Origin of the sequence: Paenibacillus woosongensis (assembly GCF_009725165.1) — a bacterium.
Taxonomy (GTDB): Bacteria; Bacillota; Bacilli; order Paenibacillales; family Paenibacillaceae; genus Fontibacillus; species Fontibacillus woosongensis.
The window spans coordinates 57,672-115,342 of sequence record NZ_WNZW01000006.1; the positions used below are offsets into that span (position 1 = coordinate 57,672).

Sequence of the window (57,671 nt, forward strand, 5' to 3'; positions counted from 1 at the left end):
AAAACCTTCGTTGAACCGTTCCGGCATCCTTATCCGAAGCTGGATGCTAACGCCGCTGGCTCTGCCGCGGGGCGCAAGCCAAAGGCCAAGGCCAAGAACTGGTCGGGGACGCTGGGGCGCATCTGGCAGTATCTGGCCCGGCGCAAGGCGAAGCTGGCGCTCGTCCTGCTGATGGTGGTGGCCAGCTCGGCGCTGGCGCTGCTGGGACCGTATTTGATCGGCGTTGCCGTGGATGATTTCCTCGCAGGGGGCGGGGGAGCGCCGTGGGTGTTATTTTTAACAGGATTAGGGGCAGTGTATATCGGATTCTCGCTGAGCTCCTGGCTGCAAAATATTTGGATGATCGAGATCGCTCAGGAGACGGTGTACCGCATGCGGATCGATCTGTTCCGCCAGCTTCACCGGCTGCCCATTCCGTTCTTCGGAACCAGGCAGCAGGGCGAGATTATGAGCCGGTTGACGAACGATATCGACAATGTCAGCTCGACGCTGAACAGTTCGGCGATTCAGATTTTCTCCAGTGTGCTGACGCTGATCGGGACGCTGGCGGTCATGTTGTACCTCAGCCCGCTGCTGACGCTGCTGACGTTCATGATCGTGCCGCTGATGATGCTTGGGATGCGCTGGATTACCCGGCGGACGGGCCCGCTCTATAAGGAGCGCCAGAAGAATCTGGGCGAGCTGAACGGTTATATCGAGGAGACGCTGTCCGGGCAGCGGATCATCAAAGCCTTCTCGCAGGAGGAGCGGGTGATGCGCGAGTTCAGGGAGCGCAACGATGCGATCCGGCAATCGGGATTCTGGGCGCAGACGATTTCGGGCTTCATACCGAAGCTGATGAACGCGCTGAATAATCTGGGTTTTGCGCTGGTCGCCGGGGTCGGCGGCATTCTGGCGATCCGCGGCGCGATTACGGTAGGTGTGATCATCGTCTTCGTGGAATATTCGCGGCAGTTTACCCGGCCGCTGAATGATTTGGCGAACCAGTGGAACACGCTGCTGTCGGCGATTGCCGGGGCGGAGCGGGTGTTCGAGGTGATGGACGAAGAGGTCGAGGAAAGGGACGAAGGAGCAGCGGTCACGCTGCAGCAGGTGGAGGGCGCTGTCCGGTTCTCGGACGTATCGTTCTCCTATGAAGAGGGCGGCGATACGCTGGAGGGGATCAGCTTTGAGGCGAAGCCGGGGGAGATGATCGCCTTGGTGGGCCCTACGGGAGCGGGAAAAACGACGCTGATCCAGCTGCTGTCCCGTTTTTACAATCCGTCTAAAGGGGTTATTACGGTCGATGGCCGGGATATTACGTCGATCCGGCGGGAGAGTCTGCGTTCCCATATGGCGTTCGTGCTGCAGGATTCCTTCCTGTTTAAGGGGACGATCCGGGAAAATATCCGCTTCGGGCGGCTCGATGCGACCGATGAGGAGGTAGAGGAGGCGTCTCGCCTGGCGAATGCGCATTCCTTCATTATGCGTCTGCAGGACGGCTACGATAAGATGCTCGATGCGGACGGCAGCGGCATCAGCCAGGGACAGCGGCAGCTGCTGGCGATCGCGCGGGCGATCCTCGCCAATCCGTCGATCCTCGTGCTGGACGAAGCGACCAGCAGCATCGACACGGTGACCGAGCTCAAAATCCAGGAGGGTCTGCAGCGGCTGATGAAGGGCAGAACAAGCTTCGTCATCGCGCACCGGCTCAATACGATCCGTCAGGCCGATAAAATCCTCGTGCTGAAGGACGGCCGGCTGATCGAGCAGGGCTCGCATGAGGAGCTGCTGCGGCAGGAGGGCTTCTACAGCGAGCTGTATCACGGGACTTTGCAGGGGGAGGACGAATAGCCTATGAACGGTCTGTCGAAAATGGATGCCTACTTGCGCAGCATTGCGCTGCGGCGGGAGGAGGTGCCGTCCTTTCGGGAGTACCCTTTTCATCTGCCGGTGGTTGCTGATCTGGAGCAGCTTGAATTCCACCCGAGAGTGACTTATATCGTCGGCGAGAACGGCATGGGCAAATCGACGCTGCTGGAGGCGATCGCGGTCGCTCTTGGCTTCAACCCGGAGGGCGGGACGCTGAATTTCAACTTCTCGACCGCCGAGACGCATTCCGAGCTGCATGAATATATTCGTCTGGTGAGAGGCGTGCGCAAGCCGAGGGACGGCTTCTTCTTCCGGGCGGAGAGCTACTATAATCTGGCCACGGAGATCGGGCGGCTGGATGAGGGAGTGGGCGGGCCTTCGGTAGTCGGCTCTTACGGCGGCAGGCCGCTGCATATGATGTCGCACGGCGAATCGTTTTTTGCAGCGTTCATGAACCGCTTTCGCGGAAGGGGCCTGTATATTATGGACGAGCCCGAGGCCGCTTTGTCCCCATACCGTCAAATGGCGATGCTGTCGCGGATTCATCAGCTCGTGAGTGAGTATTCGCAGCTGATTATTTCCACGCATTCACCGATCATTATGGCCTACCCGGATAGTGTGATTTACCAGCTGACCCCGGAGGGGATTCGCGAGGCGACGCTGGAGGAGACGGATCATTTCATGATCATGAAGGAGTTTATGAACGGCCGGGAACGTATGCTGAGGGAGCTGCTGGAGTGAAGAACTGCGGCGGCTCCCTTTTTAATTCAATACATAAAAAGTTTATGAGGTGAGTAGTCGATGATTTTGAGGACGGTGAGAAAATACGGTATTTGCCCGGTGCAGCTGCCATGTAGCGGATAACCGATTGTACCGGGCTAAGGGGCTTGTTATTGGGCTTGCTTATTGTTATCCGGCAGCTGCACCTCTCTGTGGTTTAGGCTAGATTGACATTTTGTTTTCTAGTGAAATTCAAGAGAGAGGGATGCCAGATGAATCGTGAGAGATTAAGAGAGTTATGGAAAAAGGAAGAAGAAAAGAGCTTTAAGGGGTGGGATTTCTCCTCCTTGAACGGGCGCATCGCGGAGGAGGATCTGCCTTGGGATTACAAAGCTGCGGTGCTGGCCCAGATGAGCGGAGAGTGCGTGATGCTCGATATGGGGACCGGGGGCGGTGAGTTTCTACGGTCGCTCCAGCCTCCAAGAGGGAGAACGTTTGCGACAGAGGCATATCCGCCGAATTTTGAGCTCTGCCGGGCTGTTTTGCCCGCTTATGGGATTGAGGTCAGACAGGTGTTCGATGATGCGAGCCTGCCTTTTGATGACGGGTTCTTCGATTTGGTGATCAATCGTCATGAAGCCTATTCGGTGCAGGAACTGGCTAGAGTCCTGAAGCCGGGCGGCTGGTTTATTACCCAGCAGGTAGGCGGGCAGAACAACCGGGCGCTGTCCCGCTGGCTGCTTGGGGAACAAGGGATGACCACAGATTCCGGGTTCGGCCTGGAGCAGGCGGCTCGCGAGTTAACGGTGGCTGGATTAATGGTCATGGAGCGGCATGAGTATTTTCCCCGTCTCCGGTTTTTGGATATCGGGGCGCTGGTGTATTTTGCGAGGGTCATCGAATGGGAGTTTGCCGGGTTTTCTGTGGACCGGTGCTTTGAGAAGCTGTGTGAGCTGCAGAAGAAGCTGGAGCAGGACGGCTGTGTGGAGAGCCGGGAGCACCGTTTTTTCATCGTGGCTCGCAAACCGATATAGATCATATAGATAATTCTATCAGCGGGGCTATTGCAGCCCCGTTTTTAAGGAGGCGTAGTTTTATCGTGCGGCATTTTACGATATTTGCTTCAAGGAATGATACCGGAGATATTCCAGGCTTAATAGCGGAAATATTTGCAGACGGCTACAAAATAGACGGCGGTCCCGGGGAATATGTGGTTCAGCCGCGAAAATGGTTTAACAAGAACAAGATGGTCATCCGGGTTGCCACCGAGGATACAGATCCGGATTATTTTGCGAACAATGTTCCTGGCATGATGGGGTTCTACGATCGTATTCCGTTTGAGGACGAGAAGCTTAAGCGGCTTGTGCTTACGCAGATTTCCGTGATTAATACGATGCTGGCGATTGAGACGGAGAAGGATTACGACGAGGCTTACCTGACGTTGTTCCGGGGGCTTCTTCGCGGCGTGGATGGCATCGGCTTCTTCCCGGACGGGACGCTGGCCGATCACGACGGTCGTGTCATTGTGCATCCTGACGGAAGGTCAGGCAATGCCGAGTTCAGGCCAAGGGCTTGCACGCGCAAAATTAGAGGCGAGGAACGGGTTTCAGCCGAGGGCGAACAGCGGAAGCTAGCGACGATCGCTTATTTGCGGGAGAGGAATATCCCCTGGAATGAAGGGCTGCCCCAGCTACCACCTTTGGCGGATTTACGGTTTAAGTCGGGTGAGGAAATCGCCCGTCGGGCGGTGGCTCTGCTGCTTGTGATCCAGTATGCCTGTGATGTTCTACAGGATGAGGATCTGGAGCAATCCAGGCAGTTCGTGACAGGGATGCTGGATAAGTATGGGGTAGCGGCTGCCCTGACGGAAAATGAAGCAGAGCTGCTCCAGCAGGAGGAGCCCGAGCATCAGGATGCGGTGAATATCTCCTGGCAATACGAGGCCTATTGGGCGCTGATCTGGGCTTTGGGTCTGGTGGAGTCGCTCGAATTTCCCAGCCAGACTTGTGATTGCGATTTTGCGATTCAGGCGGTGTCCAGCTGTGATAGCTTCGAGGAGTTCCTGGATAGAACATTGCTGCGGCGTCCAGAGGAAATTTTGGATGAAGCGGATCGGACCTACCGTCTGCAGTGGGCCTGTGTGAACAGCAGAGTCAAAGGGGAGAGCGCGCCGGCCGGGATGAACGAAAGCATCGTCATGGAGCGGCGCAGGGCGCTGTTCTGGCTGATTGGCTGCGGAGATGAATCATGGGATCATGTTCGTATGGATACTTAGGGTTAGGGAACTGATTTGTGGTCGCTGTTTGGATCAGGTACTAGATGTATTTCATGCAGTTAGTTCAGCGGTTTTGGCCGTGTTAGCGGGAACTAACTGCAAAACCTACATTTAGTTTTCAGCTATTTCGGCGAATTCGTTCCATTCAGGCAAACTAACTGCATGTTTTGCATTTAGCGTATGTATTTTTGATAAAAGAGCTTAACTAGATGTATAAAATACATTTAGTTTTTCAAAAATCTCCACTAAATGGTTACTTGAGCTTGTGGAAGACGAATAAAATGCATTCCGGTACAAGTTGCGTGCCATTTTCTGTGGAATAACCATAACTTCATCTGTGGTAAGAGCAAGTTTTATCGTTTGTGCAATCTTCTTCTGCCATCCCCATACCGTTGAAGTCCGCCAAATTAAGAGCTTTAGACCATCGAACTCTCCGCTGCTCCCCGGCATACAATTCAGTATCACAATGAAAAGGGGAGTTTTTGTTGGAGATACCTGTGACTGGCTTTGTTGTCCATCGGGAAGATGGTTCCGAATCTGAGCACTCGCATAAGCTATATATTACGTCTTGGAATGGAAAACCTGTCCATGTTCATCCTTTTGCAGGGGAGACATCCTATGATGTTGGACACAGTCATCATTACGCTGGCAGAACGGAACCGGCTCCAAGCGGGGTGCAGCATGTTCATACCTATTATGCGGTGACCTCCTTCAACGCAGGCCACACTCATAAAATTAGAGGGACAACAGGGCCGGCGATCCCATTGCCTGGGGGCGGGCATTACCATTATTTCGAAGGGTACACGACAGTAGACGGAAGCACGCCGCATCGGCATCACTACCGCGGGAATACGGGCAACGAGGAGGCCTGAATGGGCTGAGATAGTCTGGTTGGGAGGAAGAATTCGACTGCAGCAACCAAAAAGCACCCCAGCGAAACTCTATTGGAATTCCCTTGTAAGGGGAGCGGCCAATGTTGGTTCGTAGGGTGCTATATTATTTTATAACTTTGTTTTACAGATCGTCGAATCCGTTGTCGTCGCCGACCTTGCCATAGTTGCGGGATTTGGCTTCGAAGAAGTCCGTCTTCGTCGCGTTCAGCGCTTCGTCCGAGAACGGCTTGATCCATGGCATGCAGTTGACATCCACGCCTTCGTACGCCTTCTCGAGTCCCATTAGGCCCAGGCGCTTGTTGGCAATGTATTTGATGTAATCGGACAATTCGTTCAAGTCGATGCCGCGGACTTCCTTGAGCGTATAGTGCGCCCAGTTCGTCTCCAGCTCCACTGCCCGGTCGATCGTACGGTATACGTAGTCGATGTTTTCCTTCGTATTTAGCTCCGGATAGTCGAGCAGCAGCTGCTTGAACACTTCAGCGAAGAAGTAGCAGTGCTGATTCTCGTCACGCTGGATGTAGGAAATCATCTGGCTCGTCCCCATCATCTTCTGATCGCGCGCCAGATTGTAGAAGAAGGCGAACGTACTGTAGAAGAAAATCCCTTCGAGAATGAGATCCGCTACGAGCGCTTCAAAGAATGTCTGCGGCGATTGCTCATTGCGGAAGTTCTGGTAAATTTCCGAGATGAACTTGTTCCGGTCCAGCAGCACGGGATCATGCTTCCAATATTCAAAAATCTCTTTCTGCTCCTGCTCCGATACGATCGAGGACAGCACGTAGGAGTACGATTGGTTATGCACGACCTCTTGCTGAGCAATAATGGCGGAAATCGCCTCAAGCGAAGAATCCGTGAAATAACGTTTTACGTCCCCAACGAACATCGTCTGCATCGAATCCAGAACCGCCAGCAGCGAAATATTGATCTTGAACGTGCGCTGCTCCTCAGGATCCAGTAGCGGAAATTGCTGCGCATCCTTGCTCATTGGAATCTCGTCCGCAATCCAGTGGTTGAGCAGCAGCACTTTGTACAGCTTGTACATATGCGGCATGCGGATGTCGTTCCAGTTCAGGATACCGGAGCACTCTCCGTTAATGATGCGAGTTGATTTGTTCGGTGCCTCCGTGTTAAAAATCGTTTGCAGTTGCAATGATCTCATCTCCTCAAAGATTTGATGTTATTTTAAAAATGCACATTAGTAGCGATAAGTTTGAGCCTCTAAGTTCCTCGCAGCTATCGCCCAAAGATCTACGAAGCTCTACCTTCATGCCCTGCACTAGCCCAAGCGAATCCCCGCAGGGGACAGCGCCCCCCAGCATGGAGCCTCACAACGAACCGTCCAAGCAGCAGTCCGCTCCAAATCCCTTCGTAGCAATCGCCAAAAGATCATCGAAGCACTCCCCACATGCCCCGTACTAGCCCAAGCGAATCCCCGCAGGGGACAGCGCCACATAGCACATAGCCCCACAATGAACCGCCGAAAGCAGCAGTCCACTCCAATGCAGGAGCGCTATCGTAGAGCGGGCCCGTTAGGGCGGCAAGCGGCCCAGTTGCACGAACTACCTCGGGTGCGCTCGACAGCAGCAGTTCTCCGCAGCGTGTTTCCAGGCAGCCCGGGTGCGCCAAAAGTAAGACGTACCCGAAGGGGGAAAAGCGTTCCACCCACCAGCCCAAAGCGCATTCCCGAAGGGAACAGCGAGCAGGAGCGCCTCTACAACTCCAACGTTACTCCCCTTTGCGGGAGTCCCGAGGGCAGCAGGCCCTGGGGGCCCTCCCTTACGACAAGGGAGGGTTTGGGTGGGTTGGGATCCCTTAACTGGCGCAGCTCTCACACTCTTCAATCGTCAGCGCGCGGCTGCGAACATAGTAAGTCGATTTCAGGCCGGCCTTCCAGGCATGCAGATGCAGATCCAGGAACTCCGTCGCCTTGATGTCCGGGCGCACGTACAGGTTGAAGCTTTGCGCTTGGTCGACGTGACGCTGGCGTGCTCCGGCCATATCGATCGACCAGTGCTGGTCAATCAGGAAAGCCGTTTTGTAGTACCAGATCGTCTTCTCGGACAGATCCGGCGCCGGGTTGGCGATTTTGTACGTCGTCTTCTCCTCGTAGGAGAGCAGTTCGTACAGCGGATCGATGCTCGCAGTAGAACCAGCGATGATCGAAGTTGAGCCGTTCGGCGCAATTGCGAACATCCAGGCGTTGCGCACGCCGTTCTGGCTGACTTCCTCCGCCAGCTCGCGCCATTGCTCGGTTGTTACGAACTTGCCTTCACGAGTGCCGTCGGTGTAATTCCGGTACGTGAAGTAGTTGCCGTTCTCCCAATCGGAGCCGGCGAACTTCGGATAGCGGCCTTTCTCTTTAGCTAGCTCCATACTGGATTTGACCAGCAGATAGTTGATTTTTTCATAGAGATCGTCGTTATATTTAACGGCTTCCTCGGATTCCCAGCGGATGCCTTCCAGAGCAAGCAAATGATGCAGCCCGAAGGTGCCGAGCCCGATCGCCCGGTATTGGCTGTTTGTGTATTGAGCTTGCAGTACTTCAATGTTGTTGATGTCGATGACGTTATCGAGCATCCGCGTCTGAATCGGAACGAGTCGATCTAATACGCCAGCCGGTACGGCACGGGCAAGGTGGATCGAGTTCAGGTTGCAGACGACGAAATCGCCAGGGATTTTGGAAACGACGATACGGGTTTGTCCGTCCTTCGTTACCAGCTCCTCTTGTTCTACAACGGTTGGCGACTGGTTCTGCATAATTTCCGTGCACAGGTTCGAAGAGTAGATCATGCCGTGCGCCCGGTTCGGGTTGGCGCGGTTGACGGTGTCTCTATAGAACATGTACGGGGTGCCCGTCTCCAGCTGCGATTTCATGATCCGTTTCATAATATCGATCGCTGGCATCGTAATTCTCGACAGTGTCGGATGATTGACCGCTTCCTCGTATTTCTCACGGAACTCGCCGCTGCCGACCTCCTTGTCGTAGAAATCCTCCAGGCCTAGCGGACGGCCGTTCTCGTCTTTCCAGCCCATCGTTTTCTTCACTTCGTGCGGGCAGAACAGGTTCCATTCGCCGCGAGCCTCGACGGCTTCCATGAAAAGGTCAGGGAGGCAGACGCCGTGGAACACGTCATGCGCGCGCATCCGCTCATCGCCGTTATTCAGCTTCAGGTCAAGGAAAGCAAGGATGTCCTTGTGGAACACGTCCAGGTATACCGCGATGGCTCCTTTGCGTGTGCCGAGCTGGTCGACGCTGACGGCGGTGTTGTTCAGCTGGCGAATCCACGGGATTACGCCGGAGCTGGTGTTCTTGTGGCCGCGAATGTCCGAGCCGCGGGCGCGAACCTTGCCGAGATAGACGCCGATGCCGCCGCCCATTTTGCTGAGGCGGGCCACGTCCGTATTAGAATCGAAAATGCCTTCCAGCGAGTCGTCCACCGTATCGATGAAGCAACTGGACAGCTGTCCGGCGACTTTTTTACCGGCATTGGACATCGTCGGCGTAGCGGCGGTCATATAGATGTTGCTCATCGCCCAGTAAGCTTCTTTTACATAGTCCAGACGCTTGTCCGCTGGCTCTTGGTGCATCAGGTACATCGCGATGACCATGTAGCGTTCCTGAGGCAGTTCCATCGTGCGTCCGTCAAAATCCGTCGCCAGGTAGCGCTCAGCGAGCGTCAGCAGGCCGATATAATCGAACAACAGGTCGCGGGTCGGGTCGATCAGCTCGCCCAGCTCATCGATTTGCTCTTTCGTATAGCAATCGAGCAATTCTTGGCGGTAGATGCCCGCTTTGACCAGCTCGGTAATGAGATGGTAGAACGAACCGTAGGGCTCTTCCGGATACGCTTTGTAACGGCGGTTGACCGCTGCTTTTTTGTATAAGGTTGTGAGCAGGGCGCGGGCTGCGGCAAACTTCCAGTCCGGCTCGTCCTTGGTAACGAGCTCTAGGGCGGACATCGTAAAGGCGCTGCTGATTTCCTCGCCGGTAACAACGTCATGTCTCAGCTTAGCGGTAACGCCACGCAGCAGGCGCTCCTTGCTCAGTGTATGTAATCCCTCCAGAATACGGTCGGCGTAAATGCCGAGACGGTCATTGTCGAACGCAAGCTGGCGGTTGTTGGGTTTCGTTACGAGTGAAGGCATATGAAAATTCCTCGCTTTCTTGAAATGGGTTATTCTATCTTCCAATTCATTGTCGAATCTTGGATGCTCAAATCTTTAATTCTTAAATTGCAAGTATTCGTCAAAAAAAGAGGCGCTGCATATGCGGTCTCCAAAGATCTGCAGCTATACTCATGCGATCCCTAGAAGAGCTTTGAACAACCACATTATGACTTGGCGCCGGTGACGTCAATAAAGTGAACACAAATCATAATTATACTAGAAAGGCAGTCAGCTAGAAAGAGAAAGTTGGACGCCATTCGACAATGCCGCGCTGGGACAGGCTTGCCGGAATGTCAATCAGCCTCTGATTGGAGCTGCCGCGATAGAGCAGGGAGGGATCCCGCAGCTCATCAACGTAGCGTCCGTCTACTAACACTTGGCAGCGGCTTAAAAGTCCGTATTCTGGGGACTTTGCGTCTTTGGTTAATTCCTCAAACGTATAACCGCTGTAAATCCAGGCGGATATAGCGCCTGCCGCCTCGCGCAGACGATCGAGGAATGCGCTGACCTCTGCTGCCGAGAAAAAGGGGTCTCCGCCAAGAATCGACACTCCGCTAAGCAGCGGGTTGCCGACGATGTCCCGAATGATTTCCTGTTCCCGTTCGGGAGTAAACGGTTCGCCGTAAAGGAAATTCCAGGTGGCCGGACTGAAGCAGCCTTTGCAATAGTGGCGACAGCCGCTAATAAAGAGCGCTGCCCGCAGTCCTTCGCCTTCATTAATAGATTCCGGGTAATAGCCGCAAATATTCATGTCGAATGCTTGAGGCGATCACGAACCTCGGCCTGTTTGGCAGCGTTGAAGCGGGTCTGGAAATCCCCGGTTAAATATCCGGTTACGCGGCGCAGCCGGCGGATATGGACGTCCTGCTCGCTAGCGTTGCAGGATGGGCAGGATGCGCCAATGATTCCTTCGTAGCCGCAGCCCGAGCAGCGGTCGATCGGATGGTTGATGCTGAAATAGCTCACCTGCTGCGACAGCGCGTACTGAATGATGCGCAGGAATGCAGCCGGATTGCTGCGGGCGCTGCCGTTCAGCTCAATGTAGGAGATGGCTCCCGCATTGCACAGTCCGTGGAACGGTGCTTCCAGCTCGATTTTTTTAGCTGCGCTAATGTTGTAGTATACCGGTATGTGAAAAGAGTTCGTATAATACTCCCGGTCAACGACGCCAGGAATTTCCCCGTAGTCAGCCCGGTCCCGCTTGGTGAATTTCCCCGACAGCCCTTCCGCCGGAGTGGCGAACAGGGTAATGTTCAGGTTGTGTCTTTCGCTCTGACGGTCGCAATAATCGCGCATGAAGGCGATCAAAGTATAGGCCTTCTTATATACATCGGCATCTTCGCCGTGATGTTTACCATACATGGCTTTCATGCATTCTGCGAGCCCGATGAAGCCGATCGACAGGCTGCCGTGCTTGAGCAGCTCTCCCACCGTATCCTCGGGGTTCAGTTGCTCGCCGCCCTCCCAGACACCTTCGCGCATCATGAAGTCGGAAGCCTTGGCTTTCTGGGACGATTGAATCCGGAAGCGGTGCAGCAGTCCGTCCAGCGCGATATCCATATAATGCTCCAGTTCCCGGTAGAAGCCTTGTTCATCTGCGGTCTGCCGCAGTCCTAACGCTATGCCGTGCTCCAGGCCCAGCTTGACCAGGTTCAGGGTGTTGAAGGACAAGTTTCCTTTGCCGGAAAGGTGGTTGCGGCCGAAGCGGTCGCTCAGCACCCGCGTGCGGCAGCCCATCGTGGCAAATTCGGTATCCGGGTTCGCCGGATCATAGTACATCAGATTGAGCGGGGCATCCAGGTTGGCGAAATTCGGATACAGCCGTTTGGCCGAGCATTCCGCTGCTTTCAGGAACAGTTCGTAATTGGGTTCGCCCGGCTGCTGGTTCACGCCCTGCTTGCATTTAAAAATCTGAATCGGAAAAATCGGCGTCTCGCCGCTGCCAAGTCCGCGCATCGTTGCGGCCAGCAGTGAACTGATTACGAGCTGCCCTTCTATCGACGTGCATGTGCCGTAGTTGATGCTCGTAAAAGGAATTTGTCCGCCCGCCCGGCTCGACATCGTATTGAGATTGTGGATGAGGCTCTCGGCGGCCTGCAGTGTTTCGCTTTCGGTCTCTTTAACCGCATATTTGAAGGCCCTTGGATACTGCGCCTGCAGATCAGAGCGGGCCATGGTGATCAAACCGTAGTCCGCTGCGCTGTCTCCTTCTTCGAAGTAGTCCAATCCTTTGCGGAAATATTTGACGAAGGATTTGGTTACATAAGGCGCCAGGTCGTGGTCCAGCTTATTGGCGGATACTCCGCCGTATTGAGCATTTTGCTGGGACTGGAAAATGATCGCTACAAGCGCCATCGCCGTCATGATCGAATTCGGAGGCCTTACGCTGCCGTTGCCGGTGTTGAACCCTTCGCGCAGCAGCTTGTCGAACGGAATGAAGATGCAGTTCGTCGTTCCGATCGCGTATTGATCCAGATCGTGCACATAGACGATATTGTCTTGAATGGCCTGAACGAGCGGCTTTGGCATGACAAAATGGTTCGCATACCATTTCGCGTACTCGCTGCCGAATTTGCTCATTTTGCCAGAGAAGCTTTCGCCGTTCAAGTTGGCGTTCTCCCGCAGCACCTCAAGATTGCTGCTTGCAACGATCTCTTCTCCTAATGTAATCACTTCATCCAGCATGTCTTGGCGGCTTGTATAAACCGGGTGCATTATCGCCATAACAAAGTTTCCCTCCCGATAAACTACACATTACAATCATATAAAAAGGCATTTCCGATCATGCAAGGTTGGAAATGCCCGAATGCGCGTTTGAAGAAATGCCTGGATCATCCTATGAAATGCAGGATGAATGCGTATGTAAGCTGCAAGCGGACACCTACCTGTTCCTCGCAGGTTCATCTGGTATCTGGTGTCAAATACAGAAACGGGCAGGTCTCCTGGCTTCCGGACTTCTTCACTGACGCCTTCCCGCTGATGGTAATATCTGCAGTGGCATTTCTATCAGTGAAGCGCTGCAAGGAGCCTTGGTAAGCTCTTGCATGCACCCGGTCACAGTGGCGGGACCGCAGCGGAATTGCACCGCACTTCCCTTTTAAGCCCCAGCCGAGAAATAGAGGGCTGGATCACCCGATTCCACTATATTTGGTTGTCTGCAACTTACATTACCCCAATATGTAGTGTTTGTAAACAGTCATCTTCATTAGCTGAAGGATGAAAAATCATGAAAAAACAGGTGAAAGCAACCCTGATGCGGCGAGTGGGAGATGCAGAAAAATTGTGAACATTTATCGCGGTAGTTCATGGTCGTATTTTTTGCGCAGCTGGTTCAGCTGCTCTAATTTGCGCAGATGCTGCTCCTGATTTCTCATCCCGGCGGCAACGATCAGGTTCTCTATCAGGAAGGTCGGGGCGATCATCGAATGGAATTCCCAAATCTCGCCCCGGCTGGCATACAGGGTTACGTCGCTTTGGCCCGAGAAGTCGGAGACAAGGCGATCGGTAATCAGTATCGTGCGGTAGCCGCATTGCTTGGCATGATCCGTGATCACCTTGGCTTCCGGCAGCAGCCTGACGAAACCGAAGAGAACAACGACGTCTTCGCCTGTAATATGAAGCAGATCCTCGAACAGCTCGCTGCCTCCGCGATCAAGGCGATGGATGGACAGGCCGAAGCGGCTGAGGCGGTAATGCATCAGCTGGGCGAGGCCGGACGAGGGACCCGGAGCGTACAAATATACTCTGCGCGCCGTGACAAGCGCATCCACAGCGGCGTCAAATGCTTCCTGTGAATAATGCTGCAGCGTGCTCTCCAGATGTTCGATGCTGGAGGCAAGAAATTGTCCGGGAAAGGATGCCGCGTTGGCTCTATCCATGATGTTCTTCATCTTGGCGGCAGGGGTAACCTCCAGATGCTCGCGGAGCTGGTTTTTGAAATCTTTGATATTTTTAAATCCGACAGAACGCCAAAACCTCGATACGGAGGCGATGCTGAGTCCCAAGTTATCCGCGATTTCCTGTTCGGTCAGAAAGAGGACAGTTTGCATGTTCTTCTGGATATAGTCGGCAATTTTATATTGACCCGGGGATAAGTTTTCTAAATTCCAGTCCAAGTTCATGAGAATGGCCTCTCTTCCTTCGAATGAATTGATAGCTTTAGATTAACATATCCGCAGGGGGGCGGTAATGAGAATCTAGCCTGGAATGATATATTTTTTTACATGAAATAAAGTAATGAAATAATTTTTACATATGATTTACAAGATATAGAAGCAGCATTAATAAATCCCTTCTATAGTGGAGCTATCTGAAACCAGGAGGGGAAGTAAGTGGCTCAATTAAGGCAAAGGTATGTATTAACCCAGTCCCAGAAAATGATGGTATTTATTCTAGCCATGTCGCTGTACGGTCTATCGAATATGATCACCGAGCTGATTCCGTCGGTTCGGCTGGGGCCGATCGAGCTGTCCGTCGAGTATTTCGCTTTTATTCCGCTGACGCTGTGCATTTTGTTTCATCCGTTCTACGCAGCCGTCGGGGCAGCACTGGGCGAAGTCATCTTCGGGGAGATTATGCTGGGGCAATTCGGCGGGCTTGGCGAGCTGGAGAAGTTCATCGGCTTCTCCCTGGCGATGTTCATCGCCGGGACGCTGGTGAACGATCCTCAGAACCGCAGGCAGGTTGGCGTCGCAGCCATGATGGGAGTCATCATCCACCAATTTATCAGCTGCGCGGTCGATATTGGCAAGGTATGGATCGGTGTGGAGGAGTTCGAGGCGGTGCCGGGCTTGGCGGAGAGCGTGGTAGTGGTTGAAGGAGTGGCTTTTTTGAACGATGTGCTGTTCTCAGGAATTCTGTTTGCGCTGCTGCCGACACTGTATCTTGTGCCACGCTTGTATGGGAAAATCGAACCGCTCCTTGGCATGAAGCCTAGAAATAATAAGATGAAATATTCATTCGCTGAAATTATGGCTCCCAGATTGATCGTTGTATCCGTAATACTGGCTGTTCTGGCGGCTGCTGCGGAGTTCCTGGCGGAATCGGATATGGCACTCGTTGAATGGGATGCCGACTTCCTGGAGAGCATTGGCGGCTGGTTCATCTGGGTCAGCATCGGCGCTGCCGCCGCGGTGGCATGCCTTACGATCTGGCTGCTGGTTCGCAGAGGAAAACGTTCGGGTACGGCAGGCACCGGGATCTAATCAGAGTGGAGGTTGAAGCATGTATCAAGACAGGACTCTATTGCGGGAGGCGGAGAGAGCGGAGCCCGATTGGATCGTATCGATCGACAACGTGACTTTTACATACCCGGGCGCGGAGGCTCCGGTGCTAAACGGAGTGTCCTTGCAGATTAAGCGCGGTGATTTCGTCGCCGTTATCGGTGGAAATGGGAGCGGGAAATCAACGCTGTGCAAAACACTGAATGGACTAATACCCCATTATTATGTCGGGGATTTTGAAGGAAGCGTTCAAGTGAACGGGCTGCAGACCTTGGAGCATGATGTTGCCCGTTTGTCGCGCCATGTCGGGTACGTCTACCAGGACTTCGAGAATCAGCTTATCCGTCCAACAGTGCTGGACGACGCCAGCTTTGCTCCGCTGAATTACGGGTTCGAGGATTACCTGGAACGCGGGCTGCGGGCATTGCGCTTGGTGGATCTGACGGTAGACCCGAAGGAATTCATCTGGCAGCTTAGCGGGGGGCAGAAGCATCAGCTGGCGCTTGCCGGGGCAATCTCGCTGGATCCGGATATCCTGATTATTGATGAGCCCGTCGCCCAGCTTGATCCTTGCCATGCCAGAGAGATCTATGATTTGTTGAGCCGCCTGAATGAGCAGTATGGCAAGACGATTATCGTTATCGAGCATCATACGGAGTTTATTGCGGAGTATTGCCGGCAGGTCGTGCTGATGGATCAAGGCCGGGCCGTATGGTCGAAGCCGGTAGAGGAGGCGCTTCTAGAGCTGGAGCAGCTGCGGTCCAGCCACATTTATCCGCCTCAGGTCACCCAGGCCGCCGCCCAGATCGCTAAAACCCGAGAACAGGATTCTACCGGGATAGATGGTAGTAGGCCTAACCTTGGCCAGCTCGGCCTTGGCTTGCCGCATCTCGCACCGTACCCGATTACGCTTGACGAGGCGGCGGCTTACTTTCAGCGGCAGCAGCAGCTGGAGCTGCAGGGGGAATGCGGTGGACTGGTCGGGCTCCCTTTTGAAGGTGCTGATGTTGATGTTGATGTTACTGAAGCTAACACTGAAGCTAACACTGGCGTTAATATGGGCGTTAACACGGACGCAGACCCAATCATTGAAGCCAAGCATGTCCGCTTCTCCTACCGGACGGTGAGCCGGGAGCGGAAGATGGTGCTTCGGGATGTCAGTGTAACGTTCAGAACAGGGGATCTGGTGGCCCTCGTTGGCAACAATGGGGCAGGGAAATCCTCTTTCATGCGGCTGATCACCGGGGTAACGAAGCCTGAAAGCGGCCGGATCGATGTCAAAGGAATGAATACGGCTGCAACGACGCCCGAGCAGCTTGCCAATACAGTGACCTACATTTATCAAAATCCGGAGGAGATGTTCATTGAGGATTCGATCCGCAAGGATGTTGAATTCTTTCTCAAGGCTCGCCGGGTGGAGGGATATAAGGAGAAGGTAGACGCCATACTCGAGAGCTTCGGGCTGACCGAGCTGCAGCACCGGGACGGCCGTCTGCTCAGCGGCGGTCAGCAGCGGCGCGCTTCGCTGGCAATCGGAGTCGCGATGAATCCGTCGGTGATTTTGCTGGACGAGCCGACCGCGAACCTGGATATCGCAACCCGCAAAGACATCACACGCCTGCTGCTGCAATTGAACCGTCATGTGGAGACCGTCATTGTGGCAACGCATGATATGCAGCTGGTAGCGGAATGGGCCAACCGGATTATCGTGATGCATCAGGGCGATATTATCCGGGACGGAACGCGGGAATCGGTGTTCGGCGATGCCGATTTGCTAGAGCAGGCTGGTCTTCGGGCGCCGCAGATTTTAGAGCTTAGCCGCAGGCTGGGGATGGCGCCGCTCAGCTATACGGTGGACGAATTCACGCAGCGCTGGAACGAATCGAGAAAGGGGGCGGCGAGGCATGGAGTATGTTCGTAAGCTAATGGACCGCGTATCGGTGGAAGGGGTCAAAATCGAGCTGCTCAACACGGCCTACGGCAACGGCAATACGTTTTTGGCCAGACTGGATCCGCGGACGCTGTTCCTCTGGTATTTGTATTTCGGCATCGCTCCCTGGTTCATTCATAACGAGGTGCTGCTGCTCGGCATGTTCCTGCTCCTGGCGGTTACGACGATGATGTCACGGGTGAGTCCGCTGATCATAATCATCCTTTGTCTCGGCTTACTGAGCCAGGCGGGGTATCTGTTCATTGTGTCCTGGCTGTTCGGCGGGGGTGGAGAGACGATTCTGCCCCTGCTGAAGCTGACGATGAAGCTATCGGTCATTTCGATGGCCAGCATTACCGTGTTTTGCTCCCTGGACCCCGAGAAGCTGAGCGACGGGCTGCTCCGCATCGGCGTCCCCAAGCAGGTGTCGTTTGGCATCGCCTACGGCTATCGGACACTTCCTAGCCTCGTGGAGGAGTACCACCATATTTTTCTGTCGTTCCGGCTGCGGGGCGTGGCACCGGGGAGGCATGGGCTGCTGTACTGGAGGAGCATCGTTTATTTTTTGAAAATAGCGGTGCTGTCTTTTTACCCATTAATTCTGAGCATTGCCAAACGCACGCGCACTACGGTGGAAGCGCTGGAGGCCAAGGGCTTCTCGTACGCCTACAATTCCCCGGAGGCCAAAAGAATCAAGCTGTCATACATGAAATTTACCGCCCGTGACGCCGTGTTCCTGCTTGGCTCGGGATTGTACGTCGTACTGCTTCATGTTCTTGCAGCTCAAATCTCCATATAAATGAATTATGCGGATAGTTTATTATCAAATACGAAGGAGAATCTGATGAGAATAGATTTGCATACCCATGTCAAGCTTGCCAAAAAAACAGTCTTCAGCCACGCTTATTTCAAGGAAATGATGGCAGAGGCGGGAAAGAACGGGCTGGATGCCGTCGCCATGACAGAGCATTTCAACACCTGGCGGTATGAGGAGATTTATGAAGTGCTGGACCGGCATTATCCCTATGAGCAAGGCTACTACCTGGCCGAGGGGATGAAGGTGTTTCCCGGCATCGAAGTGGATATTCAGGAGACCGGGCATATTCTGATTATTGGCGACCGGGAGCGGATACTGGCTTTGAGGCAGCGCCTGGAACCTTATACCGAGAAAGGGCGGTTCATCAACTTCCAGTCGCTGCTGGATTGGAGTGAGGGACAGGGCTTTTTACGCATCGGCGCGCATCCTTTCCGGCTCAGCACGCCGCTGCATCATTTGCCGGTTGAACTGCTGCGGCGTCTGGACGCTTTTGATCTGAACGGCAAGGATATTTATGCCCAAGGATTGGAGGCTTATCGCGCTCAACTCGATGAATTTGCACAGCGTCTAGGGCGTCCTGTTGTCGGGGGCAGTGATACGCATCAATATATGCAATACGGCAGTATTGTTAATAGCTTTGACGAGGAAGCAGGGACGGCAGAGGAACTGCGCGGCCTGATCCGGCAGGGGGCGTATCAGATTGAAGTTTCGCCATGCCTGCATGCGAAGGTGAAGTCAGCGAATGTGATCAAGGCGCTGTTGAAGAAGGAGCTGGCTGTTTCCGAAGAGAGCAGTGGCGATTTGCGGGAGCTCGGGGAAATGGCGTAAGTAAGCGAGCGCAGATCACTATAGGCAAGGTGCAGGGCCTCTTCCGGGTGCGGGAGAGGCCTGTACTTCATTTCTCCATGCTGATCATGTTAAGGTACTGGGTATGGGGGCGTGCCGGCTTATTTGAAAAGAAGGGGTGGAAATTGTTACAATAAGAGGCAGTGGAATGCGGATTAAGAAGCATGGACATTACTCTAAGAAGGAGGGAGAAGCATGGCGATTGCAGAGGTAACGGTAATTCCTATCGGGACGGGGTCGACCAGCTTAAGCCCGTACGTAGCTGAGCTGCAGCGGGTATTAGAGAAACAGGAAGGCATCCAATATACGCTGACCTCAATGAGCACAATTATTGAAGGGCCATTGGACAGCGTGTTCGCTGCGATTCGCGCGATTCATGAGTCGCCGTTCCAATCGGGTGCTCAGCGGGTGTCCACCTCGATCAAGATCGATGACCGGCGCGACAAAGAGAGCTCCTCTGAGCAGAAGCTGCGTTCGGTGCAGGCGAAGCTGCAATAAATTCCTGATATTGAGGGCTTGCAAAATTTTCAGATCGAGTTATAATATTTTTTGTTTCCACTTCATTAGTGAATGTGCTGGTGTAGCTCAGTTGGTAGAGCAACGCATTCGTAATGCGTAGGTCGGGGGTTCGAGTCCCTTCACCAGCATCTTGCTAAAGTCAAGCACAGCGCGGCTTCCGAGGATTTCGGGGCCGCGCTGTTTTTGTGGAAAATCATGTTTGTCTACCATTGTTCTACCCTTTAGTCGACTAAGGGGCTGTTTTCGGTAGTATTTTGGTTCCCAAGAATAGATGAACCGTAGTTTTTTAATACTGTCTCTTGGAGGTTTGGAAGTACGTGTGAATAAGTATCAATCGTTACCGTTATTGACGAATGGCTCAATCTTTCTTGAACAATTTTTGGGTGGATACCCCCTTTTAAGAGTAATGTTGCATGAGTATGCCTTAGATCCTGGAAACGTATTTTTGGAAAATCTGGGTGTTCCTTAACTATTTTGTTAAGGATACGGGTTATATGACGTCTCGTAGTTAATGTTCGTTTCTTCATCGATATAATAGCGTATTAACAATTCCGAGTAAGGAACGGTGATCGTAAAACGTCCGCACATAGGCCATGCCTACTTTAGAGACATTGTAAATCCTATTGTTTAAAAGTACAAAAAAAACCCGCTAACCTGCACTGGTCGGTGGGCTTTTTTGTTATTTACACTAGAGGACTGATGTTGGAAAAAAGTGTACTTTATAAAGAATAGAGACTAAATAGAAGTCAGTGAATTATCAGTTAAACCTAATTTTAATAATGATCTAGAAATACTGGAGTCATATACCAATCTTTAGATCCATAGTTACTGTCAAATATACTCCTTACATCCCTAGTTATTCCTTGTTCAATAAGTAATTTTCTGAATCTTTGACTTATAAGTAGTGGGCGGTAGACGTAGCTTCCATTACTAACCAATTCATTTAATAAATACAGATCATTTGTACAAGTTTTAATATCTGACGTTTCATAAAGATAAGGATAATTCACTTTTCCTTTAATACCACAGACATCACATTTTTCTTCAGGTTCTGACACAAAATGGTAGTTTTTAGATTTTTGACTTAGCGGTGGCATATTATTATTAATAATAAGTTGATAGGCAGGTACATAATTTTCTGCTTTTCCATGATGAATAACCTCTTTCAACTGATATCCTGTAATTTTCCACTCTGACATAAGTCTCGCCATTTCTTCAGAAATAACCCAAAACATACTGTCAACGTTGATCATATATTTTTTTCTTAACTTTGAGGTATCAATTACCAGATTTGATTCTAAGGATTTTAATTTAAGCCCACAGGCATTACAAAAGGTCTCCTTTATCATAGGGGTTTTGGTATCCAATAAATTAGCACTAGCTGAATTTCCAGTTGAGTTTACAGCAAAAAACGGTGCTTTATTATAATCATCGTTATCGCAGTTGAAGAAAATCGCTTCCCCGATCCCAGTAATCGGAAAAAAATTGATCAATTTATTGTATATAATTCTAATCTTATCGGTCATATCTTCAGTAGGTTTGAAGGTAATCGGAACTAAATACCTTATATCAGTTGTACGACTCCCTTTTTCAGGTGAGATAACCGTAATGCCAAATTCATTGAAAAAACTTTCAATTTGTTTAGAGTACGAATAATCAATAAAGAAACTTATTCTATTGATTACTTCCATTTCTTATCCTCCTAATTTTATTGAGAAAAAGGGGCGAGCATATGCTGCCCCCTATATAGATTATCACTTATATTGTTTGTTTTGTGCAAATTTATAAAGGAATTCCCAAACTTCATCATTTGTACTGTCCCAAAGTTCTTTATAAGCTTCAATATGTGCATCAAGAATCTCATTTTTAGTGAGCGTATTAAGGTCTGTAGCATATGGAATTTTTGATCTCATCTTATTTGTTATAGCTTGATGGTAAGTTGAATTGGCGGGTATTGGAATTGCCAACATATCACCTGACGTAGTTCCTAGTCTCGAAGCAAATCTTTGTTCAAAAATATGATGCCTTTGCCATCCGGTTGGGATTGTAATTTTCTGCAACTCCTTATACGGTTTAATCCCTATTTTGGTGGCATCAGTCAGAACCGAACTAGCCTTGATCATACGTTTCACACCACTAAGTGCGGGAATGCCTGGGAATGCCATGGAAAGCCCATCTGCTACCACCCAGAACCCATTCCAAAATGTAGGTTCAATCGCAAACTCCGCTAGTGACATAGTGAAGCAACCAATATCAAAAATGGTCTCAATAGCAAATAATCTTATAATTCCATTACTACCGACAACTAGTGGAGGTGCTGTTTCATTAGGGTTTAGTGCTCTTAACTCATAATTAGTAAGAACGTAATTATTGTTCAACTGATTTAAAACTGACTCATCCCACTCAGCACCTGGTAGAAGTAGTAATGATGTACTGTATGTCTCGTTTGTTGTAATATCAGCAACAGATAAATTCAAAACTCGTTTCTCATTTACTGAAACAACCTGTTTACTCGGTTCAGCGAAAGCAATCATATTAATGGAAGTAAACACTAAGGCAAAGGCTAAAAAAACGATAAATAATCTGGATTTTTTTAGGATGTTCATAACTTCTAACATTCTTCTGACCTTTATTCGAGTAAAGTATTGTTTTTGGGATTAGTTTGTTCTCCAAGAAAAAAGAAGAGATTGTCCTTCATCTGACAATCCTAAGACTGAATGGCTCCATATACGATTGTCTACTGAGGAGAATTCAATTCTTGCTAACTATTGCTGTGTACGAATTCCAATCCGCTTTACATTAGAAGCATAGGGGCATCACCTATACCGCTTATTTTACCAGATTAACTTAATCATTAATCATTAATCAAGAAATCTTTTAATTGTTCACTTCGTCTTGGCTTTTTGATCTTTTATATTTTAAAGTCGAATAAGATATTTCTTAGTTGGAATGACCCTATCATGTACGCCTACAATCTGCCCTGACACACTTTATCTATTTTAATGACACCTCTGTTACAACCGAATCTCCATTTTGATTTTATGTATCGGTCAATTCTTTCGCTGGATTGTTGTTAAATAAGCGAATAGAGCGGTTATGATAGCAGTAAGAATGGTAGTGATTATTGTTGATATGTTGTTCTGAACCCATTGAGATATATTTTGAAAAAATGATTCGTTATTTACAGTAAGTTTATTTACTGTTCCACTTGCCGAAAATATGCCCCCTATTTTTGAATTTTTATCTACAGATAAATTAGAGTTAAGTTGATTTTTTGGATAATTCTTGGCTCCGACTGAGACTGCAGCATTAGGTATTTCATACTTTTGAGGTTCACCAGTCTTAAATACAGTTAGAACTGCATTCTCTTCTCCAACGATATCAATCTCTTTTGAATAACCATTGTAACTCAATGTTTGGTTCTTCTCAGTTTGTATTTTGAACGAAAAAGGATGTTCTGTTAAAAATTCCAGCATGATAGATGGTTTCCCTTTTTGTGAATCATCATTAACAGATATTAATTGTATTTGCTGATTGATGGGTGTCTCCACATTTTTAAGGTATACCTGAACATGATATTTAAACAAGAGCGTTACATCCGATTCGGTTGATAAACTCCAAACAGTTTTGCTCCTTATGGGTACAGTCTCACTTTTATCCGACCAATCAATGGACTTACCTTGACCAACGTTTACTTGAAACCCACTGAGATATTCAGAATTATCATAATTATTATGTATCCCTAATGTGTCAAGTTCATTTAAACCATTAGACTCGATCAATACATTATTGTCTAATAAAAGATTTGGAATTGTTATATTAATATCATCAAAACTATCTCTACTAGTTGTGTAATCATAAACAATTCGTAGTTCATATGGAGCTATGGTTTGGATCTCACCATTTACCTTTACAGAAAGGGGGGTAGTATTTGTCATTTCTCCCTGAGTAATATACAAGCTATCTGTAGTTGCCTTTAAGTGAAGTCCAAACATAGTATCTTTCAAAACAATATTGTTAGTATTAGTTTTATACGTAAACCAAGCATCTCTAGGAGTAAATATAAACAATAAGAAGATTACCCCAAACGTAATGAATACTAATAATATAGATGGGAAAATTCCTCCAATAAGTTTCGAATTACGTTTCTTCGTCCTTCTAAGGTAATCATCTATAATATCAAAACTCATGTACACAACCTCACACATCAATTTGTAAAAATCAGATTCATGTTAACATAATTTTTTACAAATTGATATTACGATTACATTAACTAGGGAGAATGAAGTGTTAAATAGTCCAGGGGTCTTTCCTGACACTCCAACAGCAGGTATCTGCTGCTTTCTTCTTTTAAATTTAATTTAACTATCTTGCCCCTTTTATTAATTACATAATACAATTCCTGTTTTATTTAATTATTCATCCATGCGCCATAGTATGCCTAATTTGACACAGCTGGAAAGAATGACAGGAAGAACAGTCTCCATGAATGGATGAACCGTAGTTATTGTCTTTTTTGTATCAACATCTACTCTTCGTAAAGCAAGTATTTCACTTAGCCTCAATCTAGAGATGTGACAAGTTCGAAAGCAATATAGTATTTAATTAAACGTCAGTTCAAGAGAGATGGAGGTTATATTAAACATTAATCAGGGGTGACTCTTACCAAATCCAGTGAAAACCTATAGGTTTAGTCTCTAGATCCAAGCGCGACTAATAATAACTAAGAGAATAAACAAAACGAGGATAACTCCTGTACTGGTCCAAATTCCAGCACCAGCACCGCAAGTCCCAGCTCCTGCAGCATATCCCATATTAGTTCCTCCCTCCTTTTCAATCTGACTTTAGGATATGCTCGCATCTTAAGAATAGATTGGACTTTTTACTGCAAATAAAAATACGGTTTAGTTGCTCGCAAAGCTTAGCTTTAACCAATTTTTTTCGATAATAGGTAGCAGTTTACCAATGGCTCATATTTCTCAATTTGGTATCCCTGTTTATAATAAAACTGCTGAGCTTTATAATTAACTGCATCAACATATAAGTGGCTTTTGGAACATTTGTTTTTTAAGGCTAGAGACAAGGACCTGTTCATTAATTTTGAGCCAATCCCTCTTTTTCTTGCATTTTTGTTTACGGCAAGCATGTCGACTATATGGGTATTGTCTAGGATAACAGAGTGGATAAAGCCTTGTGGCGGGGCATTGGGAGTCCGGGCATACACATATGTGTACCCTCTCTCTAAACGTTTATTAATTTCACGCTTATTGTATTTAACATCTGGAAACGTCTTCTGGGAAAAAGGAATCAGTTCTGTTCGAATAAGGGCATGGATATGTTTTTGGTCATTTTTTCTACTCCGTCTAATCATGATGATACATCCTCCCCTTTGGCTTGTTACATTATATTAATAAGTTTATATGCCAAATGATTGGACCACAGCTTGGTGATATCTAATTTGATATTCTGATCAAGCTAAGCAACATTATATACTTTGGTCAGATCGCCAGTACACCAACTCAATTCTATTATTAAAAGGGTGGGGCAACAACAGAAGGGTTGACTACTGGACTGAATATTAATGTTCTACCGACTTAGGATCCCATATAAAACTTAGTAGAACCTAAACTCTATAATAACCGTTATTTTATGTCTTCTAATACCTTAGATACCCCTTTAAATACATACGGTAACGCATTCGTATACGTAGGTCGGGGGTTCGAGTCCCTTCACCAGAATCTTGCTAAAGTCAAGTATAGCGCGGCTTCCGAGGTTTTCGGAGGCTGCGCTTTTTTGCGTGGAAAGGGAACCTGGCTCTTACTCTGCTTATACGATATAGTTAGATTGATAGACATTTTGACCGTTTGAAACTAAGTAAATATAAGCATATTTTGGTATAATGGAGCTTGTACATGGAACTGGCTTAAAAGGACGGTCGGCTAGTCTCCCGGAAGGGAGGTGATGCCTGTGGAGATTAAAGATGCTTTGACGATGACGATCAGCTTTGGAGGGCTTATTATTGCTCTGTTGACGCTGGTTGTGGCTATCGTTGTAGCAATTAATCAAAACACAAAGAAATAGACCGCCCTAGGGATTAGGATTGCGGTCTATTTCGATTGCATTAAATCCTACAGCCGACCGCTCTTTAAAGCGGTAAGTGTACGGGGAGCCGTGTTGCTGCACGGCTCCTTAACTATTTTTATCATAGCATAAGCATAATTATACCTCAACCTGGGAGTTCCATTTTATGTGGCTGGAAGCGAAGTGAGGAGGCACGGCATTCCAAACGTCATGGAACGCTCATCCAGCAAGCCATCGGTTAATGTGTAGACCGGAGTTGAATTCCTTCGCTAGCATCCTTCTAAACGTATTAATCCTCCTCCTCTATAGCTAGAATCTCCCTTGCTGCTTCTATGAAAGATAAGATGATGGGTGAAAGCCATTTATCTTTATGCCATGACATCTGAGTATACACGTGCAGGTCAGGAATTTGCCATGGAAGGGCGACAAGCTCGCCTCGCTCCACTTCGGCTTTTGCTACGATTTCTGGAAGAAAGGCAATACCGATTCCTGAAATAGCACATTGTTTAATAGCTTCGGCACTTTGAAACTCTAAATAAGTGATGCTATCAATGCCCTCTTTCTCAAATGACCGGTCAAACATCGTTCGATAGGGGCAACCCTTTTCATTCGTCAGGAACACTTGTCCGTGAAAATCCTCCAGCTGCAGCACAGTTCGTTTCGCGAGCGGGTGGTCTGGAGCAGCGAAAAGGCGGAAGGTTTCTTCCACCAGCGGCTCCACGGCAAGTCCGCTCGAACGGATGGGCTCGTCCAACATAAAGACTATATCCGCAGTTCCCTCAAAGAGTGTCTGTTTGAGCTCTTGATTGGGTACGGAGCGGAAGATGAGACGAACTCCCGGATGCTGCGAACGAAACCGTTGAAAGACAGCTGGAAGCCGGTAGGCGCAAATAACTTCATTGGCACTTACCGTAAGGGTTCCGGTTAAATTTTCATTGTCATGAACGACACCGCGGGCTTCGTCCAATTTGTCTAAGACCCCTTGGATATGTGTTAAAAAGCGTTTCCCCGCCGTTGTGAGAACGAGCTGTTTGCCCAAGCGGTCAAAGAGACGAACCCCAAGCTCATCCTCCAATGCTTTGATTTGCATCGTGACGTTGGAGGGGACGTAATTTAGCACTTCCGCAGCCCGGCTGAAATTTAAAGTGGATGCCACCGTGCGGAACGTAATCAGTTGGCGCAGTTCCATCATACGATCCCCCTATACTTTCAATATTATTGAATAGTGCTATCAATTTCATTCAATTTTATTGAGAGTATCACAGAACTATACTAACAACAAGAATAAAACATATGGTTTCTTTTTGAAGGGAGAGACACTACGATGAATTATGAGATTTTTGATTTGGGTGACGTAACGCTGCAATCCGGGGTGACGTTGCCGGGCGCTTTTCTTGCTTATAAGACCTATGGAAGATTGAATGAACAGAAAGATAATGTCATCGTCTATCCAACTGCTTTTGGCGATACGCATGTTCAAAATGAATGGCTGATTGGAAACGGCATGGCACTGGATCCGCAAAAATATTTCATTATTGTTCCTAATCTGCTGGGCAACGGTTTATCTTCGTCTCCTACGAATACGCCGCCCCCGTTCGACAGGGCTAATTTTCCGCAGGTAACGATCTATGACAACGTTCAATTCCAGTATCGGCTGGTGACCGAAAAATTTGGCATTCGCAAGATCGCGCTTGTTGTTGGATGGTCGATGGGAGGCATTCAAGCATTCCAATGGGGGGCAAGTTATCCCGACATGGTGGAACGCATTGCACCTTTCGCTGGAGTTGCCAAGACCTGGCCCCACACGTATGTGGTCCTGGACGGAATGAAAGCTGCGCTCATGGCTGCAGTCCGCTTCGATTCGAGTAAGATAAACCAGTTGACTTCTGCAGATATGCGCGCCGTTGGCAATGTCTATGCGGGATGGGGCGTATCTCAGGCGTTTTACAGGGAGGAACTTTATCGTGAGCTGGGATTTGACTCATTGTCAGATTTTATGGCTGGCGTCTGGGAAAATAGCTTTATGCAGATGGATCCGCACAATGTACTAGCCATGTTATGGACAGGGCAAAATGCGGATATCAGTGCAAACCCCGCCTATAACGGAGATTTCGATAAGGCGCTCAGAAGCATTAAAGCGCTGGCCTGTGTCATGCCAGGAAGCACGGATCTTTTCTGTACGGCGGACGATAACGAATACGAGGTTAAGCGTATGCCTAGTGCTGTTATTCATCCGATCGAGTCGATTTGGGGCCATTTTGCGGGCCGCGGAATCAACAGTGCCGATAATCAATTTATTGATGACAACCTGAAACGCCTGCTCACGCTTAGTGCAAACGGATAGATCATTCATTACTAGCATTGGAAGATTCTATGGTCAGTCTAAAACCACACAAAAAGTAAGGGGTTAACAGTGGGTTGAGCTATTTATCATGGTAAGATAAGCAATAGGATGAAGGAGAGGAGTAAGCAAGATGAAGAAAATTGTATTGTTATTATCGATATTTATATGTGTACTGGCATTTCCTAATCAAATATTTGCTAATTCGCAGGAAATTACAGTTATTATTCATGGGGAGATGCAACAATATGATCAACCGCCAATCTTACAGAATGGGAGAACATTAGTACCGCTAAGAGGGATTTTTGAAACATTGGGTGCAACCGTACATTGGAACCAGACAGAAGAAACAGTAACAGCATTTAAAGGCGATAGAACGATCCAACTTACCATTGGTTCAAAACAAGCTAAAATCAATGAACAATTACATAATTTAGACGTAGCAGCCAAAACAGTCAATAATCGCACAATGGTTCCATTACGTTTCATTGGGGAAGCGCTAGGCGAGGACGTTCTCTGGGAACAAGCCACAAGAACAGTTTATATAGGAAATAGGGTAGAACCAACCACAGAATCTGCGAATAAATGGATCGAGAAGGTAAGGGATATTTATGAAGATTTAGGTACACAGATTTCCGCAGATGATTATTCTTTTACTGCTGCAGGTAATGGTATTAGTCAAGCTTTTATAAATCAGGGGAACGGTAACCATAAATTATTTATTCACGATACTGGGGATTCGAATAATTTCACAGTGGCTGCACAGGTGGCAATCAAATTAGGCGGCAGTGGTGATGCTAGTAAAATTGCTGCTGCTATTGATACGGCATTTAAGGGCGAATCTGGAGGACCAGTTAAACTTGGTAACGTAACCGTATCTCCTGCTGGACGAGGGGTTATTTTAAGTTGGTAGATATAAGCTGTTGAAAGAGGAATTCAAATTAGCTGGTGAAATATAAGCGACCACCTCGGTTATAGCCTAGGTGGTCTTTTTTTACCTTGAATAAGGTGATATGTCTGAGTTAATATAGAAACATACGTTCTTGTTTGTGCTATCAATCCCGCGGTATTTCAACGACAGCAGGATACAGTCAGCAAGCCGGAAGGGATGTGATGACAATTGAATAAACAGGGACACTCTGCATTAGCCTTACTTGCGGGATCGGCTACTTCTGCAGCTGCCCTAACGGCTTCCCCAATGAGTACCACTTTGGAGGTTATTGGCTTCGCTGGAGTGATATGCGCAGCTTCGATCGTGGGGGGCCTTGCTCCGGATTTAGATCATAAAACGAGTACGGCGAGCCAGAAGCTCCAGCTGTCATTGGGGAAGAGAAAGCTCATGCGGGCATTGTCGGGGATATTCCTAGTCATAGGATGCGTATGGATTCTGCTAGGCTGCTCCATACAAGCCGGGGCGATTTGGATTGGCGCCGGTATTATGGCTGGCTGCTTGGCAAGGCTCCGGACGATCATACTTATCGCTAGCGGTACTTTGATGCTGATGGGGTATTTCGTTTACGACTGGCACTGGATGGCCCTTTTTGCGGGAATTGCTCTGCTCATCATGCCGTTCGTAAAACACCGTTGGATCATTCATTCGCCTGAGTTTGCAATCGTCCTAAGTTTGGGACTCTTCGTCTTTGGCAGTCAGTACTCAGGATGGGTGATGGCAAGTTGTCTAGGGTTTATTGCGGGCTGGTGGTCTCATTTATTTGGAGATATTTTTGGGAGTGACGGGATACGATCCCTATTTGTTCCGAAGTTTAAAATAGCTCTGCGTTTATTCGATAACGGAGGAGCTGCCGAACGGATGATTTCTAAACTGTGTCATTTACTCAGCATTGTGGTCTGGGTAATTTATGGGCTTGCCCTCTGAAGCTTGGTCCCCTCTATATAAAAAAAGGCGAGAATGTAACGCTTGCGGATATATATTCACATATAAATCCGGGCGTAACTGTCTCGCCTTAGTTTTGTTCTCTTCGTTTAAATATCATCGTGTAGTTTGCCCCGCTCGATCCGTACGGTAGTAGTGATGATGGTAATGATGATGATGGTGTATGAAATGAGGCCCATGATGGGTATAGCCATGGTAGTGGGGATGATGTCCATGCCAAGAGCCAGGGTAGTATGGTTGAGGGTCTCTTTGTTGAGATTCTTGAACGCTGAAATATTCTTTATTCATTGCTTTTCTCCTTTCGGTGAGTAATTAGTTCATCTTATGGACGGCAATGGATTCATGATACTTGACCTAAAGAAATTGGGCTATTTATGCCGACTCTGGGTTTTTCTCAGATTTGCGTATTCGTAAAAATAATCCCTCCGATCTATTGAGAAATATTTACATATCATATAGATTATGTGTATATAACGTTATAATGTTTTGGGGAGATCATTATCGGTATAACAAAGCTGACACGCAAATGAAGGGAGGTGATGTTTCCGTTTTGCGTGGAGAGACAGAAACCTTGCTGATCATTTCATGGGGAGGGGTTTAGTAGATGAGGAAGGGTTTATTTGGCATGCTGGGCAAGCCGAGAAGAGTGCTGCCGTTGTTGCTGGTCTTTACGTTGCTGATCAGTTTGCTGCCGCTGGCGGCTTCGGCGGCCGACCGTGGTGCTTGGGCGCCTAATGTGTCCTATGCAATCAACGATACCGTGACGTATGGTGGAAGTACCTATCGGAATATTCAGTCCCATACCTCTTTAGTAGGGTGGGAACCGCCTAATGTGCCTGCTTTATGGCAGTTGGTTCAAGGCGGCGGAGGTGGAGGCGATACCGCGGCACCAACAGCTCCCGCGAATTTGAAGGTGAGCGGTGTCACTTCATCCAGCGTAACCTTAACCTGGTCGGCATCTTCTGACAACGTAGGGGTAACCGGATATGATGTATATCAAGGATCATCTGTGGTTCTTTCTGTAACAGGAACTATAGCTACGGTTACAGGACTTGCAGCCAGTACAGCTTATTCCTTTAAGGTGGTAGCCAAGGATGCAGCCGGAAATCGCTCCCCGGCAAGTGCGACCGTAAATGCAACGACGGCCGCAGGAAATGGCGGAGGAGGAGGAGGCCAGCTTCCAAAGCATACTCTGACAGGGTATTGGCATAATTTTATTAATAACTCTAGTAATTTAAGAGTAAGAGATGTGCCAAGCCAATACGATATCATTGTGTTATCGTTTGCTGATATGGATCCTTCTAAGCCGGGCGGAGTTACTTTTAGTGTGAATCCCTCGTTGTCGTCGGCTCTGGGAGGATATTCGAATGCGGATCTGATTGCAGATATCCAGGCAAAACGCGCGCAAGGGAAGAAGGTCATCATATCCATTGGCGGTGAGCAGGGCAATATTAATTTGAATAACGCTTCGCCTAACGTTACGAATTTTGTGGAAAGCATGTATGGCATCATTACTCAATTCGGCCTGGATGGCGTGGATATCGATTTGGAGCATGGCATGAATGTTGCGAATTTAACCAGCGCCATTCGTCAGCTGCAGCAAAGAGTGGGCAGCAACTTTATTTTGACGATGGCTCCGCAGACGATTGACATGCAAAATCAGAATACATCTTATATGCAGCTATATAATAATCTGAAAGATATTACATCCGTCATTAATGTCCAGTATTATAATTCAGGCTGCATGCTGGGGCGCGACGGTAAATGTTACTCGCAAGGCACAGTAGACTTCTTAACGGCTCTTTCCGATTTAACCTTGCAATGGGTAGCGCCCTCCCAATTAGGCATCGGCGTTCCGGCTACGCCGTCAGCGGCAGGCGGGGGATATGTCTCCCCGACGGTCGTGAACAATGCGCTGAACTGCCTGGCGACCGGCAATGGCTGCGGAAGCTATAAACCGGTTGCCAAATACCCGGATATCCGGGGAGCGATGACATGGTCGATCAATTGGGATGCGACGACGAATTATAGTTTAGCAAACACGGTCAAACCTTTTCTGAATACACTTCCTTAATTGAAGATAGAAGCTTGCCCCGGTCAATCGGCCGGGGTTTTGTTCATTTCAAGAAAGAGCACGAGTAAACATCGCTAATTTATACATGATTTATTCTCTAATTATTACGGTGTAAGCTAGAAGGGAAATGTGATAAATTAGCATTTGAATTCGCTTTCATACCAATATTTGTAATTTTAAAAAAGAGTAAAGGAGAATTCAGATGAAAAAACGTAGAAGCAGTAAAGTTATTCTTTCGTTGGCCATCGTTGTTGCATTATTGGCAGCCGTCGTTCCTAATGCCGCTTTAGCAGCGGCTCCACCAAGTGCCATGCAGTCCTATGTTGAAGCGATGCAGCCTGGCTGGAACCTTGGCAATTCTCTGGATGCTGTCGGTGCGGATGAGACGGCATGGGGCAATCCGCGGATCACGAAAGAGCTCATTCAGAACATCGCTGCGCAAGGCTATAAGAGCATACGGATTCCTGTTACCTGGGATTCCCATATCGGCGCGGCCCCAAATTATCAAATTGAAGCCGCATACCTCAATCGGGTGCAGGAGGTCGTACAGTGGGCTTTGGATGCGAACCTCTATGTGATGATTAATGTCCATCATGATTCCTGGTTATGGATCAGCAAAATGGAGTCGCAGCATGATCAAGTGCTGGCCCGGTATAATGCCATTTGGCGGCAAATTGCCGATAAGTTCAAGAGCAGCCCGAACAAGCTGATGTTCGAGAGTGTGAACGAGCCTCGCTTCACGGATGGCGGAACTACGGATGAAGCCAAGCAGCAAAAAATGCTGGACGAGCTGAACGTATCCTTTTTCAACATCGTCAGAAATTCCGGCGGCCAGAACGCGACTCGCCCGCTAGTTCTTTCTACGTTGGAGGCTTCTCCAACCCAAGAGAGAATGACGGCGCTTTATAATACGATCACCAAACTGAACGACAAGAATCTGATCGCAACCGTTCATTTTTATGGATTCTGGCCGTTTAGCGTAAATATCGCAGGATATACGAAATTTGATGCGGAGACGCAAAATGATATTACAACGACCTTCGATAACGTGTATAACACATTTGTAGCAAAGGGAATCCCGGTGGTAGTCGGCGAATATGGCCTGCTTGGATTCGATAAGAATACCGGCGTCATTGAACAGGGTGAGAAATTGAAATTTTTCGAGTTCTTTGCCCAGTATGTGAAGCAAAAAAGCATTTCCACTATGCTGTGGGATAACGGACAGCACTTCAACCGCACGAGCTTCAAGTGGTCTGACCCGGATTTATTCAATATGATCAAGGCCAGTTGGACCGGACGTTCATCCACGGCTTCCAGCGACCTGATCCATGTCAAGCAGGGCACGGCGATAAAAGATACTTCGGTTCAGCTTAATCTTAACGGGAATACGCTAACTTCCCTTTCTGTAAATGGAACGACACTGAAATCAGGCACTGATTACATTTTAAACGGAAGCACATTAACTATTAAAGCGAGCCAGTTGACAAAGCTGACCTCCTCAGGGAAATTGGGGGTCAACGCGACGATCGTGGCTAAATTCAATAGAGGCGCCGATTGGAAGTTGAACGTAGTCCTGTACAATACGCCTAAGCTTAGCAGTACGACGGGCACTACATCTTCCTTTGCGATTCCAACGGCTTTCAACGGGGATCAGCTTGCTACGATGGAAGCGGTCTATGTAAATGGCGGCAATGCCGGTCCGCATAACTGGACTTCCTTTAAGGAATTCGAAACGACGTTCAGCCCCGCCTACAGCGAGGGGAAAATCAAACTGCAGCAGGCGTTCTTTAATGAAGTGAACGATGCCACAGTCACGCTCAAGTTCCACTTCTGGAGCGGGGAGATCATCAACTACACGATTAAAAAGAGTGGTACGACGGTGACGGGTACGGCTTCATAAGCGAGTTTGGCAAAAAAGGACCGATATACTGCCTAATTTGGTATTGCCTTAGTTGAAAGCAATTGCTCCGAATAAACAGAATAAAGCCCCGGCCAGCTGGCCGGGGCTTTATGCGTTTAGGAAGTATAAACGAATCATCAGCAATTTATTTAGCTCGTCTCAGTTCAGCAATATCGGCTTCATGTGAAACGGAGCGGATGGACAATCTTTCGAGCAATTTCTCATGCTCCTGCTGGGTTTGGAGAACGGTTTGCTGATTAGTTTTAAGTACAGATATATCCTCACGGACTTGATTCATGTGGTCCGTTAGTTCTTCTACCTTTGTATTTGTGGCAGCAACGATATGAATTAATTGTTGAATGTGCTCGCCATGACTGTTTAGCTGCTCATTGTGGCTTTGTAACTGTCCTCGGATTTCTTTGAATTCTTGGTCGTGCTCATTAAGCTTTCCTCGAATTTCCTTGAGCTGTTTATTGATCTCTTTGAATTGCTGGTGGTGGTTACTTAGTTGCTTGTTTTGGCTATTTAGCTGCTCGCTTTGGCTATTTAGCTGCTCGCTTTGGCTATTTAGTTGCTTGCTTTGGCTATTTAGCTGCTCGCCTTGGCTGGCTTGTACTGCTTTGATTTCCTTAAGTTCAACTAAGATGAGATCTAGCTTCTGGTCAATCATGAGCTCGCACCTCACTAATTTTTTATCCCCATCTTTTCAGAAAAAATAGAGAACATTTGTTTCTAGACCATTATACTATATTTTTGGTGGGCAGGATATTTCAAAATATTTGAAAAATGAAATCAAATAAAATGAACGATTTGGGTTTCATAACAGTCATAGTTATCGAAAGCGAAGCAAGGAGGTGTGTGAAGGTGAATGACCGCGAGCTGTTTGAGGCTTACAAGGAGCAAGTGTATCGTCTCTGCTACTACATGCTGCAAAATCGCGGGGATGCTGAGGATGTTTGCCAGGAAGTTTTCGTGAAAGCGATATTGGCGGACAGGTCGCAAATTCGCGAACTTAGGCCATGGCTCCTCAGAATAGCCACAAACGAATGCAATAGCCTGCTAAGAAGACGCAGGAAAGGCTGGGCAAAAGAAACGCTAGTACATCTGCTCTCCCGTCCACAAATCTCCAATTCGGTGGAAGAGAGCTATGATCGACGGGAAACAAGGACAGCCTTCCATGGGTTGATCAGCAGTCTACCGGATAAAATCCGAATCGTCGTCATTCTGCGTTTTGCCAATGAGCTGACGGTCCCGGAAATCTCCAAGGTGATCGAGATCCCGGAAGGAACCGTCAAATCCAGACTCAATCGAGGATTGGGATTGCTGCGAAACAAGCTGGGGCCGATTGAAAAGCAAAAGAAAAAAGGAGAGGATTTGGAATGGAGCAATTCCGTGAACGCCAAATAAAGCAGTATTTGCAGGAAGAACCGCGGCCGAATTACGATGCGATGTGGACGGTGATCGAGCAGGAAGCTAGCAAGCGTAAACTGGAGCAAACGCCGAATAGCTTGGGGAAATCAAGGAAGCGATGGATTTCTGCAGCCGTCATGGCTAGTTGTTTTCTGATCATCGGGGTGCCCGTGTTTGCAAGCGTGGCGCTCAATTGGGACGGTTTAAGCGGCGGGAAAAGCATAACGGCAGCTTTAAACCAGGGGTATGGCCAGCAATATGACAAGCAGGCGCTTAGCGAAGGGGTAACCATGGGACTTCATGGCGTCGTGGCGGACGATAAAAAAATGAAGCTTCTTGTTTCGATGGATCCAGATCCAACTGGTACGGTATTCGATGCTATTGAATTTGAACATATTAAAATTACTGACGCTTCCGGGAAAAGTGTGCTGCTGCAGGGCTATCTCCAATATGATGAACAAAGCGGCAAGCTGCTTGGCATTTATGAAGCGCCGAATGAGCTAAAAGGACGAAAACAATATGTGTTATCTGCTGAGAACCTCGTCTTTTATCAATATGCAGAGGTTCCTCTAAAATCCATCCCTCAGACGGGACAGACAATTCTTACGGACACCAGCCGCTATCCAAATCTCGACATCGAATCAGTGCAGCGATCGAAGGGACAATTCATTGTCCGCTATAATGTTAAGACTACTGAAGCGAACGCGGAGCACTGGGATCCACATCTGATTCTAAAAACAAACAAGGGAGGAACTGACCAGGGCGTACGGACGATTCTTCCGCATGAAGGTTCTGGATTACTGATCCAGCAGGAGTTTGAGCTTTCTGAGCAGGAATGGACAGAAGCGGAGTTCGATTTCAGCTATCTGCGCGAGGTAAGCCGAGTCAAGGGCAGCTGGCAAATTGATTTTGAAGCGGATGGCAAGAAGGCGGCGGAGGTCCTTTTGTCCCGCAAGCTCCTCAATAACGCTGAGTTTGAGCACATAACGGGAAAAGCCTTGCAGAAGCTGATAATTACACCGCTGGAAATCAGAATCGCCTACCTGGAAGACCAGTCGATGGAACGCATGAAGGAGGGCTCTGTTTGGTATGACACGGTTCGGCTTGAGGTAGACGGCAAAGAGATTGAGGGCGTCTTTTACCTTCTAGGAGATGGGCCGAACAATTATCAGCATGTTTACCAATTCAGTTCCCCGGAGTGGTATAAAGATTGGTCAGATGCTTCGCTTAAATTGATTCTTAAGGATCCGGTCGTTACAAAACGTGATAAATCCAAAAATTGGGTTGAACTTCATCAGCCTAACAAAGAAAAGCAGTATGTGGAGATGAAGGTCGAGGACTTCTATGTAAAATTCACATACTATATGGATGGCAAAGACCTTGTTGTGGAATCGGAATCGGATGATCCGCATTTTAAAGGGATCAGCCAGACGATGCTGCGTGTAGCTGGGGAAGACGTCTACCCTAAAATGGCTCCTTCCGGACCGAACAGTTCGGGCACAAAAGTTGAACGGTACGAGAACCTGAATATATCGGAAACTTTGGAGCTAAATCCGGGATTTTATCGATATTTTGATTCGGCCCGTGACATAGAAATACCATTAATCGAAACGAAATCATGAATATTGCCGCAGCTATAGTCGCAATCTAACAGGGGATGAACATTCGGGAGGGATGATGGTGAAGCTTCAGAATCAAGTAGCGATCGTAACCGGGGCAGCATCGGGGATGGGAAAACAAATCGCGTTGCTATTTGCGAAAGAGGGCGCGAAAGTGGCCGTGTCTGATTTGAATTTAGATGGGGCAAACGCTACGGTCGAAGAAATTACTTCACAGGACGGAACTGCTTTTGCGATTAAAACGAATGTTGCTGTGGAAGAGGATATTCAAAATCTGGTCGATACCACGGTCAAAACCTATGGAACGGTCGATGTACTGGTTAATAATGCGGGAATTATGGACAATATGGAGCCCGCAGGCGATGTAACAGACGAGCAGTGGGACCGGATTTTTGCCGTAAACACAACTAGCGTCATGCGCACGACTCGTAAGGTGCTGCCGGTTTTCCTTGAGAAGCAGAAGGGAGTCATCGTCAACGTGGCTTCGGTTGGCGGGCTGCAGGGAGCGCGGGCAGGGGTAGCGTATACGGCCTCCAAGCATGCGGTCATCGGGTTTACCAAAAATACGGGCTTCATGTACGCAATGCAAGGGATTCGCTGCAACGCGATTGCTCCGGGTGGAGTAGAAACAAATATCGGCGCTTCGATGACGGGCATAAACCAATTTGGAGCTTCAAGGCAGCAGCTCGGTATGGCCATCAATCCGCGTACGGGACAAGCCGAGGAAATTGCCAAGGTAGCCTTGTTTCTTGCTTCCGACGATTCCAGCTTCGTGAATGGTACGGTGGTTTCGGCTGACGCAGGCTGGACGGCTTACTAAGGAGATATGAACAAAGCCTCGGTTCAAACGACCGAGGCTTTGTCCTTTTAGCTCAAGAAATATGCTGGCGCAGGCTGCCGGTGCTGCTGAGCGTGGTGCATTCCCGAAAGGCGAACTGCTTACAGCCAAGGCACTTATGGAATTGCAGATGCTCCAAGGCATAATTCAGCGCCTCTCCGGTATGCTCGAAGCATCGGCTATCGCCGATCAGCGCATAACCGCCGGTTTTGACAAGCAGCTCTTTGGGCTGAGGCTTTATGCCGGAAATGAGAACGATGACGCCGCGCTGCATCAGACGCTGAATCAGGCTGATAAAATTGGCCTCCGCCGTGGTGTCCATGAAGGGGACTCTGCCCATACGCAGCAGCACGACCCGCAGGTCGGGGTCACCGAGCAGCTTCTCCTCCAAATTCTCCAGGACATGGGTGGCCCCGAAGAAAAGCGTTCCTTCAATCGTATAAATGCCGAGCTGCGGACAATTCCGCTCTTCGGTTACCATATGAGCCTGCACCTTCTCTTTGCCCGAGGTGTGGTCAGGCAGCATTTTATTAACCGCAACAATGCCGCTCATCCGTTTCAAGAATAGTATGACCGCCAGGGCCAATCCGGCTTGAACTGCGACTGTCAAGGTCGTAAATACCGTGAGTACAAAAGTAACGAGCAGGATCAGCGAATCCCCTGTCCGCATTTTGAGCATATGGGTAAAGTTCTTGTATTCGCTCATGTTCCAGGCTACGACCATTAATATAGGAGCCATGCTGGCCAGCGGAATGCTGGAAGCGTAAGGGGCGAACAAGACAACGATCAGCAGCACGACGATACCATGAATGACCCCGGATAGCGGGGAAGCTGCACCACTCTTGATATTCGTTGCTGTCCGGGCAATTGCGCCAGTAGCAGGGATGCCCCCGAATAGCGGCGCTGCCATATTGGCTACCCCTTGCCCGATCAATTCCCGGTTGCTGTTATGGCGGGTTCCGGTCATTTCATCGGCGACGACGGCGGATAAGAGCGACTCAATGCTCCCCAGCATAGCGATGATCAAAGCGGGCTGCAGCATCAGGAGGATGCGATCCCAGGTGAAATCGAGCGGAGCGAAGCTCGGCAATTCTGCAGGAATAGGCCCGTAGGCGGCGCCAATTGTCGTTAACTTGCCAGGGAAGAGCCAGGCAGCAATCAAAGTGGAAGCAATGATGCCCACGAGAGATCCAGGCACCTTAGGCAAAATTTTGGGAGTTAGAATAAGAGCAGCCAAGCATATGCCGGCAATCAGCACGCTGTACAGGTTCAAAGAGGATATCCGCAGGAATATTTCTTTCATGTTATAGAAAAAATACTCATGGCGCTCCACCTCCTCAAGTCCAAGGAAGTTAGCGATTTGTCCGCTGAAAATAATGACGGCAATCCCGGAGGTAAACCCGATGGTGACCGGCTTCGGAATAAACTTGATGAGCGATCCCAGCCGAAGGAGCCCCATCAGCACAAGGAATACGCCTGCCAGAAATCCGGCAACCAGCAGGTTTTCGTACCCGTACTGCATCACGACCGCGAGCAGAACCGGAATAAACGCTCCGGTCGGTCCGCCGATTTGGAATTTAGATCCGCCGAGCAGAGAGATTAGAATCCCCGCAATGATCGTTGTGTACAGCCCATACTCGGGTCTTACTCCCGAAGCAATGGCAAAAGCCATCCCTAAAGGAATGGCGACAATCCCGACGATACAGCCCGACACTAAATCCTTGCGGAACGCATGTGCAGAGTAACCACTAAATCGTCCTACCCATTTCATTTTGTATAACCTTCTTTTCTAATCGTTAAATTTGTTTATTGATATCCTCCAGCAGAGATATGGATTCTACTAAATGGTTGTTGAAAATTTGTCTGGCTACCGCGAGCAGGTCGCTGATCAATGGATCACGAAGCGAGTAAATCACGGTTGTACCTTCCTTGACGGTATTGACCAGGTTCTTGGCGCGAAGCACGGCTAATTGCTGGGATACCGCCGAGCCCTCCGATTCCAGCATCGTCTGAAGCTCGTTCACATTGCGTTCTCCTTGGCTTAATATTTCCAAGATGCGGATTCTCATCGGATGAGCAAGCGCTTTGAAAAAATCGGCCTTAAATTGCTGTATGCCTTTGTCCATAACGAAAAAATCTCCTTGGTTTTATATATTCATATATCTGAAATTTTGAATATTTAAATCAAATCCCATGATAGCATGACAAACGCCGTTTGTAAATGACGTATGTACAAAACAAAGAAAGCTGCGAAGGCCGCAGCTTTCCTAGTATCCCTTTATCTCCTTCGTTATTTAGGCATGATCCAGACGATTTCGCAGATGCGAACCAAAAATTTCTTGCCGCGTGCATCCAACACCACATGATCTGGCTTGACGTCGGCGATACAGCCGTCGATTCCTCCGCGAGTCGTCTCCAGCACCACATAGTTGCCGACATTGGCTCTTAGCGCATCGACCACGCACGGGTCGACAAGAGTTACCGCCAGAGGATGATGGCCGTGGCCTCCATGATGAGACATGTGATGATGATGATGCATTGGATAATAATGATTCAAGTGATTCACTCCCATTTCAAATGATACGGCATTCTATGCGAATGACTAGTTCGCCGTATGGGCGGTAGCCTATCGAAAGGAGCGAAACTAAAACCCGGGAAGGTTTACTCCCCGGGCGATCTTTCCTGATCAGCTACCGATGCTCGACGAGGTCGATGGCTCCGAGCACGATGTGCGCCAGGCCAAAGCCAAGAGCGCCGGTGGCGGCAAGCTTATACTTGCTCCGAAGCAGTGAGGCGGCAGAAGCGGATACTACGGCTCCAAGAACAGTAGGAATCAAACCTTCACGCATGCATAACACTCCTTTGGATTCAGTTGGAAAGACAACGTTATTCTGATTCGTCCAGATGCAAATTATGCATAGGATTGACAATATATAGTTGCTATATCTATAATTGTTATACATATAATCATCGCGCGAGGAGGCGTTCAGCGTTGCGGATCAAGGATTCCCTTGGCTATATCATTACGAACACCGGACGTAAAATCACCCAGCATTTAACCCAAAGATTCCATGAATTTGGCATCACATCCGAGCAGTGGGGCGTGCTGCAAACACTGACGGAGGAAGAAGGCATCACGCAAGCAGAGCTGTCCCGGCGCACCGAGAAAGACCCAACCAACGTCACTCGTATTCTTGACCAATTGGAGAGGAAAGAATTCATACGCAGAGGAGCCAACAAGGAGGATCGGCGATCCTATCTGATCCATGTCACAGAGAGCGGCAGAAGCTTAAGTCAGAGGCTTCTGCCGATCGAGACAGAATTTACGCAGTCGTACTTAAAGGATTTGACCGAGGAAGAGCTTGCGCTGCTGCGCCAGGTTTTTCAAAAAATAAATGAACGTCTATAGCCCCTGCGGAGCGTCTATCCCCCAAATTAAACATAGAAAGCAGGAATAGGATTTGAGAGAAACCAGCTTATGGAATAAGAACTTTTTGCTGATTTGCTTCAGCAGTTTTTTTGTGTTTATGACCTTTTATATTTTGGCGGTAACACTGCCGACCTTTGTGCTGGAATCGCTGCATGGCAGCCAGAAGGGAATCGGACTCGTAACGACAGTGTTCGTTATCGCGGCGGTCATCTTCCGGCCCTTAGCCGGCAAGTGGCTGAATGAGCTGGACAACCGCAAAATCATGAATGTCTCACTCATTCTGTTCGCGGTCTGCAGCGCCCTGTATTTGATTGTGCACGGCTTTGCACCGCTGCTCGTTCTGCGCGTCATTCACGGGGCGGCCTTCGGCGTTGCGGCGACGACCACCTCGGCGATCGCGATCAAGCTTATCCCGGAGAAGCGCAAAGGAGAGGGGATCGGCTACTTTACGCTCTTCATGAGTCTGGCGATGGTCTTTGGGCCGTTTCTTGGACTGACCATCATTACCCACTTTAGTTTCCCCGTGCTATTCATCATGTGTCTTATATTCTCGGCGCTCTCTTTGGCCTGCGGCCTGCTGCTGCAAATTCCTGGCGAGCCGGAGCCCAAGAAGTCTGGCGCTGCCTCATCCTGGCATTGGAGCAACTTCATCGAGACGAAGGCGATTCCGATTTCCATTTCCGGCTTTATGCTCGCTTTCTCCTACGGCGCGATTTCTACATTCATTTCGGTTTATGCCAAAAGCCTGGGGATGGAGCCGTTCGCCAGCTACTTCTTCATCGTCTTCGCCGCCCTTATTCTCATTTCCCGGCCATTCACCGGGAGATTGTTCGACCGCAGAGGCGAGCATGTGCTGGTGTATCCAGGCCTGCTCTTCTTCGTTGTCGGCATGATCTGGCTCAGTCAGGCCGATAGCACCTTTGCCTTCCTTGCGGCTGGCGGTGTAATCGGTCTCGGGTACGGCGCTTTGCTGCCCAGCTTTCAGGCGGTCGCGATCAAGTCGGCGCCGATTCAGCGCAGCGGGCTGGCTACTAGCACCTACTTTGTCTTTTTTGACGCAGGCTATGGCGTGGGGTCCTATGTCCTTGGCGTGGTAGCCGCGATGACCAGCTACGGCACGATGTATTTCGTCGGTGCGATGGTGGTCGCTTTTACCACCTTGCTGTACTATGCGCTGCATCACCGGAGACAGGGCAAAGAGCAGGCGGGCGAGACATCCACATAGGTGCGCGCAGCACCAGAATAGCAGCCTCCCAGATTCAAAGCTTTGGCTTATAGGGTAAAAAGAGGTCAATACCGTAAGCCAAGGGAGGGAGCGTGTGATGCGCAAGAGAGCGTCCCAATTGCTGCAGCAGATCATCTTCGTCGGACCATCGACGGTATTCTTCATCTTGATCGTGGCTGCGCCTTTTGTGCTCGGCCTGTATTATTCATTGACGAGCTGGAACGGGATTTCGCGCCAGGCCGACCTTGTCGGTGTGAGCAATTATCTGCACATATTCACGCGAGATCTCGCTTTCCGCAATTCATTTGTCTTTACCGCGAAATTTACGCTGTTTAGCGTCCTTCTAACGAATGTTACAGCATTCATCCTCGCTTATTTGCTGACGAAGCCTTTCCGAACGCGGAACGTGATGCGTACCGTATTTTTTATGCCCCATGTTATCGGCGGCTTGCTGCTCGGTTTTATCTGGCAGTTTATTTTTGTACGGGGCTTCAGCTCAATCGGCGATTGGACCGGGCTGAGCTTTTTTCAGCTGCCATGGCTGGGCACGGAATCCACCTCGTTCTGGGCGATTATTATTGTATTCGTCTGGCAGAATGCGGGATATTTGATGGTCATTTATATCTCTGCGATGAACAACGTGCCGAAAAACCTCATGGAGGCGGCGCAGGTGGACGGCGCTGGCAAACGGCAGGTGCTCGGCAAAATCATCGTGCCGCTAATTATGCCCGCAGTGACGGTCTGCCTGTTCCTGGCGATATCCTGGTCGTTCAAGCTCTTCGATCTCAATTTGTCCCTGACCAAAGGCGGGCCGTTCAAATCAACGGAATCCGTCGCGCTGAACATTTACAATGAAGCCTTCAATATCAGCCGGTTCGGCATGGGCTCGGCAAAAGCGATCCTGTTCTTCCTTATTGTGGCGGTCATTTCCATACTTCAAGTATGGGCCACAAAGAGCAAGGAGGTGGAGATGTGATGGAGACAGCGAAACGGTATAACGGAAAAATCGTGCTAATCGAGGCGCTGATCATTTTCGGCGGCCTGCTGTTCCTTGTTCCGTTTTATTTTCTGCTGGTCAACTCGCTCAAGAGCTTTGGGGAGATTCTGACGGATGCGGCCGGCTGGCCGTCGGCGTTCCAATGGGAGAATTACGCTGGAGCGTGGGAGAAGACGTCGTTTCCCAAAGCCTTCGGGAACTCGCTGCTCATTAGCGTGCTTAGCAATCTGCTGCTAGTGCTGATGTGCGCGATGGCCGCTTACCGGATGGCCCGCAGGCCAACCTGGTTTAACCGCATGCTGTACATGACTTTCGTGGCGGCGATGATCATCCCATTCCAGGCGATCATGATTCCGCTCGTCAAAGTGACGAGCCTGCTCGGCATCATGAATTCGCGAACCGGGCTGATCCTTTGCTACCTTGGATTCGGCGCGCCGCTGACGGTGTTTCTGCTCCACGGATTCGTGAAGTCGGTTCCGCTCGATATTGAGGAAGCCGGGCGGGTGGACGGCTGCTCGCCTTACGGCATCTTCTTCCGGATCGTCCTGCCGCTAATGCAGCCGATTGCGGTAACCGTCGTCATTCTCAACACGCTGTGGATCTGGAACGACTATCTGATGCCTTCGCTGATTTTGCAGAAGCCGGAGCTGTTTACGATTCCGATCGAGACGTTCGCATTTTTCGGACAATTCACGAAGCAGTGGGACCTGGCCTTGCCTGCGCTTGTCCTGGGCATTACGCCGATCGTGATTTTCTTTCTGTTCATGCAGAGATATATTATCGACGGCATTGCGCAGGGCTCGGTCAAAGGGTGACGATACCATGATTTGGATCGATGGACAGGAGGTTGAGCGGATATGAGAGCAGGAAGGAACATCGGCCGGTTGGCCCTACTTGCCCTGCTGGTTCTGTTGGCCGTCTCGCTTGCGGCGGGATGCGGCGGCCGCAAAGAAGCCGAAATACAGGATGGACGCAAGGTGCTGCATATTTTCCAATTCAAGGTGGAAATCGCCGAGGCGCTGGAAGGGCTGCAGAAGGAGTTCGAGCAGGAGCATCCGGACATTAAACTGGAAATCCAGACGGTGGGCGGCGGCAGTGATTACGGAGCAACACTAAGGTCGAAGTTCGCCTCCGGGGAAGAGCCCGATATTTTCAACATCGGCGGATACCGCGAAATGGAAATGTGGGAGGAATATCTGGAGGATCTGTCCGACCAGCCCTGGGTGAAGGATGTCAAGGAGCTGGCCAAAGAGCCGATGACCAAGGACGGCAAATTGTACGGGCAGCCGATGAACCTGGAAGGCTACGGTTTTATCTATAACAAGGAGCTGTTCCGCCAGGCCGGCATTACCGAGCGTCCGGTCACGCTTAGCGGTCTGCGGGAGGCGGCGGAGAAGCTGGAGGCCGCAGGGATTATCCCGTTTTCCAACGGGTATCAGGAGTCGTTCGTGCTTGGCAACCATAACATTAATGCTGCTTTTGCCTATCAGCAAGACCCTGCAGCATTCATCCAGCAGTTAAACGAAGGGTCGGCGAAGTTCGCGGAGGACCCGGTCGTACAGCAGTGGTCGGATCTCTTGGAGCTGACGCTGGAATACAGCAATCCGAACCCGCTCACCACGGATTACAACACCCAGGTGACCCTGTTTGCCAGCGGCCAGGCCGCGATGATGCAGCAGGGCAACTGGACGCAGGGGCAGCTCGATGGGATCGATCCGGATCTTGACCTGGGCATGCTGCCCATGCCGATCGACGATACGGCCGAGGATAATGACGTACTGTTCGTCGGGGTGCCGAACAACTGGGTCATCAACAAGAATTCTCCTGTCAAAGAGGAAGCGAAGACCTTCCTCAATTGGCTGGTTTCCTCCGAGACAGGCAGGAGGTATATCACCGAGGAATTTCAGTTCATTCCGGCCTTTGACAGCATCGAAGGCACAGAAGAGGATCTCGGGGCGCTCGGCATCGAGGTGCTGAAATACACCGATGCAGGCCAAGCACTGACCTGGAACTGGTTCCGGTTCCCAAGCGGCATGTCAGGCGAATTCGCCAGCAGCATTCAGGCCTACATCGGCGGCAAAATCACAAAGCCCGAGATGTACGAACAGTTCCAGCAGAACTGGGACAATTTAAGCGTGGAATAGGCAGGCTCAGAAGCGTTGATGGCAATCTATCAATGCTTCTTTTTTTTGGGCAAAAATGAGGGGAGTCTATCCATCTGCTTTGTTCTTTTGCTAAAATGCATTAGGATGAATAGGGAGAATGATCAGCTATTGAGGGAGCTATCTATGAACAGAATACTGCGATTTTTACGCCGTTTCATGCTGCAAAAAACGATTTATCGGACGTTCCTCGTTTACTATTTGCTCGGTAACCTGCTGCTGCTCGTGCTGCTTGGGATGTTATCCATTCGCGATTCGACCCGGATGATTACGGAAGAGGTGATCCGGTCAAGCAACAAGGTGATGGAGCAGGCCGCCCAAGGCTTAAGCTTCAACCTGGAGGAGACGAAGCGTTCGCTGCTGGTGCTGGCAAGCAACCAATCCGTCGGCGCAATCATGCGGCATGCTGAAGTGCCTGACATGGCCTATTTGCTCCAGCATGAACGAAATATTTCCGAAATTACGCAGAGCATCAATACGTATCAGTCGTTAATCAGCGATGTTCTTATTCTGGGAAAAAACGGGTATGTCAACAATTTGAACGGGCGGAGCTCGCTTTGGTGGGAATATTCCTTCGGGGCGCAGCCGTGGGCACAGGAATCCTTTCAGCCCCGGCAGGGAGATTATTTTTTTAGCCTGGGCATACATCATCAGGATTATTATTTAAGCTCGGACATTTCCCGATATGGACGTCCCACCTTGTCTGTAGCTATGCAGGTCAAAGGCTTTCGCCGCGAGGTCATCGGCTCGGTCATTGCCAACCTCGATTTGCAGAAAGTAAACAGCATGTTCGAGCGCAACAACTATCAGAACAGAGGGAGCATCTTTCTGATCGACGAGAACAGGAGAATCATCGTTCACCAGAACAACGAAGAAATCGGCCAAATCATGGACATTGCTGGAATCGATGAGATATACGAACAGAAGTCGGGCAATTTCCGCACGCCATTGTACGGGGAGGAGCATTTGATTATTTATCAGCCGACGGCGGTTGAAGGCTGGATGATGATCTCCGCCGTGCCGATGAGTGAAATCACGAGCCAATCCGCTCCGCTAAAGTCGAACCTGGCGCGAATTCTTTACCTGTGCCTGATTCTAAATGTGCTGATCAGCCTGGCGGTCACCTTTCGCATTTCCCGGCCGATGCAGGGCCTGCTCAAGACGCTGGACAAAATCGGGACCGACGACATGCTGTACATTCGCGATAAAAACTACCAGTATCACGAAATCAATCAGATCGGCATGAAGTTCAAAGAGCTTATGGACCGGATCGACCTGCTCATTCAGCAAAACTATTTGACCCAGATCGCGCTGAAAGAAGAAGAGCTGAAGGCGCTGCAGGCCCAGATCAATCCTCATTTTCTGTTCAATACGCTGCAGCTGCTGCAGACGGAAATTGTATGCGGTAACATCGAGTCCTCCAATCATATCGTACTTTCCTTAAGCCACATGTTCCGTTATTCGATGAGACAGTCGGGTGAGCTGGTGGAGCTTAGAACGGAGCTGGAGCACGTACGGAATTATCTTTATATTATGAATAAAAAATATGATGACCTCTTGGAGGTCGACGAATACATTCCAGATCAGCGCGTATTGCCGTGCAGAATACCCAAGCTGCTGCTGCAGCCTGTCGTGGAGAACTGTATCCGGCATGGATTCGGCGAGGATCGGCGGGAGGGTGCGATTCGCATCAGCGTCACCACAGTGAGAAGAGGTCTGCTTATCGCCATTTGTGACAGCGGCAAAGGGATGGATGCAGATGAGCTCAAACGGCTGAGACGGCAGCTGGACAAGCCGGATGAGAAAAACGGCAATATCGGACTTTATAATATCAATCACCGGATTAAGCTGAACTTCGGGCAGGATTTCGGAATCCGGGTTCGCAGCACAAAAAATGCCGGCACCTGCGTATATTTAGTTGTGCCGAGGATCGAATAAGCTCGTTGTATGAGGGGGACATGCCATGAAATTGCTAATAGCGGATGACCAAACTTCCCTGCACACTTTTCTGGATAAAACGATGAACTGGACAGCCTTAGGGATTACGGAAATCAAACATGCTTACGACGGCCGGGAAACGCTGCAGCAGCTTGGCGAGTTCCTGCCGGATATCGTCATACTGGACATTCAGATGCCATTTATGAGCGGGATCGAAACCTTGCAGCAGCTGGATGATTCCATAAAGAAGCCGAAAACGGTCATTGTAAGCGCTCACGATGAATTCACCTATGCGCGGGAGGCGCTGCGTCTGGACGTCTATCAGTATTTGCTGAAGCCCGTAGATGTCGTATTGCTGAAGAAAACCATTCTTGAGCTTACATCCGCCATACATGCAGAGCAGCAATCCGTTCTGGCCCATGAATTCGGGAAGCTGGTGCATTCCAGGTCTGCGTATGCCAATAGCCTCGCCGTTGTCGAGCGGGCCTGCGGCTTGCTGAAGCTCCAGCAATGCGCCGTCCTCCATATCGAAGGAGAGAGTCTGAGCGAGCCGCTGCTTGCGGAATGGCTGCTGCAGGCGGAGCCGTCGCTGATTCCGGTAGTTTACCGAAAGAGCCGGAATAAATACAGCTGCCTGCTGGGAATAACCGCTCCCATGCCGGAATCCCGGTTGCTGGAGCTGTGCCAGGAGACGTTATCCCGTATCCAAGCCCATATACCTGAACCAGCGGTGAGCATTGGTGCAAGCCGAATGATGGACGGATGCCATGCTGATCAGCTGCCGGAGCTGCTGGAGCAGAGCGAGGAAGCCGGCAGGCTGAGTTTCTATACCTGTGAACCCGTGAATGCTTACCAGAAAGAAGCATTTAACGAGGCATGGGGCATGCAGCATTTTCAGAGCTACGAGCAGGCCTATCGGGAAATGGTTGTCCGTGAATTTGCTCCGGAGGCCGCCAGGAAGCTGACCGCAGAGATGTTCGATTATTTCCGCAGCTCACGGATTCCGCCGGAGGATGTCTATTCTTTAGTTCTTCATTTTCTATACGTCATTGCCCAGTCGATTCCGACTATGGGCAGGTCAAGAACGAAGCTCGATAACATCACGATGGATGACCTTAGGAGCTATCGTAATATCCGGGAGCTGGAGCTCTTATTTATGAGCTTAATCGATCATATCGCCAGCATCATGAAAGGCCCGAACCTGACGGAGGATATGGTTATGAGAGTGAAGCAATATGTCGACCTCAACTATGGGGAAGATTTGTCTCTGCAGATGGTGGCGGACCGGTTTGGCGTAGACCGCTTTCAGTTAAGCAGGCTGTTCAAGCAGGAAATGAATGTGAACTATTGGAATTATGTGATTCAGATTAGGATGGAGAAGGCCGCCGAATTGCTACTCCGCACGGAGGAGAAGAACAGTGTGATCGCCTCCGTGACTGGATTTGTCGATGAGAGTCACTTCAGCAGGACGTTTAAAAAATACTATGATGTGTCCCCCAAGCAATACCGTCAGCTCCACCGAGGCGAGAAACATTAAGCCGTGCAACGAAATACAAGAAGTTGCGCAACAATATGAATTCCGCCGCGAAAGGAACCGGAGTAAGCTTTGAAATGAGTGTAAGTGCTTACAATGTTGAAATAAGGGGGAACTAAACGTGAAAAGAAAGTCACTGCTATTGATTATGGTTATGATCGTCACGATGGTGCTCAGTGCCTGCGGAGGCAAAGACAGTTCTGAAAGCGCAGCCAGCGGTGCCGAGGGCGGGCAAAGCAAGCAAAAGGTGAAGCTGAGCATCCTAGCCTGGAACAATGAGTCCGAAATGAAGCCGGTCCTGGAAGGGTTCCAGAAGAAATACCCGCATATTTCTTTCGATTTCCAATTTGCTCCGCCGGTCAAAGACTATATTTCGAAATTGCAGACGATGCTGCTGTCGGATTCCGCGACGGATATTTTTATGATCGCTGCCGAGAACCGCAATGAAATTATCGATGGCGGACATGCGATCGATCTGACAGACTATCCGTTCATGGATGTGATGCTCGACAGCAATAAACCGATGCTGAGCAAGGACGGAAGAACCTACGCTTTTACACAAAACGGCTGGGTAGGCGGTTGGTTCTACAATAAGGCGTTATTTGAGAAAGCAGGTATTACGGAGCTCCCTGAAACTTGGGATGAGTTCATCGCCGTGTGCTTGAAGCTGAAAGAGGCAGGAATTGTCCCGATTTATGATACCATGCAGGATTTGACGCAAATCCATTCGGCTCTATACGGGAACATGGTGCTGTCCCAGGACCCTGATTTTGACGAGAAGATCTTTGCTGGCGAAAAAACATTTGCCGACGGGTGGACAGAAGTGTTTAAAGTGTGGAAAAGAGATTTGATCGATACGAAAATTTTGACCTCCGACATGATTGGCCTGACTGGAGATCAAGTCGAAAGCGAGTTTGCACTCGGCAATGTCGCGATGTTCTTCAGCGGCCCGTGGGTGATGGATAAATTGACGCAGGTGCCGGATCTGGATTTCGGAGTCATGGGTCTGCCTGGATTCGAGAAAGGCCAGAGCTACTATGTCGGGGCGCCAGGCGTAGGGTTTGCGGTGAATAGCAAGACGAAGAATAAAGAGGAAGCGCTGCTGTTCCTGGAGTACTTGAGCACGGAAGAAGGCCTGCAGCTGTTCTATGAGGGCACGAATTTAATCATGACAGCCAAAGGCTTCGAGGCGGAAGTGCATCCTGCCCTGCAAAACGCATATGAGGAAGGCCTGATGCAAGGTAGAATCTATTTGCCTATGGTAACTTGGCCAAGATACCAGGAAGCGCTCAGAAACCAATTCGTTGTATCGACCCAGGATATGGCTGTAGGTAAGATTACGCCGGAGGAAGCTGTTCAAGCCATTGATAAGAAATTCATTGAGATGGAGAGTTACTAAGGTCTAGCTCACTGAAAGGAAGATCAATCTTGGGTAAATTTATGCGACAGCTGCAATACCAGGTGTTTCTGATTCCGATTCTGATCATCTATACCTTGTTTACGATTTACCCGTTAATTCGCTCATTTATGCTCAGCCTGACTAATTTTAACGGGTATTCAACGAACTATGACTTTATCGGCTTGAAAAATTATGCGCGCTTGTTCGCCGACAATGCGATCGTATCGGGAATATCATTTACGATATTGTTTGCGGTCGCAACAACGGTGCTGGTCACTTTGCTTGCGATTCCGCTAGCGCTTGTTCTGGATCAGAATTTTTTCAGCAAAAATGTACTGCGGGCGGTCTTTTTCTTCCCGTCCATTCCGAGCGGCCTGCTGTTGGCCTTTATCTGGGGGTTTATCTTCGCGCCGATTCCATCGGGGATTCTAAACACATTCCTGCGCGAACTGTTCGGGATGTCGGCACAGCCATGGTTATCCGATCCCGTGCTGGCCAAGGTATCGACGATTGTCGTCGCTGTTTGGGCCACGACCGGCTGGCACGCGGTCATTTACCTGGCCTTCCTGCAGTCGATTTCCAAGGACTTCTTCGAGGCGGCGGCGATCGATGGGGCCAACAAGTGGCAGCAGATCCGCTACATTACTATTCCGCTGCTGGCTCCGGCGATGACGGTGAGCGTGCTGCTCTTAATCACTAACGGCTTGAAGGTTTATGAGATCCCGTTTGCATTAACGAACGGCGGACCTGGATTTGAGACGCATACGATTACGCAGGTGATCGTGCTCCGGGGGATTTCCGAAGCTCAGTTTGGCCTCGCGTCTGCGATTTCGGTCATCTTCTTCCTTATCGTACTAGTGATTGGCTTCGTCCAATTCAACCTGATGCAGAAAAGGGAGGAGCGCATGCAATGATAGGATCCAAACGGAAATTATGGATACTGGATGTTCTTATGCTTCCTTTCGGACTGCTCACTTTTTTCCCTTTTTACATCATTATCGTCAACACGTTTAAAAGTGAGTTCGAAACGGCAACGAAGCCGGTCAGCTTGCCTACAAGCTGGAACTTCTCGAATTATGCCAGAGTCTTTGAGGAGACGCCGATACTGCGCAGCTTTGGCAACAGCTTGTTTCTGACCGTAACGGCCGTTATCCTGATGGTGCTGATCGGAGCCATGGCAGCGTATCCAATCGTATATAACCGGACTCGCGTAAACCGGGTCATTATGGGATATTTGCTGCTTGGGTTCATGGTTCCGTTTCAGACGCTGCTGGTGCCGCTGTTCCAGTTGATGACCAACTTGAAGCTGGTGGATAAGCTGTATGGATTAACGACGATGTATTTAGGGGGCTCGGTGTTTGTCTTCTTCCTGATCCTGGGGTATATGAAGACCATTCCGAAGGATCTGTCGGAGGCGGCCATCATTGATGGCTGCTCCATCTGGGGCATATTTTGGAAGATCATCCTGCCTTTGCTGCAGCCGATTACCGTAACCTGTGCCGTGCTGCAAACGATGTGGATCTGGAACGATTTCCTGTCCCCGATGCTGTTCCTTAGCTCCCGGGAGAATACAACGCTCGTTCTGGAGATCTACAAGGCAAAGGGCGAATTCGCGGTCAATTGGCCGATGTTCATGACGATGACGGTCATTACCCTTGCTCCTGTGTTTGTATTCTTTATCGCCATGCAGAAGCAAATCGTAGAGGGGATCGTTGGCGGGGCAGTGAAAGGATAAGAGGAATTCAGGCAGTGAGAGATAAAATATTACGAAGTGCCAGATATACGATCAAATTCAGCCGAGCTGGGATAAAAAAAGCGTGGAAACAGGCTGGAAATTGAATAGGAACAACAAGCTGAAAGCTGCCTTCAACGGATGTTGGGGGTGGCTTTTTTTTGTTAATCCAACCAGATAAGGGACTTTATGACTATACAAGATCAAATGTAAGTTAGCCGATAAAGATGATACATATTAATAAATTTAGGAAATGGAGGAAATAAGTTAGTTCTCGTCAGGACTCCTACTCTACTACGGCCGGCGACGAAGTCCTACACCCGGTAACATTCCGTTATTCCGGTGAGGATTTGAACAGCTATGGAGAAGCGGCAGCCTGGACAACGACGATGGAGGCTACGCGCTCCAAGGATACGCGAGTTTTTAATAAAACCTTCCAATCGAGCAGCAAGCCGGATATCCATTACTTAGGCGAGCAGCGCAGCGAGGAAGCAAGTACGCAGTACAAGCAGCAATTCACTTACGATGAAACGAAGGGCTGGAATGCTCCTGTTCAGGTCACCGAAAGTTATATGCAGGGAGGCCGTGCTTCAGAGCCTTTGTCCATTCATTATCAATACAATGATGAGGGACTGGTGACGGCGGAAAATTGGAGTACGGGACAGGAGATCAGCTATGAATATACCGCATCTGCTGCTCTGTTCTTCTGGGCGCTGCCAAGTAAAATCAGCACCAAACTCAGCAGTAATCAGTCAAGGGTGGAGCAATATCAGTACAATAACCAGGGGAGCGTGCTGCAATCCAGCGTTAGAGAGAATAGCGCAAGCGGCAAGCTATTAGCTCAAACCGATTTCACATACGATGCTTACGGAAATATCGCCTCCTCCAATGTTAAAGATGATAAAAGAACGAATACGGTGAACTATGCGTACCAATCTCCTTATGGGAAACATTTGCCGACAAAACGCTCGATGGTCGTTCATTCCGTGGATGGTTTTTATACCGAAGTTAGCCAACGTTATGAATATACTTCAGCGGGTGAAATAAAATCGGCAGAAGATGAGTCGGGAGCGGTGACCTCATATACTTATGATGTAATTGGCCGCCTGATCCAAACGCTTTACAGTGATCAGACCACGAAGACGGTGAGATATGAGGATGAGCTGAACACGGTCACGACTACGGGCACGGAAGGCATCGTCATCGTCGAAAAGTTTAACCCGCTTGGACTGCTCGTTCAGGAGAAGGTAGACGACGCTCTTTTTCAATACGTATATGACCAAGAAGGGAATATGAAGGAGTCTATAGACGCCGAGCGAAATAAAACCAGTTTTGTCTATGATGGCTTCAATCGCCTTACGGGAACTATCTTTGCAGACGGTTCCCAGGACAGAGTCGAGTATGATATGGTTGGCCGCACGACGACTTACACCGACCCTGCTGGCGTGAAGCATCAGGAGAAGACGGATCTGCTTGGAAATGTATTGGCGTTCGAGGAATCGAGAAATGGGGCATATGTTCCTTTGGAGCAGACGGTCTACGACTTGGAAGGCCACCCGGTGATCGTCACGGACGGAAATGGCGGACAGACCCGATATGAATATGATGCGCTTGGGCGTATGATATCTGTCTCCGATCCTGAGCTGCGTTCGACGCGTTATACGTACAGCTTGGCAGGTTATCTGACCAAAATTCAATATCCGGATAATACGTATGTAGAGAAGGAATACAACCAAGCAGGCAACCTGATCCGGCAAATGAATGAGGAACGGCTGGTTGAGGCATTCTTTTACGATTCACGAGGAAACCTGATCAGATCGCTGGATCACGCGAGTCAATTTACGGAATACGAGTATAATAGCGATAATTTGCTTACCCTGATCAAAGCGCCTGGCCAGCAGATAAAATATAGTTACGATGCGATGGGGCGCCGTACCGGAATGGCCGATACTACAGGGAATACGACGTATACCTATGATCCGCAAAGCGGGTTGCTAACGAGGATCGCCTATCCTGACGGTACGCAAATCGAATATTCCTATAACAAGCAGATGCGGACGGGATACACACTGAAGGATGCTTCCGGGAAAACGACAGGCGCTCAGTATACATTGGATGCCATGAACCGGGTTAGCGCTCTGGATGTAGTGCATGATGCGTCAAGCAATGGAAGAATGGCGGCTTTTGCTGCCGGGTCCGGGTCGCCCGTGGATCGAATGACCTTTGACTACCAAGCGAACGGACTGCTGCAGATCCAGTCTTCCAGTAATGGACTAAGCACCTCATACACGTATGAAGGCTATGACTTGACGGCGATGACGCTCGCGCCTGGGGCGGCGGGAAGGACGCTTAGAAGCGGCTCTGCAGCTCTTATGGGCGAGATGAGTGAGAATGCAGAAGTACAACGTGCTGCGGGCTTGCAGTTCACTTATCAATACGACGACAACAAGAACATTATTTCCCGCAGCCAGGACGGGGCCGACGATACCTTCGCTTATGATTCCCTGAATCGAATTCAAGAGGAGAATGGGCAAGACCTGAGCAAAAAGTACGTCTATGACGAACGCGGAAATCGCCTCGAGGTAGAGGGCCAGCAGGTTCGGGGCATGACGAATGCCGAATTCACCTTCGATAGCCTCAACCGTTTAACAAAAGTAACAGGCGAGAACGGTACAGCAGTCAGCTACAGCTATAACGGAGACGGCTTCCTATACGAGCGGGCTGAAGGAGCGGAGCGAACCCGCTATTACTATGACGAACAAGCGAAACTGATTGCAGAAGCAGACGTAAGCAATGGTTCACCAAGCATAACCTACACCTACATCTACGATTTAGCCGGCCGGCTATGGTCCCGGGTGGATCAAGCAACCGGAGAAGTCCAGTATTATCAATTTAACGGTCATGGCGATGTAGTAGGTCTGGTCGATAGCGCGGGGAACCAGCTGAACAGCTACACTTACGATATTTGGGGCAACCCTGAGCTTGAGGAAGAGACCGTTCCGAATATCTTCCGCTACTCTGGAGAGTACTGGGATGCAACGACGGATTTGCAGTATCTCCGAGCCCGCTGGTATGATCCGAACGCGGGAAGATTCGCATCAAAGGATAGCTATGAAGGGGACATTACTAACCCGCTAAGCCAGAACTTGTATACGTATGTGCATAATAATCCTTTGATTTATACGGATCCTAGTGGGCACAAAGTTTGGTTGATTCATGGTACTTACTCAGATCCGACTACATGGACACCGGATTTTGTGAAATATGTGGAGGGTCTGTTTAATGAATCAAGTAAAGCGCTAGAGTGGACAGGAGAAAATAGCAAAGGTGCACGTTCTGATGCGGCTAAGGGTTTTGTAAACACAGTATATGAGTGGCACAGTAAGAATCCTGACGAACCTATTAGATTAGTAGGGCATAGTCATGGAGGAAATGTGGCAATCATGTTAGCTAATCTTCTGGAGGAAAAAGGGATGCAAGTCGAGACATTAATTACAGTAGCGACTCCCGTTAGGGAATATAACTTGAAGACAGAGGTCGGTCAACATATTCATATGTATAATAATAGAGATATTGTCCAAGGCGACATGGGAGGAAGTTGGTGGTGGGCAGGGTCTACATTTACAAGGAAATTTAAAGGTGCAGATAATGTGCGAGCGAAAGATGGGGAGACAGGCACAAGCATTCAAGCTCATTCAACCATGCACAGTAATGTGGACATTTGGAAAAAATATATTGAGCCGATATTAAAATTAGGCCTTCATTCGAGTTCAAGTGGTAGAGGATCATTTTAGTTAAGATAATAAAGGTTTAATCTAAAGGGGGGAAGAATATGCCGATATGGTTAAGGCTTTTATTGATAGGTATAATAATGTTTAGTGCTTTCTCATTTGTATGGTTTCTTTTCGGTTCAACAGCGTACTTTCAAAGAGGTATGGATATTATTGGAACGACCTATTTGTTGGGAGCAGGTGTTCCAGTTCTATTGTTCGCTGTAGTGTTTACTATATTACTAATTAAAGGATGGACTCCAACAAGTGGAGTAGATTATGTTGGAATTTGTGTAGGGGTGGGGTTATCAATACTACTCTCTGCTGTACTGATTCAAAGCGTTAATACCCACGGTTGGGCGAATGAAAAGATAAGGAGTGACGCATTAAAGATATCAGCAGATGGAAAATATGAATATCGAGTAGATTTAATTAATTTGTTCCAAAGAAATGGTTATGCACGATTATATCTTAAAAATGTTAGCACAGGAGAGGAAACATATATCTCAACTGAGATTCAGGTTCGTAAAATTAAAACTCTTGCGGTTGGTGAGGTTAATCATTGGATAAAGCTTGAGCCAACGGAAAATAAATCTCATTATATCCTTATTACTACAAAAGAACTTGGCATACCAGAGGAAAGGTTTGAAATTGATATTGCGACAAGAACTTCGAGAAAACTGGAATAAATAGTATTAAAAACTTATAGTGCCACATGTGGGTGTGGACTGTAACCCGTAAGATGGATATTTTGAAAAAAGTGACCACTTACGGGTTTTTGAGTTTTAAATACTATCGAGAATACACGGGAATGAACATCATGAAAAATTAGAACAGGCCTTACTTAAGCAGGATCCAACTGTTGGAGTCAATCTTTTCTCTGGGGCATTTATATTCTTAAACCTTATAAATCTTATAGTGGAGTTGATAAGAGCATATGAATAAGGATGTATTACTAGAATTATCCAAAGATCTAAATACTGAATATGAGATAGGGATTTGGTCAGAGACAACGGATTTCTTTGAAAGGCAGGATAATATCGTAGACTCTTCTATTAATTATAATGACAAACAGTATAATATTGTGATTAAACTAAAAGAGTTTAACTTAAATGCGGTTAAAACCATTTTCGCCTCATTAGTAAGATTTATAGAGTATAATTCGACATTCTATGTGAGAGAAGATAAAAAAGATTCATTCGTATACTATCTACTCTCTTCAACTGATAGCAAAAAAGCATTCTTGTTTTATATCGTTTTTCAATAAATTTATGACCTTGGGGGTGGAATCCTCAAGGTCTTTCTTTACCCCCACCCAGTACCAGTGCCTAATGGATCGGGCCGCAAGACATGGAGAACTTAAAACTCATCAATGCCTGTAGTAATTCGTTAGGCAACAATCCATATAAACGGTAATTGTTGTAATATCAAATATAATTATTCAAAATCTTTCCGAAATAGGTGTCATGCCCTCGTTAGATATAAAAACTTTTGGCAGTATAGATACCCAAAAACTCTTTGTAGCCTTAGCAACTGAAGCGGGCAGATAACCGAAAGGTGGTTAGAAAGGAAAGGAAGTATGAACAATAGTCTCCTTTTAAAAATAAGCGAATCATTGGATAGTGATCGATTAAGTTTAAGTGAACTGGCTGCTGAAATTAATGATATTATTTCGCAGCATGAGCTTAGTGAACAGCTAGAGTTACATGGAAGTATTAATAAGAAACAATTAGCCCGGCTCTATAGTGTTCTTAACTTAGTTCATATGGATTCATCAGTGAAAGAGCATATAACATGGAATTATTTCAAGAACAAGTGTGATGAAACGGATACAACGTATATTAATGAAGAGTTGCTTGAAGAAATCGTAGAGACTTATAGGGAAAGTAAGTATTTAGGGCTGGAGAGTTTGATTATTGATGCATTAAAAACAGACAAAATACAATTAAATCAAATCTCAAAGTTAGAAAAATGCTTTTTCAGTAAGGCATTTATAAAAGAATCGGTTGCTTTTAAGCATAGAGAAATTATCCGAGATGGAGGAATCCTTGACAAGGAACAAGTCGTAACATTATTAAAGTACC

The 57,671-nt window shown here is 48.7% G+C and carries 52 protein-coding genes, 1 tRNA gene and 1 riboswitch (3 of these 54 running past the window's edge); of the genes, 35 read left to right on the forward strand and 18 right to left on the reverse strand.

The genetic code is table 11. The features are described from left to right. Positions 1–14 carry the end of an ABC transporter ATP-binding protein gene (locus tag GNP95_RS15570; RefSeq protein WP_155611793.1) on the forward strand. Its footprint begins 1,822 nt before the window's first position, so 14 of the gene's 1,836 nt are visible here — the last part of the coding sequence; its start codon lies beyond the left edge, outside the window; it ends in the stop codon at positions 12–14. Then, positions 1–1,833: the 3' portion of an ABC transporter ATP-binding protein gene (locus GNP95_RS15575; RefSeq protein WP_155611794.1), read on the forward strand. The gene continues 6 nt to the left of window position 1, outside the view; only the last 1,833 of its 1,839 coding nucleotides appear in the window; its start codon lies off the left edge, out of view; it ends in the stop codon at positions 1,831–1,833. Before GNP95_RS15570 ends, GNP95_RS15575 begins: the two co-directional genes overlap by 20 nt. Positions 1,834–1,836: 3 nt before the next feature. Next, the gene (locus GNP95_RS15580; RefSeq protein ID WP_155611795.1) at positions 1,837–2,592 is read left to right on the forward strand and encodes an AAA family ATPase; all 756 of its coding nucleotides are present in this window, start codon (positions 1,837–1,839) and stop codon (positions 2,590–2,592) included. A gap of 251 nt (positions 2,593–2,843) precedes the next feature. Then, the gene (locus GNP95_RS15585; RefSeq protein WP_155611796.1) at positions 2,844–3,605 is read left to right on the forward strand and encodes a class I SAM-dependent methyltransferase; all 762 of its coding nucleotides are present in this window, start codon (positions 2,844–2,846) and stop codon (positions 3,603–3,605) included. Between the two features lie 65 nt (positions 3,606–3,670). Beyond that, complete coding sequence (locus GNP95_RS15590) at positions 3,671–4,846, forward strand: DUF4272 domain-containing protein (RefSeq protein WP_330163465.1); 1,176 nt, start codon at positions 3,671–3,673, stop codon at positions 4,844–4,846. A gap of 485 nt (positions 4,847–5,331) precedes the next feature. Next, positions 5,332–5,718: a YmaF family protein gene (locus GNP95_RS15595; protein ID WP_155611798.1), complete on the forward strand. Its 387-nt coding sequence runs from the start codon at positions 5,332–5,334 to the stop codon at positions 5,716–5,718. 142 nt (positions 5,719–5,860) lie between these two features. Here GNP95_RS15595 and GNP95_RS15600 read toward each other — a convergent pair whose 3' ends face one another. From GNP95_RS15600 to GNP95_RS15625, 6 genes are all read right to left on the reverse strand, one after another. Further along, on the reverse strand, positions 5,861–6,892 hold the full coding sequence (locus tag GNP95_RS15600) for a ribonucleotide-diphosphate reductase subunit beta (RefSeq protein WP_155611799.1): 1,032 nt from the start codon (positions 6,890–6,892) through the stop codon (positions 5,861–5,863). 236 nt (positions 6,893–7,128) lie between these two features. Continuing rightward, positions 7,129–7,404 carry a hypothetical protein gene (locus tag GNP95_RS15605; RefSeq protein WP_196427203.1) on the reverse strand — a complete coding sequence of 92 codons (276 nt, stop codon included), beginning with the start codon at positions 7,402–7,404 and terminating at the stop codon, positions 7,129–7,131. A 150-nt stretch (positions 7,405–7,554) separates the two neighbouring features. Beyond that, positions 7,555–9,888 (reverse strand): ribonucleoside-diphosphate reductase subunit alpha, encoded by a 2,334-nt coding sequence (locus GNP95_RS15610; RefSeq protein ID WP_155611801.1) that lies wholly within the window; start codon positions 9,886–9,888, stop codon positions 7,555–7,557. 253 nt (positions 9,889–10,141) lie between these two features. Continuing rightward, positions 10,142–10,660 (reverse strand): anaerobic ribonucleoside-triphosphate reductase activating protein, encoded by a 519-nt coding sequence (gene nrdG / locus GNP95_RS15615; protein ID WP_155611802.1) that lies wholly within the window; start codon positions 10,658–10,660, stop codon positions 10,142–10,144. Continuing rightward, entirely contained in the window at positions 10,657–12,633 is a 1,977-nt protein-coding gene (locus GNP95_RS15620; protein ID WP_155611803.1) for an anaerobic ribonucleoside triphosphate reductase, read from the reverse strand. The genes nrdG and GNP95_RS15620 overlap by 4 nt, the downstream gene beginning before the upstream one ends. 191 nt (positions 12,634–12,824) lie before the next feature. Further along, positions 12,825–13,060, reverse strand: a riboswitch (cobalamin riboswitch). A 139-nt stretch (positions 13,061–13,199) separates the two neighbouring features. Next, on the reverse strand, positions 13,200–14,030 hold the full coding sequence (locus tag GNP95_RS15625; RefSeq protein WP_155611804.1) for a MurR/RpiR family transcriptional regulator: 831 nt from the start codon (positions 14,028–14,030) through the stop codon (positions 13,200–13,202). Between the two features lie 210 nt (positions 14,031–14,240). Here GNP95_RS15625 and GNP95_RS15630 point away from each other — a divergent pair, with 210 nt between their 5' ends. The 6 genes from GNP95_RS15630 to GNP95_RS15655 all read left to right on the forward strand — a co-directional run bounded on the left by GNP95_RS15630 (position 14,241) and on the right by GNP95_RS15655 (position 19,371). Next, positions 14,241–15,113 (forward strand): cell division protein FtsQ, encoded by an 873-nt coding sequence (locus GNP95_RS15630; RefSeq protein ID WP_330163466.1) that lies wholly within the window; start codon positions 14,241–14,243, stop codon positions 15,111–15,113. Between the two features lie 19 nt (positions 15,114–15,132). Further along, a complete protein-coding gene (locus tag GNP95_RS15635) occupies positions 15,133–17,052 on the forward strand; it encodes an ABC transporter ATP-binding protein (RefSeq protein WP_155611805.1) in 1,920 nt (639 codons plus the stop codon). Then, the gene (locus GNP95_RS15640; RefSeq protein WP_155611806.1) at positions 17,036–17,860 is read left to right on the forward strand and encodes an energy-coupling factor transporter transmembrane component T family protein; all 825 of its coding nucleotides are present in this window, start codon (positions 17,036–17,038) and stop codon (positions 17,858–17,860) included. The genes GNP95_RS15635 and GNP95_RS15640 overlap by 17 nt, the downstream gene beginning before the upstream one ends. Before the next feature lie 45 nt (positions 17,861–17,905). Next, the gene (locus tag GNP95_RS15645; protein ID WP_155611807.1) at positions 17,906–18,706 is read left to right on the forward strand and encodes a PHP domain-containing protein; all 801 of its coding nucleotides are present in this window, start codon (positions 17,906–17,908) and stop codon (positions 18,704–18,706) included. Between the two features lie 213 nt (positions 18,707–18,919). Beyond that, positions 18,920–19,222 (forward strand): MTH1187 family thiamine-binding protein, encoded by a 303-nt coding sequence (locus tag GNP95_RS15650; RefSeq protein WP_155611808.1) that lies wholly within the window; start codon positions 18,920–18,922, stop codon positions 19,220–19,222. Positions 19,223–19,298: 76 nt separating this feature from the next. Beyond that, positions 19,299–19,371: transfer RNA gene (locus GNP95_RS15655), tRNA-Thr, on the forward strand. A 93-nt stretch (positions 19,372–19,464) separates the two neighbouring features. Here the strand turns inward: GNP95_RS15655 and GNP95_RS15660 are convergent. The 6 genes from GNP95_RS15660 to GNP95_RS15680 form a co-directional block, all read right to left on the reverse strand. Beyond that, positions 19,465–19,770 carry a tyrosine-type recombinase/integrase gene (locus tag GNP95_RS15660; RefSeq protein WP_155611809.1) on the reverse strand — a complete coding sequence of 102 codons (306 nt, stop codon included), beginning with the start codon at positions 19,768–19,770 and terminating at the stop codon, positions 19,465–19,467. A gap of 246 nt (positions 19,771–20,016) precedes the next feature. Next, the gene (locus GNP95_RS15665) at positions 20,017–20,934 is read right to left on the reverse strand and encodes a hypothetical protein (protein WP_155611810.1); all 918 of its coding nucleotides are present in this window, start codon (positions 20,932–20,934) and stop codon (positions 20,017–20,019) included. Between the two features lie 63 nt (positions 20,935–20,997). Beyond that, positions 20,998–21,849 carry a hypothetical protein gene (locus GNP95_RS15670; protein ID WP_155611811.1) on the reverse strand — a complete coding sequence of 284 codons (852 nt, stop codon included), beginning with the start codon at positions 21,847–21,849 and terminating at the stop codon, positions 20,998–21,000. A 444-nt stretch (positions 21,850–22,293) separates the two neighbouring features. Next, on the reverse strand, positions 22,294–23,433 hold the full coding sequence (locus tag GNP95_RS15675; protein WP_155611812.1) for a hypothetical protein: 1,140 nt from the start codon (positions 23,431–23,433) through the stop codon (positions 22,294–22,296). Positions 23,434–23,940: 507 nt separating this feature from the next. Beyond that, on the reverse strand, positions 23,941–24,057 hold the full coding sequence (locus GNP95_RS26240; protein ID WP_230873856.1) for a YjcZ family sporulation protein: 117 nt from the start codon (positions 24,055–24,057) through the stop codon (positions 23,941–23,943). 113 nt (positions 24,058–24,170) lie between these two features. Then, complete coding sequence (locus GNP95_RS15680; RefSeq protein WP_155611813.1) at positions 24,171–24,614, reverse strand: GNAT family N-acetyltransferase; 444 nt, start codon at positions 24,612–24,614, stop codon at positions 24,171–24,173. A gap of 590 nt (positions 24,615–25,204) precedes the next feature. On the opposite strand from GNP95_RS15680, the gene GNP95_RS26245 reads away from it, so the two are divergent. Next, the gene (locus GNP95_RS26245; RefSeq protein WP_230873857.1) at positions 25,205–25,324 is read left to right on the forward strand and encodes a putative holin-like toxin; all 120 of its coding nucleotides are present in this window, start codon (positions 25,205–25,207) and stop codon (positions 25,322–25,324) included. Positions 25,325–25,613: 289 nt separating this feature from the next. Here the strand turns inward: GNP95_RS26245 and GNP95_RS15685 are convergent, their stop codons facing one another. Further along, positions 25,614–26,513 carry a LysR family transcriptional regulator gene (locus GNP95_RS15685; protein ID WP_155611814.1) on the reverse strand — a complete coding sequence of 300 codons (900 nt, stop codon included), beginning with the start codon at positions 26,511–26,513 and terminating at the stop codon, positions 25,614–25,616. A gap of 135 nt (positions 26,514–26,648) precedes the next feature. Here GNP95_RS15685 and GNP95_RS15690 point away from each other — a divergent pair, with 135 nt between their 5' ends. The 5 genes from GNP95_RS15690 (at position 26,649) to GNP95_RS15710 (ending at position 33,533) form a co-directional block, all read left to right on the forward strand. Beyond that, positions 26,649–27,668 (forward strand): alpha/beta fold hydrolase, encoded by a 1,020-nt coding sequence (locus tag GNP95_RS15690; protein WP_155611815.1) that lies wholly within the window; start codon positions 26,649–26,651, stop codon positions 27,666–27,668. A gap of 130 nt (positions 27,669–27,798) precedes the next feature. Continuing rightward, positions 27,799–28,578: a copper amine oxidase N-terminal domain-containing protein gene (locus GNP95_RS15695; RefSeq protein WP_196427204.1), complete on the forward strand. Its 780-nt coding sequence runs from the start codon at positions 27,799–27,801 to the stop codon at positions 28,576–28,578. A gap of 285 nt (positions 28,579–28,863) precedes the next feature. Next, complete coding sequence (locus GNP95_RS15700; protein WP_230873858.1) at positions 28,864–29,541, forward strand: metal-dependent hydrolase; 678 nt, start codon at positions 28,864–28,866, stop codon at positions 29,539–29,541. Positions 29,542–30,163: 622 nt separating this feature from the next. Continuing rightward, positions 30,164–31,633, forward strand: coding sequence for a chitinase (locus GNP95_RS15705; protein WP_155611817.1), 1,470 nt, complete (start codon positions 30,164–30,166; stop codon positions 31,631–31,633). Positions 31,634–31,835: 202 nt separating this feature from the next. Next, positions 31,836–33,533 (forward strand): cellulase family glycosylhydrolase, encoded by a 1,698-nt coding sequence (locus tag GNP95_RS15710; protein WP_155611818.1) that lies wholly within the window; start codon positions 31,836–31,838, stop codon positions 33,531–33,533. Between the two features lie 145 nt (positions 33,534–33,678). Here GNP95_RS15710 and GNP95_RS26250 read toward each other — a convergent pair whose 3' ends face one another. After that, positions 33,679–34,203 carry a coiled-coil domain-containing protein gene (locus GNP95_RS26250; protein WP_230873859.1) on the reverse strand — a complete coding sequence of 175 codons (525 nt, stop codon included), beginning with the start codon at positions 34,201–34,203 and terminating at the stop codon, positions 33,679–33,681. Between the two features lie 194 nt (positions 34,204–34,397). Between GNP95_RS26250 and GNP95_RS15720 the strand changes: the two genes are divergently transcribed. The 3 genes from GNP95_RS15720 to GNP95_RS15730 are packed head-to-tail and all read left to right on the forward strand — an operon-like array spanning position 34,398 to position 37,382. Further along, positions 34,398–34,940, forward strand: a complete 543-nt coding sequence (locus GNP95_RS15720; RefSeq protein ID WP_330163468.1) for an RNA polymerase sigma factor — start codon at positions 34,398–34,400, stop codon at positions 34,938–34,940. Then, complete coding sequence (locus GNP95_RS15725; protein ID WP_155611819.1) at positions 34,913–36,565, forward strand: DUF4179 domain-containing protein; 1,653 nt, start codon at positions 34,913–34,915, stop codon at positions 36,563–36,565. The genes GNP95_RS15720 and GNP95_RS15725 overlap by 28 nt, the downstream gene beginning before the upstream one ends. A 58-nt stretch (positions 36,566–36,623) precedes the next feature. Further along, positions 36,624–37,382 carry an SDR family oxidoreductase gene (locus tag GNP95_RS15730; RefSeq protein ID WP_330163469.1) on the forward strand — a complete coding sequence of 253 codons (759 nt, stop codon included), beginning with the start codon at positions 36,624–36,626 and terminating at the stop codon, positions 37,380–37,382. Positions 37,383–37,434: 52 nt separating this feature from the next. On the opposite strand, the gene GNP95_RS15735 is transcribed toward GNP95_RS15730, so the two are convergent. The 4 genes from GNP95_RS15735 to GNP95_RS15750 form a co-directional block, all read right to left on the reverse strand. Continuing rightward, positions 37,435–39,171 (reverse strand): SulP family inorganic anion transporter, encoded by a 1,737-nt coding sequence (locus GNP95_RS15735; protein ID WP_155611821.1) that lies wholly within the window; start codon positions 39,169–39,171, stop codon positions 37,435–37,437. Between the two features lie 25 nt (positions 39,172–39,196). After that, the gene (locus GNP95_RS15740) at positions 39,197–39,526 is read right to left on the reverse strand and encodes an ArsR/SmtB family transcription factor (protein ID WP_155611822.1); all 330 of its coding nucleotides are present in this window, start codon (positions 39,524–39,526) and stop codon (positions 39,197–39,199) included. 164 nt (positions 39,527–39,690) lie between these two features. Further along, positions 39,691–39,972 carry a DUF2642 domain-containing protein gene (locus tag GNP95_RS15745; protein WP_373871011.1) on the reverse strand — a complete coding sequence of 94 codons (282 nt, stop codon included), beginning with the start codon at positions 39,970–39,972 and terminating at the stop codon, positions 39,691–39,693. Between the two features lie 118 nt (positions 39,973–40,090). After that, positions 40,091–40,249 carry a hypothetical protein gene (locus GNP95_RS15750; protein WP_019635287.1) on the reverse strand — a complete coding sequence of 53 codons (159 nt, stop codon included), beginning with the start codon at positions 40,247–40,249 and terminating at the stop codon, positions 40,091–40,093. A 143-nt stretch (positions 40,250–40,392) separates the two neighbouring features. On the opposite strand from GNP95_RS15750, the gene GNP95_RS15755 reads away from it, so the two are divergent. The 14 genes from GNP95_RS15755 to GNP95_RS15820 form a co-directional block, all read left to right on the forward strand. Beyond that, positions 40,393–40,809: a MarR family winged helix-turn-helix transcriptional regulator gene (locus GNP95_RS15755; protein WP_155611823.1), complete on the forward strand. Its 417-nt coding sequence runs from the start codon at positions 40,393–40,395 to the stop codon at positions 40,807–40,809. Positions 40,810–40,861: 52 nt separating this feature from the next. Beyond that, a complete protein-coding gene (locus tag GNP95_RS15760; protein ID WP_155611824.1) occupies positions 40,862–42,055 on the forward strand; it encodes an MFS transporter in 1,194 nt (397 codons plus the stop codon). Between the two features lie 97 nt (positions 42,056–42,152). Further along, positions 42,153–43,031, forward strand: coding sequence for a carbohydrate ABC transporter permease (locus tag GNP95_RS15765; protein ID WP_155611825.1), 879 nt, complete (start codon positions 42,153–42,155; stop codon positions 43,029–43,031). Further along, positions 43,031–43,867 carry a carbohydrate ABC transporter permease gene (locus GNP95_RS15770; protein WP_155611826.1) on the forward strand — a complete coding sequence of 279 codons (837 nt, stop codon included), beginning with the start codon at positions 43,031–43,033 and terminating at the stop codon, positions 43,865–43,867. Before GNP95_RS15765 ends, GNP95_RS15770 begins: the two co-directional genes overlap by 1 nt. Before the next feature lie 42 nt (positions 43,868–43,909). After that, positions 43,910–45,196, forward strand: a complete 1,287-nt coding sequence (locus tag GNP95_RS15775) for an ABC transporter substrate-binding protein (RefSeq protein ID WP_155611827.1) — start codon at positions 43,910–43,912, stop codon at positions 45,194–45,196. Positions 45,197–45,340: 144 nt separating this feature from the next. Beyond that, positions 45,341–47,152: a cache domain-containing sensor histidine kinase gene (locus GNP95_RS15780; RefSeq protein ID WP_155611828.1), complete on the forward strand. Its 1,812-nt coding sequence runs from the start codon at positions 45,341–45,343 to the stop codon at positions 47,150–47,152. 25 nt (positions 47,153–47,177) lie between these two features. Then, positions 47,178–48,689 carry a response regulator transcription factor gene (locus GNP95_RS15785; RefSeq protein ID WP_155611829.1) on the forward strand — a complete coding sequence of 504 codons (1,512 nt, stop codon included), beginning with the start codon at positions 47,178–47,180 and terminating at the stop codon, positions 48,687–48,689. 118 nt (positions 48,690–48,807) lie between these two features. Continuing rightward, positions 48,808–50,085 carry an ABC transporter substrate-binding protein gene (locus GNP95_RS15790; protein WP_083484821.1) on the forward strand — a complete coding sequence of 426 codons (1,278 nt, stop codon included), beginning with the start codon at positions 48,808–48,810 and terminating at the stop codon, positions 50,083–50,085. 29 nt (positions 50,086–50,114) lie between these two features. Then, positions 50,115–50,999 (forward strand): carbohydrate ABC transporter permease, encoded by an 885-nt coding sequence (locus tag GNP95_RS15795; RefSeq protein WP_019635278.1) that lies wholly within the window; start codon positions 50,115–50,117, stop codon positions 50,997–50,999. Continuing rightward, positions 50,996–51,820, forward strand: coding sequence for a carbohydrate ABC transporter permease (locus GNP95_RS15800; RefSeq protein ID WP_155611830.1), 825 nt, complete (start codon positions 50,996–50,998; stop codon positions 51,818–51,820). The genes GNP95_RS15795 and GNP95_RS15800 overlap by 4 nt, the downstream gene beginning before the upstream one ends. Positions 51,821–52,167: 347 nt before the next feature. Next, positions 52,168–55,611, forward strand: coding sequence for an RHS repeat-associated core domain-containing protein (locus GNP95_RS15805; protein ID WP_196427205.1), 3,444 nt, complete (start codon positions 52,168–52,170; stop codon positions 55,609–55,611). A gap of 38 nt (positions 55,612–55,649) precedes the next feature. Continuing rightward, positions 55,650–56,276, forward strand: coding sequence for a hypothetical protein (locus GNP95_RS15810; RefSeq protein WP_155611831.1), 627 nt, complete (start codon positions 55,650–55,652; stop codon positions 56,274–56,276). 248 nt (positions 56,277–56,524) lie between these two features. Next, positions 56,525–56,854, forward strand: a complete 330-nt coding sequence (locus GNP95_RS15815; protein ID WP_155611832.1) for a hypothetical protein — start codon at positions 56,525–56,527, stop codon at positions 56,852–56,854. A 312-nt stretch (positions 56,855–57,166) separates the two neighbouring features. After that, positions 57,167–57,671, forward strand: the 5' portion of a protein-coding gene (locus tag GNP95_RS15820; RefSeq protein ID WP_155611833.1) for a hypothetical protein. The gene runs 167 nt beyond the window's last position; 505 of the gene's 672 nt are visible here — the first part of the coding sequence; it begins with the start codon at positions 57,167–57,169; the stop codon falls past the right edge of the window.

Bases quoted from the DNA above. Each gene is read 5' to 3' on its own strand.
- GNP95_RS15580 (WP_155611795.1), top strand. From the start codon at position 1,837: ATGAACGGTCTGTCGAAAATGGATGCCTACTTGCGCAGCATTGCGCTG.
- GNP95_RS15585 (WP_155611796.1), top strand. From the start codon at position 2,844: ATGAATCGTGAGAGATTAAGAGAGTTATGGAAAAAGGAAGAAGAAAAG.
- GNP95_RS15610 (WP_155611801.1), bottom strand. From the start codon at position 9,888: ATGCCTTCACTCGTAACGAAACCCAACAACCGCCAGCTTGCGTTCGAC.
- nrdG (WP_155611802.1), bottom strand. From the start codon at position 10,660: ATGAATATTTGCGGCTATTACCCGGAATCTATTAATGAAGGCGAAGGA.
- GNP95_RS15620 (WP_155611803.1), bottom strand. From the start codon at position 12,633: ATGGCGATAATGCACCCGGTTTATACAAGCCGCCAAGACATGCTGGAT.
- GNP95_RS15625 (WP_155611804.1), bottom strand. From the start codon at position 14,030: ATGAACTTGGACTGGAATTTAGAAAACTTATCCCCGGGTCAATATAAA.
- GNP95_RS15635 (WP_155611805.1), top strand. From the start codon at position 15,133: ATGTATCAAGACAGGACTCTATTGCGGGAGGCGGAGAGAGCGGAGCCC.
- GNP95_RS15640 (WP_155611806.1), top strand. From the start codon at position 17,036: ATGGAGTATGTTCGTAAGCTAATGGACCGCGTATCGGTGGAAGGGGTC.
- GNP95_RS15645 (WP_155611807.1), top strand. From the start codon at position 17,906: ATGAGAATAGATTTGCATACCCATGTCAAGCTTGCCAAAAAAACAGTC.
- GNP95_RS15650 (WP_155611808.1), top strand. From the start codon at position 18,920: ATGGCGATTGCAGAGGTAACGGTAATTCCTATCGGGACGGGGTCGACC.
- GNP95_RS15660 (WP_155611809.1), bottom strand. From the start codon at position 19,770: ATGAAGAAACGAACATTAACTACGAGACGTCATATAACCCGTATCCTT.
- GNP95_RS15665 (WP_155611810.1), bottom strand. From the start codon at position 20,934: ATGGAAGTAATCAATAGAATAAGTTTCTTTATTGATTATTCGTACTCT.
- GNP95_RS15670 (WP_155611811.1), bottom strand. From the start codon at position 21,849: ATGAACATCCTAAAAAAATCCAGATTATTTATCGTTTTTTTAGCCTTT.
- GNP95_RS15675 (WP_155611812.1), bottom strand. From the start codon at position 23,433: ATGAGTTTTGATATTATAGATGATTACCTTAGAAGGACGAAGAAACGT.
- GNP95_RS26240 (WP_230873856.1), bottom strand. From the start codon at position 24,057: ATGGGATATGCTGCAGGAGCTGGGACTTGCGGTGCTGGTGCTGGAATT.
- GNP95_RS15680 (WP_155611813.1), bottom strand. From the start codon at position 24,614: ATGATTAGACGGAGTAGAAAAAATGACCAAAAACATATCCATGCCCTT.
- GNP95_RS26245 (WP_230873857.1), top strand. From the start codon at position 25,205: ATGCCTGTGGAGATTAAAGATGCTTTGACGATGACGATCAGCTTTGGA.
- GNP95_RS15685 (WP_155611814.1), bottom strand. From the start codon at position 26,513: ATGGAACTGCGCCAACTGATTACGTTCCGCACGGTGGCATCCACTTTA.
- GNP95_RS15690 (WP_155611815.1), top strand. From the start codon at position 26,649: ATGAATTATGAGATTTTTGATTTGGGTGACGTAACGCTGCAATCCGGG.
- GNP95_RS15695 (WP_196427204.1), top strand. From the start codon at position 27,799: ATGAAGAAAATTGTATTGTTATTATCGATATTTATATGTGTACTGGCA.
- GNP95_RS15700 (WP_230873858.1), top strand. From the start codon at position 28,864: ATGAGTACCACTTTGGAGGTTATTGGCTTCGCTGGAGTGATATGCGCA.
- GNP95_RS15705 (WP_155611817.1), top strand. From the start codon at position 30,164: ATGAGGAAGGGTTTATTTGGCATGCTGGGCAAGCCGAGAAGAGTGCTG.
- GNP95_RS15710 (WP_155611818.1), top strand. From the start codon at position 31,836: ATGAAAAAACGTAGAAGCAGTAAAGTTATTCTTTCGTTGGCCATCGTT.
- GNP95_RS26250 (WP_230873859.1), bottom strand. From the start codon at position 34,203: ATGATTGACCAGAAGCTAGATCTCATCTTAGTTGAACTTAAGGAAATC.
- GNP95_RS15725 (WP_155611819.1), top strand. From the start codon at position 34,913: ATGGAGCAATTCCGTGAACGCCAAATAAAGCAGTATTTGCAGGAAGAA.
- GNP95_RS15735 (WP_155611821.1), bottom strand. From the start codon at position 39,171: ATGAAATGGGTAGGACGATTTAGTGGTTACTCTGCACATGCGTTCCGC.
- GNP95_RS15740 (WP_155611822.1), bottom strand. From the start codon at position 39,526: ATGGACAAAGGCATACAGCAATTTAAGGCCGATTTTTTCAAAGCGCTT.
- GNP95_RS15745 (WP_373871011.1), bottom strand. From the start codon at position 39,972: ATGGGAGTGAATCACTTGAATCATTATTATCCAATGCATCATCATCAT.
- GNP95_RS15750 (WP_019635287.1), bottom strand. From the start codon at position 40,249: ATGCGTGAAGGTTTGATTCCTACTGTTCTTGGAGCCGTAGTATCCGCT.
- GNP95_RS15765 (WP_155611825.1), top strand. From the start codon at position 42,153: ATGCGCAAGAGAGCGTCCCAATTGCTGCAGCAGATCATCTTCGTCGGA.
- GNP95_RS15770 (WP_155611826.1), top strand. From the start codon at position 43,031: ATGGAGACAGCGAAACGGTATAACGGAAAAATCGTGCTAATCGAGGCG.
- GNP95_RS15775 (WP_155611827.1), top strand. From the start codon at position 43,910: ATGAGAGCAGGAAGGAACATCGGCCGGTTGGCCCTACTTGCCCTGCTG.
- GNP95_RS15780 (WP_155611828.1), top strand. From the start codon at position 45,341: ATGAACAGAATACTGCGATTTTTACGCCGTTTCATGCTGCAAAAAACG.
- GNP95_RS15785 (WP_155611829.1), top strand. From the start codon at position 47,178: ATGAAATTGCTAATAGCGGATGACCAAACTTCCCTGCACACTTTTCTG.
- GNP95_RS15800 (WP_155611830.1), top strand. From the start codon at position 50,996: ATGATAGGATCCAAACGGAAATTATGGATACTGGATGTTCTTATGCTT.
- GNP95_RS15810 (WP_155611831.1), top strand. From the start codon at position 55,650: ATGCCGATATGGTTAAGGCTTTTATTGATAGGTATAATAATGTTTAGT.
- GNP95_RS15815 (WP_155611832.1), top strand. From the start codon at position 56,525: ATGAATAAGGATGTATTACTAGAATTATCCAAAGATCTAAATACTGAA.